At 57.7% G+C, this 57,671-nt stretch carries 40 protein-coding genes and 1 tRNA gene (2 of these 41 cut by a window edge); 16 read left to right on the forward strand and 25 right to left on the reverse strand.

Annotated features, from left to right (window positions below):
- The 12 genes from BN5935_RS14885 to BN5935_RS09075 all read right to left on the reverse strand — a co-directional run.
- Positions 1-121 carry the 5' portion of a hypothetical protein gene (locus BN5935_RS14885; protein WP_082944084.1) on the reverse strand. The gene continues 98 nt to the left of window position 1, outside the view, so only the first 121 of its 219 coding nucleotides appear in the window; it begins with the start codon at positions 119-121; its stop codon lies off the left edge, out of view.
- Positions 106-516 (reverse strand): plasmid mobilization protein, encoded by a 411-nt coding sequence (locus BN5935_RS09020; RefSeq protein WP_064975818.1) that lies wholly within the window; start codon positions 514-516, stop codon positions 106-108. Before BN5935_RS09020 ends, BN5935_RS14885 begins: the two co-directional genes overlap by 16 nt.
- Positions 517-1,511: 995 nt before the next feature.
- On the reverse strand, positions 1,512-3,452 hold the full coding sequence (locus tag BN5935_RS09030) for a sialate O-acetylesterase (RefSeq protein WP_064975819.1): 1,941 nt from the start codon (positions 3,450-3,452) through the stop codon (positions 1,512-1,514).
- 11 nt (positions 3,453-3,463) lie between these two features.
- Positions 3,464-5,545, reverse strand: a complete 2,082-nt coding sequence (locus BN5935_RS09035) for a hypothetical protein (protein WP_064975820.1) — start codon at positions 5,543-5,545, stop codon at positions 3,464-3,466.
- An 80-nt stretch (positions 5,546-5,625) separates the two neighbouring features.
- On the reverse strand, positions 5,626-6,324 hold the full coding sequence (locus BN5935_RS09040; RefSeq protein WP_064975821.1) for a DUF3823 domain-containing protein: 699 nt from the start codon (positions 6,322-6,324) through the stop codon (positions 5,626-5,628).
- A 35-nt stretch (positions 6,325-6,359) separates the two neighbouring features.
- A complete protein-coding gene (locus BN5935_RS09045; RefSeq protein WP_064975822.1) occupies positions 6,360-8,207 on the reverse strand; it encodes a RagB/SusD family nutrient uptake outer membrane protein in 1,848 nt (615 codons plus the stop codon).
- 9 nt (positions 8,208-8,216) lie between these two features.
- A complete protein-coding gene (locus BN5935_RS09050; protein ID WP_064975823.1) occupies positions 8,217-11,645 on the reverse strand; it encodes a SusC/RagA family TonB-linked outer membrane protein in 3,429 nt (1,142 codons plus the stop codon).
- Positions 11,646-11,695: 50 nt separating this feature from the next.
- Positions 11,696-12,841, reverse strand: coding sequence for a cellulase family glycosylhydrolase (locus tag BN5935_RS09055; RefSeq protein ID WP_064975824.1), 1,146 nt, complete (start codon positions 12,839-12,841; stop codon positions 11,696-11,698).
- Positions 12,838-14,013 (reverse strand): cellulase family glycosylhydrolase, encoded by a 1,176-nt coding sequence (locus tag BN5935_RS09060; RefSeq protein ID WP_082944086.1) that lies wholly within the window; start codon positions 14,011-14,013, stop codon positions 12,838-12,840. Before BN5935_RS09060 ends, BN5935_RS09055 begins: the two co-directional genes overlap by 4 nt.
- A 78-nt stretch (positions 14,014-14,091) precedes the next feature.
- Positions 14,092-15,885 (reverse strand): IPT/TIG domain-containing protein, encoded by a 1,794-nt coding sequence (locus BN5935_RS09065; RefSeq protein ID WP_064975825.1) that lies wholly within the window; start codon positions 15,883-15,885, stop codon positions 14,092-14,094.
- 21 nt (positions 15,886-15,906) lie between these two features.
- Positions 15,907-17,322: an IPT/TIG domain-containing protein gene (locus tag BN5935_RS09070; protein ID WP_082944087.1), complete on the reverse strand. Its 1,416-nt coding sequence runs from the start codon at positions 17,320-17,322 to the stop codon at positions 15,907-15,909.
- Between the two features lie 29 nt (positions 17,323-17,351).
- Positions 17,352-18,587: an SGNH/GDSL hydrolase family protein gene (locus BN5935_RS09075; protein WP_082944088.1), complete on the reverse strand. Its 1,236-nt coding sequence runs from the start codon at positions 18,585-18,587 to the stop codon at positions 17,352-17,354.
- A 217-nt stretch (positions 18,588-18,804) separates the two neighbouring features.
- Here BN5935_RS09075 and BN5935_RS14890 point away from each other — a divergent pair, with 217 nt between their 5' ends.
- From BN5935_RS14890 to galB, 8 genes are all read left to right on the forward strand, one after another.
- Positions 18,805-21,174, forward strand: a complete 2,370-nt coding sequence (locus tag BN5935_RS14890) for a glycerophosphodiester phosphodiesterase family protein (protein ID WP_162272067.1) — start codon at positions 18,805-18,807, stop codon at positions 21,172-21,174.
- A gap of 119 nt (positions 21,175-21,293) precedes the next feature.
- A complete protein-coding gene (locus BN5935_RS09085; RefSeq protein WP_064975828.1) occupies positions 21,294-21,851 on the forward strand; it encodes an RNA polymerase sigma-70 factor in 558 nt (185 codons plus the stop codon).
- 58 nt (positions 21,852-21,909) lie between these two features.
- Entirely contained in the window at positions 21,910-22,929 is a 1,020-nt protein-coding gene (locus tag BN5935_RS09090) for a FecR family protein (protein WP_162272068.1), read from the forward strand.
- Between the two features lie 152 nt (positions 22,930-23,081).
- A complete protein-coding gene (locus BN5935_RS09095; RefSeq protein ID WP_064975830.1) occupies positions 23,082-24,905 on the forward strand; it encodes a glycoside hydrolase family 2 protein in 1,824 nt (607 codons plus the stop codon).
- Between the two features lie 25 nt (positions 24,906-24,930).
- A complete protein-coding gene (locus BN5935_RS09100; RefSeq protein WP_064975831.1) occupies positions 24,931-26,871 on the forward strand; it encodes a glycoside hydrolase family 97 protein in 1,941 nt (646 codons plus the stop codon).
- Between the two features lie 26 nt (positions 26,872-26,897).
- Positions 26,898-29,390, forward strand: a complete 2,493-nt coding sequence (locus BN5935_RS09105) for a glycoside hydrolase family 3 C-terminal domain-containing protein (protein WP_064975832.1) — start codon at positions 26,898-26,900, stop codon at positions 29,388-29,390.
- A 17-nt stretch (positions 29,391-29,407) separates the two neighbouring features.
- On the forward strand, positions 29,408-31,882 hold the full coding sequence (locus tag BN5935_RS09110) for a beta-glucosidase (RefSeq protein WP_064975833.1): 2,475 nt from the start codon (positions 29,408-29,410) through the stop codon (positions 31,880-31,882).
- Positions 31,883-31,890: 8 nt separating this feature from the next.
- Positions 31,891-34,461, forward strand: coding sequence for a beta-galactosidase GalB (galB, locus tag BN5935_RS09115; protein ID WP_064976904.1), 2,571 nt, complete (start codon positions 31,891-31,893; stop codon positions 34,459-34,461).
- A gap of 73 nt (positions 34,462-34,534) precedes the next feature.
- Here the strand turns inward: galB and BN5935_RS09120 are convergent, their stop codons facing one another.
- The 4 genes from BN5935_RS09120 to BN5935_RS09135 all read right to left on the reverse strand — a co-directional run bounded on the left by BN5935_RS09120 (position 34,535) and on the right by BN5935_RS09135 (position 39,857).
- Positions 34,535-36,601 (reverse strand): hypothetical protein, encoded by a 2,067-nt coding sequence (locus BN5935_RS09120; protein ID WP_147625798.1) that lies wholly within the window; start codon positions 36,599-36,601, stop codon positions 34,535-34,537.
- A 445-nt stretch (positions 36,602-37,046) separates the two neighbouring features.
- On the reverse strand, positions 37,047-37,301 hold the full coding sequence (locus tag BN5935_RS09125) for a hypothetical protein (protein ID WP_235821060.1): 255 nt from the start codon (positions 37,299-37,301) through the stop codon (positions 37,047-37,049).
- Entirely contained in the window at positions 37,286-37,708 is a 423-nt protein-coding gene (locus BN5935_RS09130; RefSeq protein ID WP_064976905.1) for a plasmid mobilization protein, read from the reverse strand. Before BN5935_RS09130 ends, BN5935_RS09125 begins: the two co-directional genes overlap by 16 nt.
- Before the next feature lie 928 nt (positions 37,709-38,636).
- The gene (locus tag BN5935_RS09135) at positions 38,637-39,857 is read right to left on the reverse strand and encodes a site-specific integrase (RefSeq protein ID WP_064975835.1); all 1,221 of its coding nucleotides are present in this window, start codon (positions 39,855-39,857) and stop codon (positions 38,637-38,639) included.
- A gap of 54 nt (positions 39,858-39,911) precedes the next feature.
- On the opposite strand from BN5935_RS09135, the gene BN5935_RS15150 reads away from it, so the two are divergent.
- Positions 39,912-40,187 carry a hypothetical protein gene (locus BN5935_RS15150; RefSeq protein ID WP_147625799.1) on the forward strand — a complete coding sequence of 92 codons (276 nt, stop codon included), beginning with the start codon at positions 39,912-39,914 and terminating at the stop codon, positions 40,185-40,187.
- Positions 40,188-40,331: 144 nt separating this feature from the next.
- Here the strand turns inward: BN5935_RS15150 and BN5935_RS09140 are convergent, their stop codons facing one another.
- Positions 40,332-40,958 carry a DUF4377 domain-containing protein gene (locus BN5935_RS09140; RefSeq protein ID WP_064975836.1) on the reverse strand — a complete coding sequence of 209 codons (627 nt, stop codon included), beginning with the start codon at positions 40,956-40,958 and terminating at the stop codon, positions 40,332-40,334.
- A 248-nt stretch (positions 40,959-41,206) separates the two neighbouring features.
- Positions 41,207-43,009: a translational GTPase TypA gene (gene typA, locus BN5935_RS09145; RefSeq protein WP_064975837.1), complete on the reverse strand. Its 1,803-nt coding sequence runs from the start codon at positions 43,007-43,009 to the stop codon at positions 41,207-41,209.
- Positions 43,010-43,090: 81 nt separating this feature from the next.
- Here typA and aroB point away from each other — a divergent pair, with 81 nt between their 5' ends.
- A complete protein-coding gene (aroB, locus tag BN5935_RS09150; protein ID WP_064975838.1) occupies positions 43,091-44,107 on the forward strand; it encodes a 3-dehydroquinate synthase in 1,017 nt (338 codons plus the stop codon).
- 34 nt (positions 44,108-44,141) lie between these two features.
- Here the strand turns inward: aroB and BN5935_RS09155 are convergent, their stop codons facing one another.
- The 6 genes from BN5935_RS09155 to BN5935_RS09180 all read right to left on the reverse strand — a co-directional run bounded on the left by BN5935_RS09155 (position 44,142) and on the right by BN5935_RS09180 (position 51,766).
- Positions 44,142-45,422, reverse strand: a complete 1,281-nt coding sequence (locus tag BN5935_RS09155) for a malic enzyme-like NAD(P)-binding protein (RefSeq protein WP_064975839.1) — start codon at positions 45,420-45,422, stop codon at positions 44,142-44,144.
- Between the two features lie 97 nt (positions 45,423-45,519).
- Positions 45,520-46,224: a hypothetical protein gene (locus BN5935_RS09160; protein WP_235821061.1), complete on the reverse strand. Its 705-nt coding sequence runs from the start codon at positions 46,222-46,224 to the stop codon at positions 45,520-45,522.
- 16 nt (positions 46,225-46,240) lie between these two features.
- Positions 46,241-47,260: a hypothetical protein gene (locus BN5935_RS09165; protein WP_064975840.1), complete on the reverse strand. Its 1,020-nt coding sequence runs from the start codon at positions 47,258-47,260 to the stop codon at positions 46,241-46,243.
- 38 nt (positions 47,261-47,298) lie between these two features.
- Complete coding sequence (gene ruvB / locus BN5935_RS09170) at positions 47,299-48,306, reverse strand: Holliday junction branch migration DNA helicase RuvB (protein WP_064975841.1); 1,008 nt, start codon at positions 48,304-48,306, stop codon at positions 47,299-47,301.
- Between the two features lie 101 nt (positions 48,307-48,407).
- A complete protein-coding gene (locus tag BN5935_RS09175; protein WP_064975842.1) occupies positions 48,408-50,822 on the reverse strand; it encodes a glycoside hydrolase family 3 N-terminal domain-containing protein in 2,415 nt (804 codons plus the stop codon).
- 221 nt (positions 50,823-51,043) lie between these two features.
- Positions 51,044-51,766 carry a NigD1/NigD2 family lipoprotein gene (locus BN5935_RS09180; RefSeq protein WP_064975843.1) on the reverse strand — a complete coding sequence of 241 codons (723 nt, stop codon included), beginning with the start codon at positions 51,764-51,766 and terminating at the stop codon, positions 51,044-51,046.
- A 135-nt stretch (positions 51,767-51,901) separates the two neighbouring features.
- On the opposite strand from BN5935_RS09180, the gene BN5935_RS09185 reads away from it, so the two are divergent.
- The gene (locus BN5935_RS09185; protein WP_064975844.1) at positions 51,902-52,450 is read left to right on the forward strand and encodes an RNA polymerase sigma factor; all 549 of its coding nucleotides are present in this window, start codon (positions 51,902-51,904) and stop codon (positions 52,448-52,450) included.
- Positions 52,451-52,641: 191 nt separating this feature from the next.
- Complete coding sequence (locus tag BN5935_RS09190; protein ID WP_064975845.1) at positions 52,642-53,955, forward strand: hypothetical protein; 1,314 nt, start codon at positions 52,642-52,644, stop codon at positions 53,953-53,955.
- Positions 53,956-54,180: 225 nt separating this feature from the next.
- Here the strand turns inward: BN5935_RS09190 and BN5935_RS09195 are convergent.
- Positions 54,181-54,252 (reverse strand) — tRNA-Arg (locus tag BN5935_RS09195).
- Between the two features lie 44 nt (positions 54,253-54,296).
- On the opposite strand from BN5935_RS09195, the gene BN5935_RS09200 reads away from it, so the two are divergent.
- The 4 genes from BN5935_RS09200 to lgt form a co-directional block, all read left to right on the forward strand.
- Positions 54,297-54,926: a hypothetical protein gene (locus BN5935_RS09200; protein WP_064975846.1), complete on the forward strand. Its 630-nt coding sequence runs from the start codon at positions 54,297-54,299 to the stop codon at positions 54,924-54,926.
- Between the two features lie 5 nt (positions 54,927-54,931).
- A complete protein-coding gene (locus BN5935_RS09205; RefSeq protein ID WP_064975847.1) occupies positions 54,932-55,528 on the forward strand; it encodes a riboflavin synthase in 597 nt (198 codons plus the stop codon).
- A gap of 10 nt (positions 55,529-55,538) precedes the next feature.
- Positions 55,539-56,588 (forward strand): sensor histidine kinase, encoded by a 1,050-nt coding sequence (locus BN5935_RS09210; protein ID WP_064975848.1) that lies wholly within the window; start codon positions 55,539-55,541, stop codon positions 56,586-56,588.
- 300 nt (positions 56,589-56,888) lie between these two features.
- Positions 56,889-57,671, forward strand: partial view of a prolipoprotein diacylglyceryl transferase gene (gene lgt / locus BN5935_RS09215; protein WP_064975849.1) — the 5' portion only. It continues 96 nt past the right edge of the window; the window shows 783 of its 879 coding nt (coding positions 1-783); the start codon lies at positions 56,889-56,891; its stop codon lies beyond the right edge, outside the window.

Genomic DNA, 57,671 nt, shown 5'->3' on the forward strand with positions numbered 1-57,671 from the left:
TGTCGAAGGGCTCCAGCATCTTCTGCCAATAGAGTATCTCGGCTTCATCCCGGTCTACTTTCTCCTTGTTGTAATACAGAGCCCCTCCGGGTGAGGAACCCGACTTTATATTCGCAACCACTCCTTAGCCTGTTTTGCAAGGTTGAGAATCTCGATGCTCAGGGCTTTCAACTCACGCGTCCGCTGCTCCAGCATGGCGATCTGATGCGGGATTGTGATGTTGGAAAAGTGCACATTGACGGCTTTTACAATCTGGTTGTAGTTATTTCCCAGCTTCTGAAACTGGAAATAAAAGTCATTGAGCCGCGCGACGAACTGTACTTTCGAAGGGTCGCGGCGAATGACAATGAACTCCTCGCCAAAGATTCTTTTGACGATAAACCGGCTGCGGTTATGCTCCAATCCGGCCTTACAAAGCATCTCGTTGAAGCGGATATTCTGCTCTTCATTGAGTCGGAAAGAATACTTGTAACTCGGAGTTTTGGGCTGCTGTGTTCTTTTTTGGTTAGTATCCATAGTTTCGGATTAGAAAGGCGTTCGACTCGGGAGAACGCCCCGGCCTCGCAGAGTTCGGAAGTAAACAGATGTAACGATTCGATAATTCGGGTCGTTACATTTTTGTATAGAAGAATAGGTAACGAGAAGGCAACGGTTTATTTTCAGTCAATTGCACGAAAATACCGCATTTCAAATAACCTATCACAAGGTACAAAAAAAAAAATCGAACAGGCAAATTTTGCTTGATTGAGGAAAAAATGGCTAAATCAATAAGCTATTGCAATAGTAGCTTAAAAATTTGAAAAAATTATTTTTTCCAAAAAAACTTTAAATTTTTGGTAGTAAAAGTGCCAGTCAAATCTAAATGTACGGTTTGATGCTTTTGATCAGTTTCCGCTCCTCGGGAGCATCGTGTCTATTTCTCGCTGGAGTCGAAAACACTACTGCCTTGCGGTCACTTGCGGCAACCAGATGTATTTTGGAGGTGCGTCCTCCCTGAGAGATTCAGATAGCCTGTGTCTCAAGTTTTTTTAAACACCTGTGGCATCCGGATACACCTTAATACTGGTGCTGTCCAAAGAGAGTATCCCGGAAGGAAGGTTCTGCACATTTTGCTCATGCAACAAATCGAAAACACGATCCAAGACTTCTGACGTGGCCCTGCGGTTCATATGTGTGTAGACTTCCACGGGCCATAACTTTTTGGACGATTGCACCATTTACAACCGTTCTCGAAAACCTACAAATTACGTTAACTACTTCTAGATTGTTTAAACGTATTTTTCCCACGATGAGGCGGGGCACATAGCAATATTGTGCCTTAGTGATTTTATACCGCTAAATTATAGGGAAATAATGAATTTGATGTTCGCAGAACTTAATCTTGAACATAGAATAATTCGATATTTCTTATCAGCTTTTTTGTCTCTTGGGAGGTATGGCCAATTAATTGTTATTTATAAAGTCTGCGCTCCATCTTTTGGTTATCCGGTGAACTCTCTGAAAGTATCGAATTACCGGGTAATACCGGGCCAATCATCGGTTCGAAAGGGTGATGCCGGCAACCCGGAACAATTCGTCAGATCGTTATCATATGGATTATCCGCCCATCCGTAGCGCACGGCGACCGGTTCCGGGACTTCGTCGCTGAAAACCGCAATTCTGTTTTTGTCAAGAACCCAGGCTTTTGCCCGGACGAATTTCCTGTCGGCTCCGGCAATCGTGAATCCCCGGAGATATCCGTAACGATTGTCGTCCGCAGGCCGTAAACCTCCGTCGGTAGTGCCGAATGTGAGTATGATGCGGTTTCCGTCGCGCTCCATTGATCGATATGTCGGACCTGAAGCTACGATTTTCCTGCCGTAAGCTACTTTCAAAGCACTCCGGCAAAGACGATAGCCCACATCGCGCTTGTTGCGCGGATGAATGTCGTTCGCATCGCCAATGTCAGTAATGACTGCCTGTCCCGTGGCCGGGAGTATCAAGGCGTTGTTTTGCGCTTCGCGCAGTTCCGCCCAGGAACTTTCGGCCGGCTGGTCTTCGATTGCCATGTAACCGGCCAGTTGCACCCATAAAAACGGGAATTCATATCCCCATTTCGTTCGCCAGTCGCGAATCAGATTCGGGAAGAGTTGCCGGTAGCTCCGGGCCCGGGGTACATTGTTTTCGCCTTGATACCAGATAACGCCCCGGATACCGTAGCTGGTTAGGGGATGGATCATGCCGTTGTAGAGCAGTGCGGCGAAATTGTTCGGATGCGTGGCGTCCATCGTGACGCCGTACATCGCTGTCGTTGCCGAAGGTTTGTATTCCCATTCGCCGGTCAGTCCGTAACGTTTGCCGCCGACTTCGAGGTACAGCTCTGCGGCATCGCCCCAGATACCACCTGCCGCTACACGGTCGAACACCCGGATGACTATGAGGTTCTTCCCTGCGCGGAGCACTCCTTCCGGAATTGTGTAGCGGCGGGGTCGGTTGTACCCATTCGTTGTTCCGATCTGCTGTCCGTTGAGATAGGTGACGTCGGCATCGTCCACGGCTGGAAGAGATAACAGGGCTTGTTGCCCGGAAGCTGATTCCGGAAGCGTGATTGTCGTGCGGAACCAGACGTTGCCGTTAATCTCTCCGAGCTCGTCTTCCCATAATTTCGGAACGTACATTTTCGCCCATCCTTTCTGCCGGACCGCGATCTTCGGTTTATACCAATATTCCTTCTCCCCGGGATCGTTCTGCAACGCCTCATCATAGCGTTCCCACCTTTTCAGGCTTTCTCCCATCGCAGCCCTCGTGTTATTTCGGTCAGCGTACTCCCGGTATTGTTCCGTCTTTCGCATCGTCTCCCAACTGGTCCACGGTTCGATGTCCGTTCCGCCCCATGAACTGTTGATAAGACCAATGGGTACGCCAGTTTCCCGTTGGACGAACTTTCCAAAGTAGTAGGCTACGGCAGAAAAGCTCCGAGACGTTTCGGGCGTACATTCCACCCATGCACCGCCTTTCAGGTCCTCCATCTCATCGGGAGAGACGGCTTTTTCGACGGTCAGCAGCCGCAGGTTCGGATTTGCCGATGCAGCGATCTCCTCTTCGCATCCGGTCGTGAGGTCGAGCGGCCATTCCATGTTCGACTGGCCGCTGCAGAGCCATACGTCTCCGAGGAGTATGTTGGTAAAACGGATTTCGCTCCTGCTTCCCCGGATTATCATTTCGTAGGGGCCGCCGTGCGGCATGGCCGGGAGTTCTACCTGCCAGCGACCCATGCGATTCGCACCTGCCGAAACTTGCGTGCCGTTGAACAGAACGCTTACCGATTCGTTCCGGGATGCCCATCCCCATATTCGTATCGGCCGTTCGCGTTGGAGTACCATGTTGTCGCTGAAAAATTTGGGCATACGAATTTCTGCAGTTACGGTTTGCAGGATGGCAATCGTTACCAGTGACAGAAAAAAACGTTTCATAGCTAAAGGGGCTATTGCATTTTTGAGAATCCTTCCGATTTGATGTGCCAGCCAGTCGGGAAACCCGGTGCCGTTCCCGCAGAACCGTCCCACCCTGCAGCCATCATCGCCACAGCCGTCAGTAAGCCTCCGTTCGAAGGGAAGTAGGGGAACGGCCCTCCTGTAGCGAATCCGTGGACGTCGAAACGGAAGTTTTTCGAATCATACAAAAGCATGTCCACGGCCTTGTCAGGTCGTCCACATCGGGCCGCGGCCATTGCCAGCATCGGGAAGTCCCATCCCCATACGCGGTCGAACCGCCATGTGTCGAATATCCGGTCGAGCGTCTTCTCGAAAATCGTACGGTCAACACCCTCTCCGGGGAGCATGCCGTAAATGCCCGCCAGTGTGGGATGTTCGAAATTGTATCGTGTCCACATGTCGGGTATGCCTTCGTAGGTGACATATGTTCCGTCCTGAACGGGCAGCGGAGCAAGCCGCTGCAAAATGTCGTCCCAGTGAGGTTCCCGTTCCTGCCCGAGCCGTTCCCGCCACCGTTGTGCCGTGTTGAGCCCATAACGCCAGTAGGCAAGCTCGAAGGTCGGGTTGCATGTCTCGAAGATCGGGGTGTTCTCCGAGACGGGGCATAAGGGCGGTCCCAGCACATATTCTTCGCGTGCGGTGTCAAGCCGGACGAAATCGGCCATATAATCGGCGGTGGCAAATACTACGTCACTCCACTTTTCAAGTGTTTCCGGGCTCGGGTCCGTTCGATAGCATGTTTCTGCCAAATAGATCGGATGGGGTTGCTGCCAGATGAGTGTGGCATGGATCAGATGCGGCCACTCCACATCCCGGTCGGCCGTGCATTTGGGCCATCGTGCCCCGCGCAGCCCCTGTCGCTCGGCCCGCAGACGGGAGGTGGGGAGGAACTTATGGTAAACACTGAGCGCTTTGGTTGCCGATTCCGGACGATTCCAGAGCAGGAAGTGCAGTTCGTGCCACCAGATCATCTCGAAATGGAACCGTCCGTGCCAACCGTTGTTCACCAGTCCGCTCTCCTGGGGCGGCCATGCTCCTGCTTCGTTTACCCGCATCAGGTATTGAGAAAGTACGATGCGGCGTTCGAGTTCCTGCCAGCGGGGATCTTCGCTCCCGGAGAGGTCGATCGCCGCTCCCGACGACCAGTATTCGCGCCATGCTTCCCGGCTTTGCATGAAGAGTTCCGGGACGGGTGGAGCTTCCGTGACTTCGGGGGCGTATTCGCAGGTTAGGGAGAATCGGCTGCAGTTGCCGGGGCGTAACAAAAACCGGTGCGACCCCGTCTGCGGAGCGTCGAGCCGTGCCGACGGGTCGTTCCAATGTAAAGCGACGTTGTAGGTGACCGAGTCCATTGTTCGCTGGATCAACGCCGTGGTGTCGTTTTGTGCGGTAAGCCGCGACACATGCCGCTCGGGCCGGTCATAGTCCCCGACGTATTCGGTGATGTACCGGTCGTCAGCATAGGGAAAATCCAGAAACAGTTGCAGACGTCCCTGCTTCAGCAGCGGGGAGGCTACCTCTACACCCACGGCATTGCGGTCGGGGTGGCAGGCGGTGCGGACCTCGACGGGATGACCTTCGAGCGAAAAACGGCTGGTTACGATTCCGGTCCAGAGGTCGGTTTCCTGGGAGACATTGCGCAGGTCGCACTCCGCGGCGTCGTTTCCGTCGGCCTTGAGCAGCCGGAATCCCAATCGTCCGAGGTTGAACCGGTGCGGATTCTTTGCCAGCCAATCGGATATTCCGGGCTGTGTTTCATCCGGGAAGTCCATCGGCACGCTGCGTCCGCCGACTTCGACGGGGACACCCTGGTAGTGCTGCCGCCGGGTCGTTTCGTCTTGCGGAAAACTGTGCCAGCCCCAGTCCGAGAGCGTATTGAACGGCACGAAAGTCTGGAGTCCGGTGATATCCATGCCGAATGCGAAGCCTCCGTTGCCGACTTGTGCGGGACTGTGCGGGTCGGTCGCGTGGGTCACGATACGGTGTCGCGCCACGACCGCTTCCCGGTCGATGCGTGAAGTGCAGCCTGTCGATACGGCGAGAAGAAGCAGGCAGAGAAGAGTCGGTTTCATATGCGGTGAAAAACGCGTTGTCCGTGCCTGCCGACTGGAGATGGCAGGCGCGGGCAACGCCGGTAAAACGTCTGGCAGGTCTATTTGACCCGTTCGGCCCCGGGTGTATAGATCTTCGGAGTAACGCCCTGTGTCCCTACGCCGAGCCGGGCGTATAACACAGGGTATTTTTGCAGTTCGGCATCTTCGAGGTTGACTGTGATACTCTGCGTTCCGGTGGTGAGCGATGCGGCATCGATCTTCTTGCGGTAGGTGGCGTCGTCGACGAAACGCGTGTTGTTTATGTAGAGCGCGATACTTTCGATCAACGCGTCGGGTTTGCCGTTGATCAGCGTGAAAGCCCCGCGGTCGATACGGAATGAAACGGTGAGTTTGTCGTTTCCCGTGTTGAACTGTACGTCGCGGATGACATAGTAGGGGGTCACGGGAAAGTCGATGTTCGTGTTGCCGCGCACGTCGAAGTTGAGTTCCGTGCCGCTGTCCACCCACGGTCCCGAGCCGTTCTTGGCGACCAGCCGGTAGGTCCCGTCGAAAAGCATGGCCGAGAACCTGCCGTCCTGATCGACATAGACCGGAATGGGTGCCGTGCCTTCGAATCCGGGTTGGTAGAGTTCCAGCACGTTGTAGTCCTGACCCGTGCCGGTTTGCCGCAATCCCACCGCTTCGTCTTCGTAGACGATGCGGCCGGTCAGCTGGCTTTGGGGCGCTTCATAGTTGTCATAGTCGCACCCCGCGAGGGCGATGGCGCCGAAAGCAAGTATGCAGATTGTCTTTTTCATAGCGTATTGTCCGTATTAAGTTCTTGGGCGAACTGTTATTGGAAAGGATTCTTTTTCAGCAGCGGGTTGGCGGTGATCCAGGAGTCGTCGATGCCGTTGTAGTAGCACATACGGTCGAAATAGAGCGGGTAACGTTTCATATAGCAATCGGTCTTCTCGAAGACCCACTTGCCGTCGATTTCCGGATTGCCCGGTGCGAAGACCTTGTAGGGGAACAGCGAGTAGAGACGTGCGTCGGAGCTGGCATTCCAGATCGTGTGGGCGATGCGGAACCGCTTGGCATCCCACCAGCGGTGATTTTCGAAAGCGAACTCCACCCGGCGTTCACGCTGGATGTCCTCGATAGTCATTGTCTCGAGCTTGCTGATACCGGCCCGGTCGCGCACCTGATTGATGTAATCGAGGGCTTCGCCCGTGTAGCCCAGTTCGAGTGCTGCCTCCGAAGCGATCATCAGCACCTCGGCGTAACGGAAGCGAATGAACCACACATCGCTGCCGCGCGTCCCCTGGTCCATGCTCTCGGAGACATATTTGCGGACATTGAAGCCCGTTTTGTTCATATAGAGGTCGTTGTTGGCCACGGGGCCGTTGATGGCAGTGACGATGCCGCCGTACTGCGCATTGGTTTGTCCGGGGGTGCCGGTGACGGTCCGGAATGCTCCGGAGCTCTTGTCCATAATACCCGCCTGATAGTCGATGCGCGTCGACCGGAACGAGGCTCCCGGGTAGATGACCGTGCCCCACAGGCGCGGGTCCTTGTCCTCGAAGAGATCTTCGGGGTTGTCATAGTAGACGTAATCGCCTCCGTTTCGGAGTTTCAGTGCGCCGTTGCGGTCGTTCACATACTCGAAATCCTCCACGAGGTTCAGCACGGGAAGCACCGTATTCGCATAATCGCCCGTCTTGACCGAGGTGGCGAAATTGTAGGAGGTCCAGGTGTGTGTCTTGCCCGGGTAGATGTAGTCCAACGCCCAGATCACCTCGGGGTTGCTGTCCTTCTTGACGAACAGGTCGTAGAAGTTGAGCGCCTTGTCGCTGTTCTGGCGGTAGAGGCTGTACTTGCCGCCCTTGATAATTTCCTTGGCGGCTTCGTAGGCGATTTTGTAGAACTTCGCCGCCTGCTCCTCGGGGATGCCGACCTCGAGTCCCGAGGTTTTGATAAGGCAGTTGTTGACGATGTTGTAGCGGGCGATTGAACCGGCATAGATGGCGGCCCGGGCTTTCAGCGCCAGCGCTGCCCATTTCGTGGCGCGGGCAGCGTGGATGTTGGACATCGGGTCGACGACGTCGTTTAAGAAGTAATCGGCCACGGCGTTGCATTCGGAGATGATGTAGTCGTAGGTCTCTTCCTCGGTGGCGCGAGCCACATACATCTTCGGGATTTCCGATTGCCCTTCGTATTCATAAACCTTGTCGCCGATGAGCGGCAATCCGCCCAGTCGTTCGCACATGTTGAAATAGAGCCAGGCTCGCAGGAAGCGCACTTCGCCTTCGTAGTGGCGTTTCATGTCGTCGGTCAGCTGACGGTTGCTGTCGGCGGCCTCGGACTGCAGCCCCTCGAGGAAGAGGTTCATCTCGCGCATCAGGCCGTAGTCATACATCCGCCAGTGGTTCTGGAAGAACTGCGCCGTTTCGCTCGGACCGCCCCAGCCGTAGGCTGCTTCGTCGAGTACCGTATACTCGGTGATGTTGCTGAAGCTCTGACCCCATTCCACGCGACCGTAGAGGTTGGCGATGGCGGATTCGATCAGCGCGTTGTCGGAGAATATCTGGTGCTGCGTGAAGACGTTGTCGGCATCCTCGTCGAGAAAATCGTTGCATCCCGTTCCGAAGCCCGTCAGCAGCAGCGCCCCTGCCATATAGATAGTTCGTAAAGCTTTCATATTCGTTCGTTAAAAGGTTAAGTTGAGACCGAAGCTGATGACCCGCGTAGTGGGGTACTGCTGACCGCTTCCGGTGGCGATTTCGGGGTCCATGTCGACCTCGCCGAGGTTGTCGATCGAGAAGAGGTTCTGCATCGAGGTAAAGATACGGACATTCTCGATGCCTGCTTTGCGGGTGATCCGTTTCGGAAGCGAATAGCCCAGCTCGAAGTTACGCAGTTTCAGATAGCGGACGTTTCGCAGCCAGAAATTGCTGGCCTTCTGATAATTGACATGGCTTCCATTGCCGTCGATGACCATCGGGTACTTCCCCGGCAGGTATTGGCTGTTCGGGTCGTCGATGTCGGCCAGGTGCCAGGCGTCGTCGAGCATGAAGGCCGGGCTGTTGCCGCCGTCGTGCAACGGATTTTTCATTTCGTAGTCCATGTAGAACGAAGCCATCGAGGCACCGGTGAAGAGCATGGCGAGATCGAAGCCTTTCCACGACATGGCGATGTTGAAATTGAAGCTCATGTAGGGTACATCGCCCTGGCGGTATCCCAGCGGGCGTTTGTCCATGTCGTTGATCACGCCGTCACCGTTCTGGTCCTTATAGATCAGGTCGCCCGGACGTATCGTGGTATTGCCCTTGCCGTCGATGTCGACCGGGTATTCGGCGATCTGCTCCCAGTTTTGGAACTGGCCGATGCAGTCGAAGCCCCACCATTGGTTGGCGTAGCGCTTGCTGTAATAGGAACTGTATTCTTGCCATGAGTTGCTCAGTATCCACGGCTCGCGTTTCCACTCGTATTTGCGTGAGAAGGTGAAATTGCCTTCGACCGAATAGTTGAAATCCTTGACGCTGTCGCTCCATTTCAGGCTTCCATCGATGCCGCGGATCTTCTGCGAAGCCATGTTCACGTTGGGCAGCGTGAATCCCGATTCGTTGGGCAGTGTGATGCCGGGGCTGGCCGGGATGCCTTCGAGCGTGCGGGTAAAATAGTTCAGTTCACCGGTCAGGCGGTTTTCGAAAAATCCGTATTCGAGACCGACATTGAACATCTTGACTTTCTGCCACGAGAGGTCCGTGACGGGCAATCCGCGGTATTGCGATCCCAATATCCACTCTCCGTCGAGTACGGCACCGCCGGAGTTGTAGTTGTAGCCCTCAAGGTAGTCGAAAGCAGAATAACCGGAAGTACTTTCATCGCCCACTACGCCGTAGGAGGCTTTCAGTTTCAGGTTCGAGAACCAGCGTTTCGTCCGCTCCGACCACCACGATTCCTCGGTGATGCGCCATCCGGCCGATACCGAAGGGAAGAATCCCCAGCGTTTCGTCGGCGGGAATTTCCACGAACCGTCGTAGCGGCCCATCACCTCCAGCAGATAACGGCCGTCGTAGTCATAGGTGAAGCGGCCGATAAAGCCCGCACGGGATTGAGGCGTTTCGAGATAGTCATTGATGGCCTGCAGCGTCGCCGTATTGGTCTGGGTCGTCAGATCGGTCTGCGGCTGAGAGGCGAAGTCCAGTCCGGGGGAAATATGGTGTGAAGCCTCGCCGCCGAGGGTCAGTGCGACGTTGTGGCGGTCGAACTGTTTGTGGAAGTCGAACGTGAACTGCCCGGTGTAGTCTTCCGTGTTGCCGTAGGATTTATAGAGCGAAGGGTTGCGTTCGCCGTCGATCACATAGTATTCGCCCGTCGCCTTGTCGTAATCGTAGAGGTCGAAGGTTTTGACCTGCTTTACGCGCGACGAATTTTGGTACGCATAACCTCCGATAAGTTTCAGCGACAGCCAGTCTGTAAATTTGTAGTCTGCATTCAGGTTGATTTGCGCGGCGCGTTCCTGGCGGATATCTTCGCCGTTTTTACTGAGCGTCGTGACTGCAAAATTGGTGTAGATGTAACTCGGAGCCGTCTTGGCGGGGTAGAGCGGATTGTCGTTGACATAGGGCCGCACGGTCGGCAGGTTGCGGTAGGAACCGAAGAGCATCCAGCCCACCTCGTCGCCACCGCCCAGACCCGGGGCCTTGGTGGTTTGCAGGCGTCCGCTCACCTGTGCGCCCAGCGAGAACCGCTTGGTTATGTTGGCGTCGACGTTGATCTGGATGTTGGTGCGGTTGAAGCCGCCGAAATCGCGGATGGCATACTCCTGATCGGTGTTGCTCAGCGACATGTAGTAGCTCACCTTGTCCGAACCGCCCGAAATGTTGGCGCCGAAATAGGACTGTGCGCCGGGAGCCGTAGCAAAGTCGTACCAGTCGAAACCCTGATAGCCGCGTTCGGTTCCCTGCTGCCATTTGAGGTATTCGTCGCGGGTGTAGGTTGGGGTGTAGCTCGGGTTCTCGGCTGCCTTGATTACATCCGACTGGTATTTGGTCCGCACATAGGAGGATGCCGATGCGGGCTGCGGAAATTTGAAAAATTCCTGCCAGCCGTAGAGAGCCTTGACATTGACCGTGTGGCGGGTGTTCTTGTGGCCCGATTTGGTCTTCACGACCACCACGCCGTTGGCGGCACGCAGTCCGTAGATGGCTGCCGAGGCGTCCTTGAGAATCGAAACCGATTCGATGTCGTTGGCGTCGATATTGTTGAACTGTGCCTCGGTGCGCTGCACGCCGTCGATGATGTAGAGCGGCGAGTCCATGCCGCGGATGCTGATCTTGGTTGTGGCACCCGGGCGACCGTCGCTCATACGACTGTTGATACCGGCGATGGTTCCGGCCAGGGCCGTCGAAGTGTTCACCGTCGAATTGACCTTCAGAGCGTCGCCCGAGATGTTGGTGATGGCTCCCGTGATCGAGGCTTTTTTCTGTACGCCGTAGCCTACGACCACCACGTCGTCGAGTACTTCGGAGTTCTCCTGCAGAGTGATGGCGTAGGAGTTGCGGCCTGCGGTTACGGCCACTTTTGTCGTCTCGAATCCCAGATAGGAGACCGTCAGGACATTGCCGGCCTCGGCTTTCAGGCTGAACGATCCGTCGGTATTGGTCGTCGTGCCGGTCGTCGTGCCCTCGATGATGATGCTTACGCCGATGAGCGGTGTGCCGTTCTTGTCCGAAACCCGGCCGGTGATGGCATTCGTCTTCGCCGGGACGGGCGGCTGCGCCTTTGCTGCGGGGCGCAGGGCGAGGATGATCTGCCGGTTACGCAGCGTATAGCTGATGTCCGTTCCGGCGAACAGCCGGTCGAGGACCTGACGAACGGGCTGGTTTTCGGCTCGGAGTGTCACTTTGCGGGTGACGTCTATCAGGGTCTTATTGTAGAGAAAACTGTATTCACCCTGCCGTTCGATGCGGGTCATGGCCTCTTCGAGCGTGACGTTGCGCACGTCGAGTGTGATCCTGCCGTTCTGCGCATAGGCTCCGGCGCAGAACAACAGCCCCCAGAGTAGCAATGCGAAACGGCCCAGCGTACGGCGGAAGACCGGAATGTCCCGTCCGTACCGGAAGTCTGTCATTTGATATGCTTTCATAAATGGTTACTTTGAAATTGGGTTAAAACGAGGGGTTACTTGTCCCGGAGCAGTCTTCGGACGAATTCAGCCTCCCGGACGTCGTAGGGCGAGCCGTCGGGATGCAGTACGTCGTGGAACCACGGATCGGGTTCACGGGCGCCGCCGTCCCACGACCAGGGCCACTTGGTGCAGGTCTTGCCGTCGACGAGGCCCCAGCAGAGGGCGCCTACCCGTTCGGCCTTGAAAAGCGCCAGCACGTTGTCGAAGCGGCTGCCGAAGTTTCGGGCCAGGTACTCCGTGCAGAGGATGGGGCGTCCGAGCGGCTTGTAACGTTCGTCGAGTTCGGACAGCACCTTGAAATGGTCGCTGTACGAATGGAACGATACGATGTCCGAGACCGAGAAGATAAATTCGTTGAGGACGTTGAGGTCGGTGTTCCATACGCCGATTGTCAGGGGTTGCCGCGGACGGGCGTCGCGTGTCCAGCCCACCACCTTTGCCAGAAGACCGTAGGCTGTGACGCCCCGGTGGTTTTTCCAGCCGGGCTCGTTCCAGAGGTCCCATGCCAGAACACGGTCGTCGCAGCGGAAAGTACCTACTACCTGTTTCACGAAGCGCTCCACCTGCGGGTAGGCGTCGGTGTCCTCCGTGCCGTCGGGTCGGAGATCGGGTGAGCCGCAGAAATAACGGTTGTGGCATCCCGGAACAGGTTCGGGTTGCGGTCCGGGTTTATTGACGCCTCCCGAGCCGGCGAAGAGGACCAGCATGGTCTTCATCCCGTGGCGGTCAGCGATCTCCAAGAACCGGTCGACGCGGCGGAGAAACCCTTCGGGGTCGGTTTTCCAGACGGTGCTCTGCAGGAAAACGCGCAGGCAGTTGAATCCCAGTTCTTCGGCCCATCCCAGTTCCTGATCGATGAGGTCGGGGGAGAAAGTCTCCTCCTGCCACATCTCCAACTGGTTGACGGCGTTGCGGGGGATGTAGTTGCATCCCGCCAGGAAAGGCTGTTCCGCATACCAGCGGGCCGCTTTGCGGGCCGTCCATTGCCGGGCGCCGCCGGGCACGACCGTTTGTCCGGCGGGCATGTCGCAGTAGGCATCGGCCTGCGTCTGGGCTGCAGACGTCAGGGTGAAGGTCGTCAGGACGAGTGCCGAGATGGCCCGGACAAGCCGGAATATGGAAACTCCGCTGTGCATCATTGCTCTCCGTTGTCGGTTACGCCGATGATTTTGTGCAGGAATTCCACCTCTTCGGGATACCGCGGCGTGCCGTCGGGATAGAGGATGTCGTGGAACCAGTACTCGGGCTCCGGGTCTCCGGCTACCGAACCCCAGGGCCAGATCGTGTTGGTCTTGCCCCAGACGAGGCCCCAGTTGATGGCGCCGATCCGGTATTGTTTCATGAAAGGAAGCGTGTTCTCAAACGTGCCTTTATAAGCGCCTCCGCGGGCCAGATATTCCGAACAGATCACGGGGCGTCCGTAGGCCAGGATCGCCATGGCGAAATTCTTCATACCTACGAGTTGTGTCCCGGTATCGGTGTAGAGGTCTTCCCAGGGACTGTAACTGTGGTAGGAGTTGATGTCCGACATCGAGAGGGCGATTTCTCCGAATGCGGCGTGGTCGCGGTCGGGAGAGTGGATGCCTACGGTGATCGGCTGTACGGGCTGTTGTCCGCGTATCCACTGGATCGTCTTGGGCAACAGTTCGGAAACGATGTCTTCGCGTGTCGAGGCGGTGCCGGGTTCATTCCATGCCTCCCAGATGAGGATGCGGTCGTCTTCGCGGTAACGGGCCACGACCTCCTCGACATACATGCGCATCAGGTCGAAACGTTCGGGAATGGCTTTTTCATTCTCGTCGATCACGGCCGGGTCGCCTTTGAAATCGAGGTTGTGGATGCCCGCTACGGGGTCGAGCTGTTTGCCGATCTGACAACGGTCCACGCGGTCTCCGGCTCCCGAGAAGAAGCAGAACATGACCTTGATGCCGTGTTTGTCAGTCAGTGTCAGGAAATCGTCGATGTTGCGGAAGAAAGCGTCGTGCTCGTACTCCCACACGGCGCTGTGCAGAAAGACGCGCACGGTGTTGAAACCCAGATCGGCGGCCCATCCCAACTCGCGGTCGATGGTTTCGTGGTCGTAGGTCGACGACTGCCACATCTCGATTTGGTTGATCGCCGTGCTCGGGAAGAAATTGCAGCCGACGATCCATGGCTGTGCGGCGTACCAGTCGCGGGCTTTCTCGAGCGACCACGGCTGAAGCGGTTCATCGGGCAGGTCGGTGAAGCGGACGTCGCCTTCGACCTTGCTGCAGGCCGCCATTGCCGTCAGCAGCACCGACGTCAATAGGGGTAAAATGATCTTTTTCATAAGCTGTACTCTGTCTGTTTGCGGTAAAAGAGGGAGGGGCTGCGGGGCAGCGCCCCTCCCGTGTCCGTTCCCCGGAGTTTATTCCTGCGTCTTGAGTCCGATCGAGATACGGCGGATGATCTTGCGGTCGCCCTCTTCGGCGATGTAGAACGTATTGTCGTCGCCGAGTGCCAGACCTTTCGGAGTGTCGAAAGTGATGTTCTTCATATCGTCCGTCGGAGCGTTTGTCACGTCGTTCGTACCTTTGCTTCCGTTACCGGCGACGGTCGTAGTGGTCGGCGTCCCGTTGAGGTCGGTCACTTTGCGCAGGGCGTGGTTGTGTCGTTCGACAAAATAGAGCGTTTCTCCCGTGGAGTCGAAACACATCTGTGTCGGGCCCAGCAGGCGCGAAGTGCCTACGGTACCGTCGGTGAATCCCACTTCATTCGCACTGGTGCTGCCGGCGATGATTTCACGTGTGTCTGCGTTGGCAATGGTATGGGAAACCGGATCATAGGCATACCGTTCGATGTAGGCTACCGGTTGCGAACCGGCAGCAGCCCCCGTATCGGTACCGTTGCTGCCCCGGGCGACATAGAGCCATTTTCCGTCGGGTGAGAAGACGACACGCGAAATATGGCTGTTCCATACGGCGTTCGGTCCGTCGGTGCTGCTGCAAGAAATATTGGGCTCGGTTGCCGTACTGCCGTCGGCGGAAACCAGCATGAACTGTGTCTCCGTACGCCAGTACCACCAGCGCGAAATGCTAACGACGGCATATCCGTCAACCGGATTGATTGCAACGTCTTCGTATTCGAAATCGTTGTTGAAATCCTGATAGCCGACTGCCTCGGGAAAATCGCCGCTCGTGCGGCTGGACATCCAAACGTATTTGCTGTTCCGGTCGCGGGCCTCGCGGATGATGTAGGCCAGCCGGTCATTTTCGACCGAAACCAGGCAGGTGATACGACCGCCGTCCCACCATGGATTATTATCTTGCGGAGCGCGGTAATAGGAGACATTGCCGGCGGAATTGATCATCCGGACGCCGTTGTAGATTTCGCCTACATAGAGCGAACCGGTTTTGTCGTCGTAGGCGAGGCTCTGCGGTGCGAAGAATGTCGCCGAAAGGCGTCCTCCATTGTCGGCGCCCTGCGTGCCTGTTCCGGCATATACCTCCGAAGTTACGACGTATTCTTTTTTGAGCACTTGGAAATCGGTGAAAGTCTTGCTTTCTGTCTTGCCGTTGTCAACGCCGTATTTGATCTCGACTTTCAGTGCATAGTTGCCGAATGTGGCGTCTTCGGGAATGACGACGACGATGGCACCGGGGGCTACCGATTTGATGTCAAGTCGTTTGTCGCCGAGCATAACCGTTACGAGTACCGGGTCAGAACCGAACTCCTTGCCCTCGATGGTCAGTTCGCCGCCCGGATAGATACCCGTTGCGGGTTTGTAGCCCGTGATTTCGGGTGTGCGGCCGCGCACTTCGAAGTCCACCTCGAAGGTGTGTGAAACCGTCTGTTCCCTGCCTTCGGTGTCGGTATAGCTCACTTGGGTCCGGAGCGGGTAGGTCCCGATCTCGAGCGTGGCGGGAACCGTGAACTTGATGACGGATTTGCCGACCTCCTTGACACTCATTTCCGTTTCGCCGAGGCTGACGGAAACCTTCGAAGCGTCGGTGCCGAAATTCTTGCCCAGCACCATCGCTTCGGTTTCGGTGCCTGCTTCGGCATATTCGGGCGTATAGGTCACGAATTCGGGTACTTTGGCCGTGCCGGGTTTCGTGCCGTCGTCTTCGGTTTCATCTTCGTTGCAGGCCGTACATGCGAGGGCCGCCGCCAGGCAGAGCGTCGCCGCATGCCGCAAACTGAATCTGTGGAAAAGTTTCATATGTGCAGTTTTTAAGGTTGTTTATTCGTTTTCGGGTTCGTTGCCGATGGTGATCTTGCGGATGTCGGCGAAACCTTCCTCCGCGACGTAGAAATTGCCTTTCGAGTCCATGCAGATACCCATCGGCCGTGAGAATACCGATTCCGCGAGTTTGCCGTTGGCGAAGGTGTCGGTATTGGTTTCGACATTGGGAGTGGGTATGCCGGCCAATGTCGTGACGACACCTTCGGGCGTGACTTTGCGGATGCAATGGTTCCAGCTGTCGGCGACGTAGAGATTGCCAGCGTCGTCGCAGCAGCCCCATTCGGGATAGGCGAAACGCGCTTCGGCGCCGGTGCCGTCGGCGTGGTCCCGTGCCGTGTCGGTTTTCAGACCGGCGAATTCCGGAGTTTCGCCCGTCAGCTGGTGCGATAGGGGGTCGTAATCGTATGCGGAAATGAAGTTCCACCCTTTGTGGATGATGTAGAGCCGCTTTCCGTCCTTCGAGAAAACGGGCCGTGATTGGGCCGTGACACCGATGGGGGTGTATCCGGTGGCTTCGGAGGAGGTGTGGGTGTCGGGATCGTAAAAATAGATGCGGCTCGATCCGTCCTGATTGCGGCAGATGACGATCCGCTCGTCGACGGGGTTGACGGCAAGTCCTTCGCAGTCGGGACGGTCGTCTGTAGAATCCGAATACCAGGTCGTATAACCGTCGCTCCTGAGGGCATAGCCCAGATAAGGACCGTCGGCCTGTGAACGGTTGACCAGTATCCACAGCCGCGAATGGTCTTTCGAAAAAGCCATGCAGCGGAACCGGTAATCCCATTCGCTCGTGGCAATATTGCCCTGGTTGTTACTGGGGTCGCCGGCTCCGTACATCTTGAGCATCCAGGAGGTTTCGCCGTTCGACAGCAGACGGATGCCGCGGGCCCACTCGGCCAGATAGAAATTGTCCTCGTTGTCGGAGATCAACAGACTGGGGGCGTAGAGGCACGAGGTGAGCAACGGACCGAAATAATGCTGCCCCGTGACACCGGTGCGTCCGGCAAAGGTAGAAACGTTGGATTCGACGGTGTAGGTGAAGAGGGTTTCGAAAGTCTTTTCATAGAGCTGCAGATTCCCCCCCCCGCTGCTACGGCGCAGTCCGATACATATTTCACCCGATCCGCACTCGTCGGGAACGACGGCAGAGATGGCCGTATCGGTGACGCCGGTGATCTTGGCCGGGGTCGAGTTGATGAGTACCGTGATGTGCGAGGCATCGGTACCGAAGTAGCTGCCGGTGATGGTTATGACGTCGCCCGCCTGTCCCCGTTCGGGTGAGAAGGCAGTAAAGACCGGGGCTTGGGTCGGTTCGCTGTCGGTCTTGCCGCCCGTCTTGTCGTCGCTGCATCCCGGGCCCAAAAGCACGCAGCACAATAGCGCTGCATACTGGAAATGCGTAAGAAATTTCATATCACGAAAGTTTCAGGTTAGAAAATCGGCTATTTGGTGTGGAGCAGGATGCCCGGGATGTCGAACAGCCGCTTGGCCATGGCATAGTTACCTTCGACACTCGGATGCAGCAGGTCGGACTGGAACATCGAGGCGTCCTGACGGTGCGTGTCGCCTTCGTAGGCCGTTGCCAGATCAAAGCGGCAACTGGCGACCTCCAGTTCGTCGCAGACCGAGCCGATAGTTTCGTTCACGGTATAGCTGCTGTCGTCGCTTTTGACGGGAATGCGGTTGAGAACGGGTATTGCGCCGTAGCTGCGGATCAGCTCGACGAGTTCGACGAGTTTTTCACGCGTATTGCCGCCGTTGGTGCCGATCGTCACCATCACGTATTTGGGCCGGATGACCGGGACCTCGTTGGCCACACGGACCAGCACCCCGTCGATGGTCGAACCGCTCTGGCCCGAAAAGACCACACGACCGTTGAGCCACGAAGCCATTACCTGTCCGTAGCGGGCCGATTCGCGGATGTGGTCACCTTCGGTGATGGAGTTGCCGATAATATACATCAACGGTTCGGAGGCTACGGTAGCTGCTATCTCCACCTGCTTGATATAAGGAGACTTGCCCGAGAGACGGCGCATGCCGAAGACATTGTTCTGGCGGCCGCCCTTGAACTCGTTCTGCTGAATGGTGTTGCCCCCGGTGTTGGAGTCGAGTTCCGATGCCGTAGCCACGGACGCCGTTGCGCCGGTAGTTTCGTCGGTGATGGTGAACGTGTTGCTGCGGAAGGATTTCACAGCTTCGAGCGTGTAGACGTGCCCGTTTTCTACCGGGAAGGATACCGAAGATTCTACCTTCGCCTCGTCCCGGTAGGTGTGGATGTTAAGCGTTCCCTCCGCGGCATCCACCGTGAAGAGCGAGCCGCCGCTGCCGTCGCGCTCGAGCCAGTGCAGCCCGAAACGGGTGTCGTCGAAAAGCGACAGGCGCACGCGTGTTACACGTTCTTCGAAAGTGATACGGCGGTCCAGACCGAGATAGAGGGCCGCATCGTCCTGGCCGTCGAACGTCAGGCCGCGTTCATCGAGGACCCACGAACCGTAATTCTCGATGTTGGAAAAGTCGGCCAGGGCCGTTTCGCCGTCTGCGAGGAAATTGTACTTGAGCAGGGTCAACTCCTGAACGGTGCTCTTTTCCGGTTCATAGGGCCGGAAATCGTAGTCGTCCGTACATGCGAAATTTCCTGACAACAGAAAAAACAGAAATAGCGTCAAAGATTTTTTCATAGATCAGTTGTTTAGGTTCTGGTTTTGGCTGTCACCACATGGTCCCGGGCCGGCCTGCGATGACAAGTTATTATTAAGACATCCCGGCGGAGAAAAGACACATCCCGGCAACCGATTTTTTTTATTTGCATTTTTTTTGTGTGGGAAAACAGCGGTCGGTTGTCTTTATATAAAAACCGCGACAAATCTACCTACAACTTCTAATACCAGAATGCTTATGAAGAGAAAACTTCTACTGTTCGCACTGCTTCCGGCCCTGACGGCGATGCTGACCTGCACGTCGTGCGGAGACGATGGCACCGACGGCTCGGGAAAAGCCGTGTTTACACTCGGATCGCCCGATGACGGGAATGATCCTTCCGCCGTGCGGATCAGTTCCGGCAATTATTCGAAGATTTTCACGATTGAAACCCCCGGTGCATGGCGGATCGAGAAATCCGAAACGGCCGGATGGCTCTCGGTGCGTCCCGAATCGGGCGAAGGGGCTGCGTCGGTCTATTTTTCGGCGGCGTCCAACGATAATCCTGAGCCGCGCAGCGCGGATATCATCTTCTATGCCGGCGCACAGCCGGTGCATACGCTCGTTTTCGAGCAGGCCGCGAATACGCCCTATTTGACCATTACGCCCGAGACGGGTTCCGTTCCGGTGGGCGGAGGCGACATCACGCTGCTCGTCGATACGAATCTCGGGGAGTGGGATTACGCCGTGGCGAGTGGCGATGGCGAGTGGCTCGCCGAAAAGGCGAAGACCAGCACCAGCCTGACACTGACGGCTGCCGCCAACGAACGTTTTTCGCAGTTGAAGGCCACCGTGACCTTCTCCGTTACAGGCTATCCCGATTTGAAACAGGAGGTCGAGGTGACGCAGAACGGTTTCACGGCCGATCTGCTCGATCTGGTTTTCAATAACGACGGCACGGCCACCGACATCTCCCCGATGCATAATGTCGTGGAATGTTTGCCCGGGGCGTCGCTGATGACCTATTACAACGACAGTTACGGACGCTATGTCGCCCGGTTCAACCACGAACCCGGGGCCAATCCCTCGTCGGGGTATTACAAGGTCGACTATTTCAACAACCAGACTTTCCGGGATGCGCTGGCCGACGGACATACGCTGGAGGTGCTTGTGATGTTCGATGCCGAGGCCGACGGGGAAAAGGAGATCAAGCCGCTCAGTTCGATGCAGGGCGGCGGTACCGGGTTCCTCATCACCAAGAAAGACAGAGGAACGGAGCTTACTTTTCTGCCGCACCTCACCTCCGGAGGTTGGCAGTGGACGCGCAGCGGTGTCACGCCCCAGCGTGCCAAATACTACCACTTGGTGGGTGTCTGGGACAAGACGGCGCAGAAATCGCGCATCTATGTCAACGGTGAACAGAAAGCGGAGATCGCCGCCGAGGGGAACTTCAATTTCCCGAACAACGACAACTGCTATTGGTTCGGTATCGGCTGCGATGCCGGGGACAATAAGGCGGAAGCCGGCTGGCGGGGCGATATAGCTATTGTGCGCATCTACGGCGACCCGCTTTCGGCCGACAAGGTAGCCGCGCTCTGGAATGAGGTGAAGGACCTCGAGCCGCAGGGTAGTGTCATTGAGCTTTCGGATATCACCTTCCTGCCGAATGCTTTAGTGAAGGCCGGTTCGGTCTATAAGGTTTTGGGCAAGGGTTTCCAGGCGGGCGATCGCATGCGGCTCGAATCCGTGGACGATGAGAAGAGCTCCTTCCTCTGCGATGCGACAGTGACCGACGCCTCGATCGGATTCGAAATTCCCGGAGGATTCGTATCGGGTAATTATCGGATGGTTCTGATGCGGGGCGACGCCCGTTGTCCGATTGGGTTCGTGGAGCTGACGCTCTCGGACAATCCCACCCTGCAGAACCTTCCGCAGGTGATCGCCCACCGGGGCTTCCACACGACGAACGGCGCGGCAGAGAATTCGCTGGCTTCGCTCGAGGCGGCCATTGCGCTCGGGGTCTACGGCTCGGAGGCCGATTTTTACATCACGCGCGACGGGGTGGTCGTTTCCAACCACGATCCCGATATTAACGGGGTGAAGATCGAGAGTGCCGATTATGACGATATCAAGGATATCGAACTTTCCAACGGCGAAAAGGTCGCCACGCTGGATGTCTACCTCGATGAGATTGCGGAAGCTGTAACGAAACTCATTATCGAGATAAAGCCACACTCCACGACGGAACACAACAACCGGGTGGTCGACGCCATCGTCGGGGAACTCGCCGCACGCGGTATGAACGACCGGGTTGATTTCATCTCGTTCAATTATGCCATCTGCCAGCGTTTGGCAGCCAAGGTCCCGGGTGCGCTTGTCGGTTATCTTCAGGGTGACAAGTCCCCGTGGTCGATGTCGCCGGATATCAAGTGTATCGACTATTCGATGGCGGCCCTGCGGCAGAATCCGCGTTGGGTACGGGATGCCCATGCACGCGGAATGAAGGTCAATGTGTGGACTGTCAATTCGCAGGCCGATATGATGGAATTCATTGGCATGGGTGTCGATTTCATTACGACCGACCATCCCGATACGCTCCGGGAAATGCTTTCGGAACTTGCCGAATAGCATACGCCGAACGTGTTGCGGAAGAGCCGAACAATCCGGCTCTTCCGCAACATGCTTTGTTATCTCGGGATCGATCCCGTGGAAAAATGTTATATTTGTATATCGATTGATCCAGCTGCATGGAAGAGGGGATTACGCTCATACAACTCAGAGAGGGCGGGCAACAGGCTTTCTCCCGGTTATTTACGCTCTATTACCGGGACCTGGTGCTCTATGCCGGACGCTACCTGCCCGAGCAGGCGGCGTGTGAGGATATCGTGCAGGATACGTTTCTGAAGGTCTGGAATCTGCGCGACAGACTGGATATCGCCGTTTCGCTGCGGGTCTATCTCATCGGGGCTGTTCGCAACCGCTGCCTGAACGAAATCAAACACCGCAAGTTGGCGTTGAACACCTCCGTCGATACCCTGACGTGGATACCTGCTCGCATTGAGGAGGAGGCGACGTTATATTCCGAGCTGAACGAGCGGCTCGACCGGTCCTTGCAGGCGCTGCCGCCCCTTTACCGCGAAGCTTTTGAGATGAACCGCTTCCGTCACATGAAATACCAGGAGATTGCCGATACGCTCGGCGTTTCGAAACGCACGGTCGAGGTTCGTATCGGTAAGGCCCTGGCCCTGTTGCGCTGGGACCTGAAGGATTTTCTGCCGCTCGCGCTGCTTTTTTTAGCCTTATGACTGTGGTAAATTCCCTTAGAACTGTCTTCATATTAGAATACGATAGAAAATGGAAGAGATGAACGAATGCCTCGGTGCGATCATGGCAAAATACCTCGCCGGCGAAGCGTCGCCCGAAGAGACGGCGCAACTGACGGCATGGATCGGGGAAGACCGTAACCATGCCCGGGAGTTTGCCCGGTTGACGGATATCGACCAGGTTGTGCGGCCTCCTTTCGACCCGGCGGGGATCTCTGTCGATATTGCCCGGGAGCGGACAATGCTTCTGTTGCAGGGCGAGGAGCGTCGACGCCGGCGGTTGCGTTTCGTCCGTGGTTTCGAACGGGCCGCGGCCGTACTGTTTTTGCCGCTCGTCCTCGTTTCGGTTTATCTGTTCATGGCCCGGCCGGAGCCTGCGGCGTCCGATACGACCTGGCAGACCGTAACTACACCGTTTCGCACGCAGACACAGCTGGAGCTGCCCGACGGGTCGAAGGTATGGCTCAACGGCGGCAGTACGCTTCGCTATCCGCTTGCCTTCGGGGCCGGCGAACGTTCCGTGTCGCTCACGGGTGAGGCCTATTTCGAGGTGAAGTCGGATAAGACGAATCCTTTCGTCGTGCATACGAAGACCGTCGGGGTGACGGCTACGGGGACGGCTTTCAACGTGGATGCTTTCCGAAATGACAATGTCGTTTCGGTGACGATGGTGCGCGGCGTCGTGGATGTGGACATGAAGGGGGAGACCCGGCGTATGGCTCCCGGTGAGCGTATCTGCTATGATAACCGGCTCGGCACATACACCGTCGACCAGACCGATTCGGAGAAATGGTGCGCCTGGCGCAACGGGGAGATCATCTTCGAGAACGACCGGCTGGACTATGTCTTTCATCGCCTCGGACAATTATATAACGTAGAATTCACTGTTTGCGACCCGTCGGTCAACTGTTATGTCTATCATGCGGTCTTTACCGACGAGACGCTGCCTGAAATCCTGGAGATGCTGAAGATCAGCGCTCCGATACGGTATGAGATTTTGCAGGCGGATTCTCCTGCCCCGAACATTCCCAAACAACATATCCGCGTCTACGGCAAGTAGCGTATGGCAGCCTCCTTCGGGAGGCTGTTTTCATGTTGCGGGATACATTCTGTCGGTAAAAAATTGCCTCGGGGATTGTGTCATCGGCCCGCTGGGCTGTCTTATAGGAGAAACGGTCTTTCCCGCGACCGTTCTAACCCAAACGAAACCCGATGAAAACGAATTTATTTCTGATTGCCCTGGCCGCCCTGTTGTTCACGGGCGCCAAAAATGCCGCTGCCTGGCAGCCCGCCGGAGACCGGATCAAGACCCGATGGGCGGCGGACGTCGACCCCTCGTGCCCGCTCCCGGAGTATCCGCGCCCTGCCCTGGTGCGCGACCGCTGGCTGAATCTCAACGGTGAGTGGGATTATGCCGTTCGTTCCGTATCCGAAGGAGAGCCCGCCGATTACGACGGGAAGATACTCGTTCCGTTTCCGGTGGAGTCGTCGCTCTCGGGCGTGCAGCGCGAGGTGGGGGCTGCAAATGCCCTGTGGTACCGGCGGTCTTTTACGGTTCCCGCTTCCTGGAATGGAGAACGCATTCTGCTCCACTTCGGAGCCGTAGACTATGAGGCTGAAGTGTGGCTCAACGGCGTGAAAGTCGGTTCCCATAGCGGCGGATATACCGCTTTCCGATTCGATCTCACTCCTTATCTGACGCGCGGCGAACAGCGGCTCGTCGTTCGGGTCTGGGACCCTACTGATGCCGGTCCGCAGCCTCGTGGCAAACAGCGCTCGAAACCCGAAGCGATCTGGTATACGCCCGTTACGGGTATTTGGCAGACCGTGTGGCTCGAGCCGGTCGGGGTTTCCCGCATCGAAGGGCTCTATACGACGCCAGACATCGACACCCGGCGGCTGTGCGTCGTGCCGTCAGTCGGGAATGCCGTCGAGGGCGATGTCGTGGAGATTACGCTGCGAGATGGAGGGAAGACCGTGGCGCAGGCTCGTTGTGTCGCCGGGTTGCCCGTGACGCTCCCTGTTCCGGGGATGAAACTCTGGACGCCTGAAGAGCCGTTTTTATACGATTTGGAAGTGACCCTTTTGCGCGGTGGCCGTGTGCTCGACCGTGTGGGGAGTTATGCCGCCATGCGTAAGATATCGGTGAAACGCACGGTAGGCGATGCCGTGCGCATGCAGTTGAACAACCGAGATTACGTTCAGTTGGGACTGCTCGATCAGGGCTGGTGGCCCGACGGACTCTATACGGCCCCGACGGACGAAGCGCTCACTTACGATATTCTCAAGACCAAAGAGCTTGGATTCAATACCATCCGCAAGCATATCAAGGTCGAACCGGCCCGCTGGTATGCCCATTGCGACCGGTTGGGTGTGCTCGTCTGGCAGGACATGCCCAGCGGCGACGAGAATCCCCGCTGGATTCCCGACCGCTGGTTCGATGACCGGGAGCTGGTCCGTTCCGCTGCTTCGGAGGAGGCTTTCCGCCGTGAGTGGCGCGGTATCATCGACCAACTGCGCTGTCATCCGAGTATTGTGATGTGGGTTCCCTTCAATGAGGCATGGGGGCAGTTCAAGACCCGTGAGATTGCCGAATGGACGAAAGGTTACGACCCGTCGCGTCTGGTCGATGCGGCCAGTGGCGGCAACCACTATCCCGGTGCAGGCGATGTGTTCGATGTTCATGCATATCCCCATCCCCGTATCCACACCACCGACAACAGCCGTCCGCTGGTTATCGGCGAGTATGGCGGGATCGGACTGGCCCTGAAAGACCACCTCTGGCTTCCCGACCGCAACTGGGGCTATGTGCAGTACAAGACTCCGGAAGAGGCCACCGATGAGTATGTGCGCTTTGCTGAACTGCTCCGTCAGCTGGTCGTTGCCGGTGTTTCGGGCGCCATCTATACCCAGACGACCGATGTGGAGATAGAGGTGAACGGATTGATGACCTATGACCGAGCTGTCGTGAAATTCGATCCGGAGCGTGTGCGGAAGGCCAACGAGGCGGTGCTCGGGGCACTGAATGATTTCTGATTCCAAATTTAAATAAATCTATCCGATGACGATACATATGACGACCGTTCTGCTGGGTGTGCTGATGTTTGCCGCCTGTGCTGAATCCCGGCCCGCTGTCACGATCGGGAGCCCCGGCGGGAAACTGAAAGCCGAGCTTTCGCTCGACGAAGGTGTGTTGAACTACCGGCTGATGGCTGGAAAGGAGCAGTTGCTCGGCCCTTCGCGGCTGGGTATCGTAACGGCCTCTGCTGACTTTTCTCAGGGGCTTCTCGCCGACAGTTGCACACTGCCTTTCGAAGGTTTTTACGACTATAATTTCCCGCTCGGCCGGCAGGTTGTTGGGAATAAGCCCTATTGCGAACAGACGCTTTTCGTAAGGAATGCCACCGGGCAGCGGCTGGGTGTCACGTTTCGCCTGACCGACGACGGAGCGGCCTTTGCCTACCGAATCGAAGGTACGGGACGCGATACCGTGTTGCGTGAATGTACGGGTTTCGGACTCGGGGAGGATGCCCGCGGTTTCCTGCAACCGCTCTCCGAAGGTAAAACGGGCTGGGCCCGGACCAATCCCGGCTATGAAGAGCATTACAATCTGGAGGTAGTTCCCGGTACACCTTCCGATTTCAGGCAAGGATGGGTGTTCCCGGCGCTGTTTCGCACGGAGAAGCACTGGTTGTTGATCTCTGAAACGGGCGTCGACGGCAATTATGTCGCCTCGCATCTGGCCGATTCGCTCGTGGAGGGTAACCTGCGGCTTGAGTTTGCCCATGTTGACAACAATCTGCCCGAGGATCCTGTGACGCCAGTTGTCACGCTTCCCTTCATTACGCCGTGGCGGACCGTTGCCGTGGGTGAAACTCCGGCGAAGATTGTCGAATCGACCCTTGCGCAGGACCTTGTGTGGCCCCGCTACAAGGCTGCTGCTGCTTATACGCCCGGCAAGGCCGTCTGGAGTTGGCTGGTCGAGGATGATCCCGGCACGACCTGTGAAAATTCGCGCCGCTATATTGATCTGGCAGCTGATCTCGGGTTCAGATATTGTCTGATCGACGCGCTGTGGGACACGCGGATCGGACGTGACAAGGTTGCCGAACTGGCTCGCTACGCAGATGATAAAAATGTAAAGTTGATTTTGTGGTACAACTCCAACGGGCAGTGGAACGATGCTCCGCAGGGACCCTTGCACCGTATGGATACGCGGGAAATCCGGCGTGAAGAATTGCACTGGTTACAGCGGACGGGTATCAGCGGCATCAAAGTCGATTTTTTCGGCGGCGACAAGCAGAGCGGTATGCGCCTCTACGAGGAATTGCTTACCGATGCCAACGACTTCGGTATTTCGGTCAACCTTCACGGGTCGACGCTGCCCCGGGGATGGGAACGGATGTTCCCCAATATGGTGACGGCCGAAGCCGTGCGTGGCATGGAGAACAGCAAATACGTCGGGGAAAAGGAGCGGGAACGCCCTGTGCTGAGTACCGTGGCGGTTTTTACGCGCAATGTTGCCGGACCGATGGATTTCACGCCGACGGTGCTTAACTCCGCGATGGAGGTCTATGGCAACCATATTCCGCGTGTCACGACGGCAGCCTTCGAACTGGCGCTGCCTGTGGTGTTCTATTCGCCGATCCAGCATCTGGGGATTGTTCCCGAAAATCTGCATGCATTTCCGCAATTCGTCTGGGACTATCTGCGCGATGTGCCGACTGTCTGGGACGAGACTCGTTGTCTGGCCGGATATCCCGGCCGCGATGCGGTGTTGGCCCGGCGTAAAGGCGATCTGTGGTATGTGGCGGGCATCAACGGTGAGGAGTATGGCAAGACTTTCGACCTCACGCTTCCGGCATCGGGCCGGGCCGTGCTGATCCGCGATAAGGCGGGGGAGCGCAATGCCGTCGAACAGATCCCGGTGGAGATTCCGGGCGACAGCCGTATTTCGCTGCCCGTGGATGGCTGGGGAGGATTCGTCCTCATCATTCGATAGTGTAAACGAATAAAAATTACGACGATATGCACAAGACTTTCCTGCTGATCGCGGCGGCGCTGACCGCCGTGACGGCCTTGCGGGCACAGCTCGTCACCCCGGAACACGAGGCGCGTGCCCGTGAACTAGTCGGGCGAATGACGCTCGAAGAGAAGATTGACTACATCGGAGGTTACAATACCTTCTTCATCCGCTCCGTACCGCGGCTCGGGATTCCCGAAATCCGCATGGCCGACGGCCCGCAGGGCGTGCGCAACGATTTCAGCGCCCAGCTCGTCGGCCGTGACAAGAAAAGCACGCTCTATCCGTGCGGCATGGCTGCCGCTGCGACCTGGGACCGCGAGCTCGTGCGCAAGATGGGGAGCGGTATCGGACAGGATGCGCGTGCCCGCGGGGTGCACATCCTGCTGGGGCCCGGTGTGAACATCTATCGCTCACCGCTTTGCGGACGCAATTTCGAATATTTCGGCGAAGATCCCTATCTGGTGAGCGAAACAACCGTGAGTATGGTCGAAGGAATTCAGAGTCAGGGAGTAATGGCCTGTGCGAAACACTTCGCTGCCAACAATCAGGAGTGGGACCGTTACAACGTTTCGTCCGATGTGGACGAACGGACGCTGCATGAAATTTATCTGCCGTCGTTCGAAAAGGCTGTCAGCCGGGCCGGGATCGGCGCCCTGATGTGCGGCTACCACCTTGTCAACAGCGTTCACTCCTCCGAGTACGGCTATCTCAACGTCGATGTGCTGCGTGACCGTTGGGGATTCAAAGGGATTCTGATGTCGGATTGGGGAGGGACTTACTCGACGCTCGGGCCCGTGTTCAACGGCCTCGACATCGAGATGCCCGGCGGTGGGATGATGAACCGTGCCAAGATCGTGCCGCTCGTCGAGAATGGAGTTGTCGATGAGTCGCTCATCGATACGAAGGTACAGCACATTCTCCAGTCGCTTCTCGCCTTCGGTTTTTTCGACCGTCCTCAGAAGGACGAGCGGATCAGCGAGCGTAATCCCTATTCTGACAGTGTGGCCCTTGAGGTAGCACGCGCGGGTGTGGTGCTGCTCAAGAACGACGGCCTGCTACCGCTTGCCAAGGGCAAGGTAGTCGTTTGTGGTCCCAACGCCAACACGATCGTTACGGGTGGCGGCAGCGGGGTGGTCTATCCTTTCGAGAGTTGTTCCGTGGCCGAGGGGATGCGGAAGATGGGCCGGAAATACCGATCGTTGTACGACACCTCGGGCTGGAAGACCGATCTCTCCGCATTCTATGCCGATGAAGCATGCACTGTGCCGGGGGCCAGGGTCGAGTATTTCAACTCGAAAGATCTTTCCGGCGGAGCCGTACATACGGCCGTTGTCATGCGGATCGATGCCGAATACCCGGCTTCGCCCGTACCGGGTATTGTCGATGACGACTATTCGGATCGCTATACGTTCTATTATAAACCCGCCGCCGATTCTTACCTCTATCTTTCGGCGGGTGGAGACGACGGTTACAGGCTGCTGATCGACGGTGAACCAGTCATCGATGACTGGGAGAACAAGGCCTACCGTTCGAAGGATATCTTCCGTCGCTTCGAGGCCGGGCGCGTTTATAAGTTCACCTATGAGCACACCGACGATTATTCCGTTTCCCGGGTGATGTTCCGTTATTCGGACCACATGAACGACCCGGCTTTCAACGAGGCGCTTACCGGGGCCGACGCGGTGATCGCCTGCGTCGGATTCGATGCCGTGACCGAGCATGAGGGCGGCGATCGTACCTTCGCCCTGCCCGAAGGACAGGAAGACCTCATCGATGCGCTGCTTCGCCGCAATCCCAATGTTATCGTCGTGCTGAACGCCGGCGGCGGCGTGGATATGACTCCTTGGTTGGACCGCGTGCCTGCGGTAGTCATGGCGTGGTATCCCGGTCAGCAGGGCGGACAGGCCGTCGCCGAGATTATCACCGGCAAGGTGTCGCCGGGCGGCAGGCTTCCTTTCACGATCGAAAAACGACTCGGAGACAATCCCGCTTACGGAAACTACCATACCAATGTGGATATGAGTATGTTCAATACCCCTTACAAGCGGGTAGCCTACAACGAGGGTATCTTTGTCGGTTACCGGGGATTCGAACGCAATGGTGTCGAACCGCTCTTTCCGTTCGGCTTCGGACTGTCGTATACGACGTTCGAATACTCCGGGCTGGAGGTCGGGGAGACGGCCGACGGCGGGTTTGTCGTTTCGTTTGACGTGACCAACACCGGCAAATATGACGCCGCCGAGGTGGTGCAGCTCTATGTGTCGGATGTCGAGGCTTCGGCGCCCCGTCCCGCCAAGGAGTTGAAAGGTTATGAAAAGGTCTTTCTGAAACGGGGCGAGACACGCCGCGTGGAGATCCGGCTCGGGGAGGAGGCTTTCCGCTTCTATGACTTCAAGCAGCATCGGTTCGTCGTCGAACCGGGTGCGTTCGACATTTTCGTCGGTGCTTCGTCACGCGATATACGGCTCCGGACATGTATCACCGTAAACCAATAATTTAAAACCAATATCGGATGAAAACTTGCAGAATATTTCTTATAACGGCGCTTGTGCTGACGGCTTTCGGTGTGCGGGCACAAATCGTCACACCCGAACATGAGGCCCGGGCCCGTGAGCTCGTGTCGCAGATGACACTCGACGAGAAGCTGGCTTACATAGGTGGCTACAATTCGTTTTACCTCAGGGCAGTGCCGCGGCTCGGCATTCCGGAGATCTGGTTTGCCGACGGTCCCCAGGGTATCCGCATCGATTCGCAGAGCACGCTTTTCCCGAGTGGCATGGCACTCGCGGCGAGTTGGGACCGGACGCTGGCACACCGCACGGGAGCCGGTATCGGACAGGATGCCCGGGCCCGGGGCATTCACGTTATGATGGGACCCGGTGTGAACATCTATCGTTCGCCGCTCTGCGGCCGGAATTTCGAGTATTACGGCGAAGACCCCTATCTGGCCGGGGAGACGGCTGCCGGTTATATCGAGGGGATGCAGGGTGAGGGTGTCATGGCCTGTATGAAACACTTTGCAGGCAATAATCAGGAATGGAACCGGCACCACATCTCGTCCGACATCGACGAGCGGACGCTCAACGAAATCTACCTTCCGGCTTTCGAGAAGGGGGTTCGCCGGGCTCATGTGGGAATGGTGATGGACTATTACGGGTTGCTGAACGGCGTCCATGCCACGGAGAACCGTTATCTGAACATCGACGTACTGCGACACCGCTGGGGATTCAAGGGGATCGTCACCTCGGACTGGGAGGCGACCTACACGACGATCAATGCGGTTTACAACGGACTTGATATCGAAATGCCCAAAGGATGGCTGCTCGACCCGCAGAGAATGAAAGAACTGGTCGGGAACGGTGTCATCGACGAACGTATCATCGACCTGAAAGTGCAGCATGTACTTCAGACGCTCCTCTCGTTCGGCTTTTTCGACCGGGCGCAAAAGGTTGAGACCATTCCGGTACGGAATCCCCTTTCGGAACAGGCCGCGCTGGATGTGGAGCGCGGCGGGGCCGTGCTGCTCCGCAACCGCGACGACCTGCTGCCGCTGACCAGGGGTAAGGTGGTCGTTTGCGGTCCCAACTCGGAACTCGTCGCCAAGGGTGGCGGCAGCGGTGAGGTTTTTCCGTTCGTCACCAGCACGGTTGCCGAAGGGATGAAAAAAAATCTGGGGCGCAAGTTGCGCTTCGGTTATACGCCTGATCTGTGGAAGACCGACCTCGATGCTTTTTATGCAGACCCGTCGTGCACGGTACGGGGAGCTACGGCCGAGTTTTTCAACAACCCTGATCTGGAGGGCGAACCCGTTCACACGGAGGTCGTGCATCGTATCGGTTACAAGGGCTGGGAATCCCCGATTCCCGGCGTGGTGAATCCCGACAACTATTCGGACCGCTACACCTTCTATTTCAAACCCGAGAAGGATGCCGTACTTTATTTCTCGGCGGGTGGAGACGACGGTTACCGGGTGCTGGTCGACGGCGAGGAGCTGATCGAACAATGGTCGGGTCATCCTTTTCGTCAGAAGGAGGGCTATAAGGAGTTCAAAGGCGGTCGGACTTACAGAATAGCCTATGAGCATTTCGACGGCGGTTCGGAACAGGAAACGATGTTTCGCTATGCCGATTACCTGAACGATCCGGCTTTCATCGAAGCGGTCCGCACGGCTGATGCCGTTGTCGTTTGTGTCGGTTACGACTGGTATCTCGAATCAGAGAGCTGGGATCGTCCTTTCGCACTCCCCGAGGGGCATCTGCGTTGCTTGGAAACCATCCTTGAACATACCGACAAGGCGGTTGTCGTGATCAACTCGGGCGGCGGCGTGGAGATGGCGCCGTGGATCGATCGCACAGGCGGTGTGCTGATGGCCTGGTATCAGGGTCAGCAGGGCGGCGACGCCATCGCCGAACTGCTTACGGGAAAGATCTCGCCCAGCGGCAAACTCCCGTTCACTCTCGAGAAGCGCTGGGAGGACAATCCCGTTTATGACAACTACTATCCCAATACCGATCAGGTCAAGGAGGATAATCCCTATAAGCGCGTCGAGTACAACGAAGGAGTGTTTGTCGGTTACCGGGGCTACGAGCGAAATGGTGTCGAACCGCTCTTCCCGTTCGGGTTCGGACTCTCCTATACGACGTTCGATTACTCCGGGCTGAAGGCCGAAGCGGCCGGGGACGGGGAGTTCATCGTTTCGTTCGATGTGACCAATACCGGCCGGTACGATGCTGCCGAGGTGGCGCAGTTGTATGTCGGGGATGTGGAATCTTCCGTCGTGCGTCCCGCCAAGGAGTTGAAAGGTTATGAAAAGATCTTTCTGAAGCGGGGTGAGACCCGTCGCGTGGAGATTCGGCTCGATGAGGAGGCTTTCCGCCATTACGATTGCATACGGCGTGATTTTGTCGTGGAACCAGGTGATTTCGATCTTTTCGTGGGAACGTCGTCGCAGGATATCCGGCTGAAGACGCGCATTAACGTCAAATGATACATGCCATGAATCTCTTTTCCGGATTATCGTTGCTGTGTCTGTTTGCCGTAGGTACGGCAACGGCACAGCCTTCGGGACGCGTGAAACTCAACGAGGGCTGGAAATTCTATCGGGGAGACGCTGCTCCGGGTGATTCGCTGCGGTTGAGTTACGAGCGGCTCAAACCCTTCCTGCTGCCTGCCGGGAAGCAGTCTGTTGTTCCTGATGGCGCTCCCGACGGGGGCGATTTCGCTGCTCCGGAGTTCGATGACTCGGCATGGCGCACGCTCGATCTTCCCCATGACTGGGGTATCGAGGGCCCTTTCCGGCAGGAGTATCCCGGTGAGACCGGAAAATTGCCGTGGTGGGGCCGGGCATGGTATCGTCGTACGATCCGTGTCGGCGACGCTGACCTCGGAAAACGCATTTTCCTCGAGATCGACGGAGCCATGTCTTTTTCGACGGTGTGGTGCAACGGCCGTCTGGCCGGTGGATGGCCCTACGGCTATACCTCCTACCGAGTCGACCTGACCCCCTGCCTCGTGCCGGGCGACAATACATTGGCCATCCGGCTCGACAATCCGCCCGAATCGAGCCGTTGGTATCCCGGCGGCGGAATCTACCGCAACGTGTGGCTTACAAAGTCCGATCCGGTCGGCATTGCACATTGGGGCACCTTTGTAACCACGCCGCATGTCACCTCCGACTGTGCTTCGGTCAATTTGCGCATCGAGTTGCGTAACGACGGGATGGAGATGCCTGCTGCGATCGTGACGACCGAGTTGTTTGCGCTCGGCGCCGACGGTGCATGCTCTGGAGAGGTATTGGCCCGGGCTGAAGATGTCGTCGACCGCGTGGAGAACGGGCAGTTGCTCGTACAGGAGTTTTCCGTGGATAATCCCCGACTCTGGGGGCCCGGACATCCGGATCGGTATGTCGCCGTCACGACGGTACGTTGCGGCGACCGGATTGTGGAGCGTTATTCCACGCCGTTCGGCATTCGCCGGGCGGAGTTTACCCATGAAGGCTTTTTTCTCAACGGCGAGCGGCTGATGCTGCAGGGCGTCTGCATGCATCACGATCTCGGGGCATTGGGGGCGGCGATCAATGTGAGTGCAATCGAACGGCAACTGCGTATCCTCCGGGAGATGGGCGCCAATGCGATACGGACGGCCCATAATCCGCCTGCGCCCGAGTTACTGGAACTTTGCGACCGTATGGGATTCCTCGTTCTCGACGAATTTACGGATACCTGGCGTATCCCCAAAAAACCGAACGGTTATGCGTTGCTCTTCGACGATTGGGGTACGGCCGATCTTACGGCCCTGATTCGCCGCGACCGCAACCATCCGTCGGTGATTGCCTGGAGCACGGGCAACGAAACAGCCGAGCAGTGGTATCCCGAGACGTATGATGTCTCGCGTGAGCTGACCGACTTGGTACACCGCGAAGATCCCTCGCGTCCCGCGACTTTCGGGAGCAACTACTGGCTGTCTGCGTCCAACGATTTCCGCCATACGGTGGATATTTTCGGGTTCAACTACAAACCGATGCTTTATGAAGGTTTTTGCCGCAACAGCCCTTTTCAGCCCTTCATGGGTTCTGAAACAGCCTCGTGTATCAGTACGCGGGGTTTCTATGTCTTTCCGTTGAGCGACGACAAAAGCCGGGGACGTGCCGATTTTCAGGTCAGCTCCTACGATCGTTTTTCTCCCGACTGGTCGACGCCGCCCGACACAGAGTTCGAGGGGCTCGACCGCAATCCTACGGCCGCCGGGGAGTTTGTCTGGACCGGGTTCGACTACCTCGGGGAACCCACGCCCTATAACGACGACTACACTATTCTGGAAAACTTCAGCGATCCGGAAGCCCGCACCCGGGCGGCTGAAGAGCTGGCTCGGTTGGGGCGGCTGCGTATCCCGTCGCGCAGCTCCTATTTCGGGATCGTCGATTTGGCGGGATTCCCCAAGGATCGTTATTATCTTTATCAGGCTCGGTGGCGTCCCGACCTGCCGATGGCTCACATCCTGCCTCACTGGACATGGCCCGGCCGCGAAGGTGAAGTGACGCCCGTTCATGTCTACACTTCGGGCGATGCTGCCGAGCTCTTCGTCAACGGACGTTCGCAGGGCCTACGCCGCAAGGGGGCGTTCGAATATCGCCTGCGTTGGGACAGCGTCCGTTACGAACCGGGAGAGGTACGGGTTGTGGCTTACCGGAACGGAAAACCGTGGGCCGAAAACCGAATCGAAACGGCTGGGAAGGCCGCCTTTGTGGAGCTTACAGTAGACCGGACGACGGTGCAGGCTGGCAGCGAAGATTTGTTTTTTGTTACGGCGAAACTTACTGACCGCCGGGGACGCTTTGTGCCGCAGGCTGCTGACAGACTTGATTTCTCGGTCGAAGGCCCGGCCCGGATCGTTGCCACCGATAACGGCGATCCGACGAGTCATGCATCGTTCCAGAGCCCTTCGGTTAACGCATTCAACGGTCTTGCGCTGGTTGTCTTGCGGCCGACCGGGGAACCGGGCGATATCCGGTTGAAAGTTCGCAGTCGGGGCATCCGTTCTTTCGAACTGCAGCTCCGGGTCGAATAATTCGTCCCGCGTATGAAAAATCCCGCAGGTAATTCGAACCTGCGGGATTTTTCATATGCGAGAGAACTGTTTGTCAGCGGCGGACTTTCGGGTAAGGATCCGTGCCGATCCAGCTCATGCCGGATGCAGCTCGTTGCCGGTATGACTTCCCTTGCAACCGGGTTTCCGCCACGATGGGTTTCCGGATGTTCAGATGAATGCGTTCGATACACTTTTCGGCAGGTTCGATGTGCAGCCGGTCCGGGCGGGTCCAATGCGCCGAACAGTTATGGGCTCGGATTGCTCCCGTTTCGGACACGATGACGTAGGCGGTGGTCAGTACGCACTCTTCGAGGGCTTTGAAGATTTCGTAAACCGTGTTGTCTCCGGCACCGCCCGGACTGCCGAACCGGGTGAAGGCGTGCTCGTCGTCGGGGCGCAGCCAGGGGCTTATCATTCCGAGGTATTGTTCGCCGACGACCGAGTCGCGCATCTGACGTTCATGAGGATTGTTAGCTGCGGGTGTACATACCAGTCCTTCGATGTAGGGATCGGGAATGAATCCCCAACGCAGTCGACCGTCGAGGTCCATAAGTTGTACGCAGGCGCCGGTCGTTTCCATCAATTCATCGAGATAATGTTCTTCGCCTGTCAACAGATAAAGATAACATACCGCGTAGATTTTCCATGCCGTCCATCCGTGGGGCGAGTTCATAGCCTGATTGGGCGAGAAATAGATGTCGAGAGCCTCCCAGTAGCGGAGCGTGGCACCCCGCATCCGGCAGTCGGGAATAAGCCGTTGTTCGAGACAGCGGTGCTTTTCCATCATATGGCGGGCAGCTTCGGCATATTGCCTGCGAAGGGCGCCGTCCGGCATGTGCAGGCCGCAGAGTGCCATTTGTAGGGCGCTGCAGGTGATCATGCCGTCCTCGAAAGTCATGTCTCCTTCTGTTTCGATATCGTCCAGACGAAGTCGCAGGTCTTCGGCCGCCCGTATGGCCGATACATGATGCCGTCGGGCCCGGTCGGTCCATCCGGCCCGCAGTTCGGCGTCGGCCAGCTCGAACATCGACTTGGCCGGGTAGATGACTGCCGTATAGTGGATACCCTCCGAGCGGTAGGAACCGTCGCTCCACTGGACCGAATCGGAGGCGATGAAGTCTCCCAACCGCGATGCGTTCAGCAGGTATGTATCGTTACCGGTAGCTTCCCACAAGTCGACAAGCATGCCTGCCAGTGTCGAAAAATTTTGAATACGTCGGGGATTGGCCTGTTCCTGCGGATGACCCCGGGAATCGATCAACTGCGGCAGGAGCCCGGAAAATCGCTCTTCGAGAGCTTTGTCACGGACGGGGTCCGGGAAATGCCGTGCGGCGAGGAAAGCCGGATAATAACCGTAAAAAGTCTCGCATGAGGCGCTGAAAAAGGGCGGATGTTCCGCGACGGAGTTACGGGCCTGTGTCAGGTACCATGACCAAGGATTGCGGACGTAGAGCGATACTTCGGACTGTTTGCCGCCTGCGGTAATCGTGATGCGGTAAAGCCCTTTTTTCCGGAGCGGAGGCGTGACGAGTCGGTTCTCGTCTGTTGCCGGGAGACTTTCCGTGCGACCGTCGGGGTGGTGCAATATCGCTTCCGAAACAGCTTGCGTTCCATGGATTTTCACCGATGCCGCTTCGCCTGAGCAGAGTGTGTATTTCCGGGCCTCGGGCAGCGGAGCTGACAGCCACGTTGCAAGGGTGGGCTTTACCTGTTCTAGCTTATCGACTACTCCCAAATGTATTGTCCAGCGGAGGCTTTCTCCCGGGGCGATTTCCGTGAGGTGTTGCGGATGGCGTGCCGGAAGGGGTGGTGCGTGCAGGAAATCAAGACTTGCCGTATGGATCTGATGTCCCCAAAGCCATGCCTTGTTCCCTTCGAAGATATAGTTCAAACCGTAGGATGCCGTCGGTTCTTCGACGCCGAATGCCAGTATCCGTCCCCGGGGAGACATGAAATAACCCCATGCAAAATCTCGTTCGCAACGTATCAATGAGGGGAAGAACTTTTCGTTCCATGCCGGAAAACTCCGCATTTCGCTGTCCACGCCCAATACGAGCCGTTCGCGCAGGGGAGCATGGGTTGTTGTACCTTCGTTAGTGATCCGGCATTCGATGCGCAAGTGGTCCTCTTCCTCTCGATAACGAAGTTCGTAACGGATTGTACCGCGTCGTCCGGAAAATGTGGAAGGCGAGTCAGGCGACGGTTGTAGTGTTATGCCTTCGAAGGCCGGTCCGGCATTCAATTCAGTTTGGAAGGGAATGCACCAAGAATCATTGCCGATTTGTTGGGTATAACCAAGGAGCGTACCGGTTTGGGGATTGACGATCGCCTGCCATGTAGAACCGGACAAGTGCAAGACATTACTATTCGATGCTGCCAATACCGGAATAATCGACAAGAAAAAGAGACTGGTTAAAATTGAAATTATACGCACTTTCTATTGATTGAGTTGGAGAGTCTTTATCATTCATAATTAAGACAATTCAGATGCAAAAAGACACATGATGGTTTGTTGTATATACCCAACTATTTACCTAATAGGTTTGGCTTCTGTAATTTGTTTATTATATGTATTTCAGCTTGTCTTCCGGCGACGGGTTCAGCGACACATGGAATACCGTATTACTCGTGCGCCGACCAGCTTCGAGGTACGGCCAGAAACTCTCCATGCAGGCATCAACATCCATACGCCCGTGTTTGTCGAACAGTTCGAGCATCCTCTGCCAATAGAGGATTTCGGCTTCATCCTTATCCACTTTCTCCTTGTTGTAGTACAGAGCCCCTCCGGGCGAGGAGCCCGATCTTATATTCGCAACCACTCCTTAGCCTGTTTTGCAAGGTTCAGAATCTCGATGCTCAGGGCTTTCAGCTCACGCGTCCGCTGTTCCAACATGGCGATCTGATGGGGTATTGCAATGTTGGAAAAGTGCGTATTTACGGTTTTTACAATCTGGTTGTAGTTATTTCCCAACTTCTGAAACTGGAAATAAAAGTCATTGAGTCGCGCGACGAACTGTACTTTCGAAGGGTCGCGGCGAATGACAATGAACTCCTCCTCGAAGATGCGTTTGACGATAAACCGGCTGCGGTTATGTTCCAATCCTGCTTTGCAGAGCAGTTCGTTGAAGCGAATGTTCTGCTCTTCATTAAGCCGGAAAGAGTACTTATGACTCGGCGTTGGGGGCTTCTTTCCGGTCTTGTCGGTCAGTTTTCGGTTTGTATCCATAATATCGGTAAAAAAAGGGTCGCGACTTGGGAGCGACCCCGGCCTCGCAGAGCGAGCACCTTTGTCGGACAAATGCCAATTTGTCGGACAAAGGTACAGCTCGCTACCCTCTGGCGAGGGTAAGAATCCGCGCCGGAGAATTACTGCCGAAAGTTTCGGAAGTCCTCCATGACGGGGCCTGAGGCCGGGTCGTTTCCGGGTGCAATATTACAACCGTCGGGCGCAGAAAAAAAGCCCGCCGAACGGACTGGAGCGGACAGTGGCGGACATCGGGACGGAAGCGTTTTACCCTGTTGTATATTGCGGCAGAAAGGAATTTTTCATTATTCGAATACTTGAATTTATAGCTCTCTGGCAACTTCTCCAACTTTATCTTCAGCGATAAATCCGGGGATGTACGGAAATAGAAAAATATAGATTTCCAGAAATCCGAATCGGAATATAAATAGCTATAAATATGGAAATTACCCTTTCTGCAAAACAATAAAAACCTCTAAATATCAAAAAATGATGGAATCAGCAAGTATTTCAATCTGCAACCAGAAAGACGGCGTAGGAAAATCGACTTTCACTGTACGCTCGCCAGTTACCTACATTACACTTTGAGGCATAACGTGCTTGTCGTAGACTGCGACTATCAGAGTTCAGATATGCGTGTCGTAGAGTCAATAGCCCGTTGGGTAGCGTCCAGGCGCAGAAAGCCTCCTTTTCCGACGGTAGCGTTCAGCAAAATGCCGGGGATGGAAATCCGCAAGGCTCGCCCCTCGGGCGATTCGCATGGCCTTGCGGATTTCCATCTCCGGCGTTTAATTCCCTGCCGGCGGAAAGAGATTACAAGGATATATCAGACTTTTTTGTTTTGAAGGGCGAGACGATATATGCTGTTCTCACATGGCTCCGTATCGTTTTTCCCAACTGTCTGCTATTTCTATACAGCCATAAATTTATCCGCCAGTTTCTCCTTGAGCATCTCCACTTCCCGGTCGATCATCGGCAGGGTCACCTTCGCATAGGTCTGCGTCGTGGTGATGCGTTTATGTCCCAGCATCTTCGAGAGCGTTTCCAGCGACACACCGTTCATCAGGCAGACCGTCGTGGCGTAGGTATGGCGCCCGACATGGAAGGTCAGTTTCTTGTCGATGCCGCATAAGGCGGCGATGCGCTTCAGGGAGCGGTCCACCGTATTCAGATGCGGCATGAAAGAAAAGACGCGCTCCGCACCATCGTACCGGCAGCGTTCCAGAATGGACAGGGCCGCAGGCAGCAGTTTGACGACATACTGCGTGTCCGTCTTGCAGCGGTTGCCTGTAACCCACCAGTCGCCGTGCGCATCCTGTTCGAACTGTTTCCAAGCAAGGGATTTCATATCCGCGTAGCAGATACCCGTAAAACAGGAGAAGAGGAACAGGTCGCGGATGATGCGCTGTTTCTTCGTGCGGAGCGCAGCGTGCTGAAGCGTGAGGATCTCTTCCTCGTTCAGGAAGGCACGTTCCGGCGTGGGTTCGTTGTAACGGTACGAGGCGAACGGGTTGCGGGGCATGATTCCGTCGTTGAAAGAGACCTTGACCACATTGATCAGGCAGTCCAGATAACGGCAGATGCTCGTGAGTTTAAGCGCCCGTTCCGTCTTCAGGTAGACATGGAACTGTTCGATGAACGACTGTTCCAGTTCGGCAAGGGCGATGTCGCTCACACGGTATTTCGCCGTAAGGAACGCCTGCAGGTGTTTCATCGTCGCAAGATAGCGGTACCAGGTGTTTTTCGAGCGGTCGACGCCGATACGCCCGTGCAGATCCTCCGTGAAACTGCGGAAAGTCTCCAGCAGGGTGCGGTAACGTTTTCCGAACCCCAGCCAGGCGTTCTTGACCTTCTCGGCTGTCACATAGCTTTCCCGATCGCGGATGTCCCGATAATGACGGTCGATTTGAGAGCGGATATCGTCCAGATACCGGTTGATACGGTCCGCTTCGAGGCTTCGGCCCTTGGCATGGCCGCCGCGGACTTCCCACAAACGCTCCGGAACCGTGAGCTTCGCACTGAACTGCGAAATCGTGCCGTTGACCGTGATGCGGCCCATGACAGGAACCGCCGACTGTGTTTTTTCCTTGTTCCTTTTCAGGTAGAACAGAACCTTGAACGTGCTGCGCATAAACTCTGCTTTTTAAGGGGTACAAAACTAATTTCAGCAGAGTCTCCGATCAAGATGAACGAAAATGCAATAGGCGGAAAATCACCGTTTTATGAAATGAGAGGCATTCCCGAACAAGGTAATGTTTTGGAAACCGAAACCTCGTTCGACGATGCCGCCGGCTGGCCATTCGAAAGCTTCTACAGGGCGAACCGAAACGAAAAACAGCCTGATTGTCAATACCACTGCGCTTATTTGCCCGTTTTGGGGATTTGTTGTACTTTTGTGGCCAAAAGTACCAAAAGCCTCCGCATGTCGTTCTTCGCGGGAGCGCCCTCTGGTCCGCGCTGAGCGGGTGCAGCAAGAACAAGACTTTGCAGCCTCCCGCTCCGGGCGTGCGTCCCCTCGGACACTCTTCATCCGCTCCGAACGATAATGCGGATCACTTCCGTTGCCAATGACAGCATTCGGGACGCTGCATTGTCAGGCTTGAATCTATGGCAGCTCCTCGGACGCTTTTTCCTCGCTCGAAATCAGTTCCGTCTGGTCGTATTTTACCTCGTAGTCGCCCTTTGCGTCGTCGTATTCGGCGACGGGACGTATCCGGATGCGGACCTCGAAACCCGGTTTGAAATCGAAGCCTTCGATCTCCCACGGGAACGGTTCCCAGCGCGGTTCGGTGTAGCGCATGTCCTTGATCCAATAACCGCTCGTCGCCGGACTGTCGGCGCGCCGGGAGGCGATGGTGACCTCGAACTCCGGACTGAACTGCAACGGATCTACATTCGACTGCATCGGCGTGCGCGAGATCGGCTTTTCCATCGTGTAGCGGTATCCGGGGCCGTCGGCCGGGGGATTGGGAACCGGGTCGATGCGGACAAGCATCTCGGTCTGATACCCTCTTTCGAACGTGAAGCCCTCGATGTGTGCCGTGGATATCTCCCACCCGGCATTCGGACCTGTCTTGAGGATGTAGGCGGGAACGTGGCCGAATCCCATGAAGATACCGGCGACGCCCTTTTCGGAGGCCACGGTCCATGTTTCGACGCGCGACTGGTCGTCGTCGTCACAACTGCCGAACGCAAGCGGCAGCAGAAGCAGCAGGAAGCAGCGTTTTTTCATAGGAGTTTGAGGTTTCCCTTAAAACGGCGGCAATGGCCTGATACTGCACGGGCTATGCATAAAAAAACGGACCGGAGTCCGTTTTTTTAGTTATGCCAGATAGCGTTCCGCGACGCTGATCAGAAATCCGACCAGCGCTCCGGCGGCGCCCGCTTAAAAAGCGGGTTTTAGGGCGCGAATGATAGGGAAGAAATGTTTCCGATCCGGTTCCGCGCCCGGACCCTCCTAAAGCCCGGCTCTTAGCCGGGTTATTTTGCAGCGCGTTTGCGGTCGTTCTCGTCGAGCAGGATCTTGCGCAGGCGCATCGAGTGCGGTGTAACTTCGACATACTCGTCGCCCTGAATGTATTCGAGGGCCTCCTCCAGCGTGAAGACCTTCGGCGGGGCGATCGACGTCTTGTCGTCGGAGCCCGAAGCGCGCATGTTGGTGAGCTGCTTGGCTTTGGTGACGTTGACCGTGATGTCGTTCTGGCGCGTATGCTCGCCGATGACCTGTCCGGCATAGACCTGCTCCATCGGGCTGATGAAGAAGCGGCCGCGGTCCTGCAGCTTGTCGATCGAGTAGGCGTAGGCCGTGCCGGTCTCGCCCGAGATGATCGAGCCGTTGGTGCGCATCTCGATCTCGCCGACCCACGGTTCGAACCCTTTCAGGCGGTGGGTCATGATGGCTTCGCCGGCCGTGGCGGTCAGCATGTTCGAGCGCAGGCCGATGATGCCGCGCGAGGGAATGTCGAATTCCAGACGCGTGCGTTCGCCGTCCGAGGACATGTTGGTCAGCGTGCCCTTGCGGCGCGTGGCGAGGTCGATCACCGTGCCCGAGTACTCCTCGGGGCAGTCGACGGTCATCTCCTCGATCGGCTCGCATTTCTTGCCGTCGATCTCCTTGACGATGACGTGGGGCTGGCCCACCTGCAGCTCGTAACCTTCGCGGCGCATGGTCTCGATCAGCACCGAGAGGTGCAGCACGCCGCGGCCGAAGACGTTGAACGAGTCGGCCGAGGGACCCGGGGTGACGCGCAGGGCGAGGTTCTTCTCCAGTTCGCGGTCGAGGCGCTCCTTGATGTGGCGCGAGGTGACGTATTTGCCGTCCTTGCCGAAGAAGGGCGAGTTGTTGATCGTGAAGAGCATCGACATCGTGGGTTCGTCGATGGCGATGGGGGGCAGCGGTTCGGGATTCTCGTAGTCGCAGACGGTGTCGCCGATCTCGAAGCCCTCGATACCCATGATGGCGCAGATCTCTCCGCAGGGAACCTCCTCGACCTTCTTCTTGCCGAGGCCCTCGAAGACCATCAGCTCCTTGATGCGGGTCTTCTGCATCGTCACGCCGTCGCGCTTGGCCAAGGTGACCATCTGGCCCGATTTGAGCGATCCGCGCGTGACCTTGCCCACGGCGATACGGCCCGTGTAGGCCGAATATTCGAGCGACGTGATGAGCATCTGCGGCGTGCCCTCGACGATGGTCGGTTCGGGAATCTCGTCGATGATGGCTTCCAGCAGCGGCACGATCGAATCGGTCGGTTCGTTCCACTTGTGCGACATCCAGCCCTGCTTGGCCGAGCCGTAGATGGTTTTGTAGTCGAGCTGCTCCTCGGTGGCGTCGAGCGAGAACATCAGGTCGAAGACCTGCTCGTTGACCACTTCGGGGCGGCAGTTGGGCTTGTCGACCTTGTTGACCACCACGATGGGCTTCTTGCCCAGCGCGAGGGCCTTTTGCAGCACGAAGCGCGTCTGGGGCATCGTGCCCTCGAAAGCGTCGACGAGCAGCAGCACGCCGTCGCACATGTTCAGCACACGTTCGACCTCGCCGCCGAAGTCGGCGTGGCCCGGGGTGTCGATGATGTTGATCTTATAGTCCTTGTAGATGACCGAAACGTTCTTCGAAAGGATCGTGATGCCGCGTTCGCGTTCCAGATCGTTGTTGTCCAGTATGAGTTCGCCGGTCGGCTTGGCGTTGTCGCGCAGGATGTGTCCTGTCAGAATCAGTTTGTCTACGAGTGTGGTCTTGCCGTGGTCGACGTGGGCAATAATCGCAATATTGCGCAGTTTTTGCATAGAAATGTATTTTGTGGTGCAAAGGTAACAAATTCTCGGGAAATTATACTAATTTTGCTCGATTCCTAAAAAAGTTAAATAATGGAACCTCTCTTCAATGTCCGCTCCCAGAGCGAGATTTACATCGGTCCCGTGAAAGATATCCTTCCCGGAGTACTTCCCGAAGGGCGCGTGGTGGTGGTCTCGGACTCCTCGATCGACCGGCTGTACCACCCGATGCTGGAGAAATACGACTCCGTGCTGATCGGTCTGGGCGAGAGCATCAAGACCCTGCAGACTGTCGAGACGATCTACCGCCGATTCATCGAACTGGGCGTGGACCGTTCGACCTTCGTGCTGGCCGTCGGGGGCGGTATCGTCACCGACGTGGCGGGGTTCGCCGCTTCGACCTACATGCGCGGGCTGAAATTCGGGTTCGTCTCGACGACGCTGCTGGGGCAGGTCGACGCATCGGTCGGCGGCAAGAACGGCGTGAATGTCGACGGATACAAGAATATGGCCGGGACCTTCACCCAGCCGCAGTTCGTGATTTGCGATCCCGGGATGCTGCGGACGCTTCCCGACCGGGAGTTCCGCGCGGGGCTGGCCGAGGTGGTCAAAGCCGCCATCATTGCCGATGCCGACCTGTTCGAACGCATCGAGGGAACGACTTTCGAGGCGCTGCGTGCCGATACGGACCTGCTGACCGATGCCGTTTCGGCGGCGATACGGGTCAAGGCCGACATCGTCGAGCGCGACGAGCGCGAATCGGGCGACCGCCGCAAGCTCAACCTCGGGCACACGCTGGCCCACGCCATCGAGAAATGCTCCAACCGCATGAACCACGGCGAGGCGGTGGCCGTCGGCACGGCGCTGATCGCCGGGGCCGCGGTGAAGCTGGGGGTATTGAAAGCGGAAGACCGCGACCGCATCGTGGCGGTGCTTACGAAGCTGGGCTTCGGCCTGACGCCTCCGGTGGAGGTGCGGCGTCTGCTGAAAGAGGTCGTCAAGGACAAGAAAAACGAGGACGGCATGCTGCGGATCGTCCTGCCGGTGGGCATCGGGGACTGCGAGGTAAGGCCCATGACGCCCGGGGAGTTCGCGGCGTTGTTCATTTAAAAAAATCCGGTCGATTCCGACCGGATTTTTCTTTTTATTCCTGATAGCGTTTTCGGAGGCTCTCCGCGTAGGCTTCCCAGTCCGTAACGGGCTTCCGGGCCACGCACGAATCGACGGCGGCACGGGCTACGGCCGGGGCGATGGTGCACAGCAGCCGCGGATCGAGCGGCTTTGGAATCAGGTAGTTGCGTCCGAATTCGAGCTTCTCGACCCCGTAGGCCCGCAGGACCATGGCCGGAACCGGCTCGCGGGTCAGCTCGGCCAGCGCATGCGCGGCGGCGAGCTTCATCGCCTCGTTGATCTTCGTGGCCCGCACGTCGAGGGCGCCGCGGAAGATGTAGGGGAAGCCCAGCACGTTGTTGACCTGATTGGGGTAGTCCGAACGCCCCGTGGCGAAGATGATGTCGGGACGCGAGGCCATCGCCTTGTCGTAGGAAATCTCGGGATCGGGGTTGGCCAAGGCCATTACGATCGGGTTTTCGGCCATCGTGCGCAGCATCTCGGGCGTCAGCGTGTCGGCTTTCGAAACGCCCAGAAAGACGTCGGCGCCCTGCACCGCTTCGGCCAGCGTCGAAATGCGCCGCGTGGTGGCGAGCTCGCGCTTGACGGCGTTGATGTCTTCGCGGTAGACGGTGACGACGCCCTGACTGTCGCAGAGCACCACGTTCTCCTGACGGATGCCGAGCTCGATGAACAGCCGTGCGCAGGCAATGGCGGCGGCTCCCGCGCCGTTGACCACCACGCGCATCCGGTCGAGCTGCTTGCCCGCGATCTTCGCGCCGTTCAGAAGGGCTGCGGAGGAGATGATCGCCGTTCCGTGCTGGTCGTCGTGCATCAGCGGAATGTCGAGTTCGTCGCGCAGGCGCCTCTCGATCTCGAAGCACTCCGGGGCCTTGATGTCCTCGAGGTTGATGCCTCCGAAAGTGGGGGCGATGGCCTTCACCGTGCGGATGAACTCCTCGGGATCGGTCGTGTCGACCTCGATGTCGAAGGCATCGACCCCGGCGTAGGTCTTGAAGAGCATGCTCTTGCCCTCCATGACGGGTTTGGCGGCCAGCGGGCCGATGTTGCCCAGTCCGAGCACGGCCGTACCGTTCGAGATCACGGCCACGAGGTTGCCCTTGTCGGTGTATTTGTAAACGTCGTCCGGGTTGTCGGCAATGGCCCGCGAAGGAGCCGCCACGCCGGGCGAATAGGCCAGCGACAGGTCGTACTGCGTATGGTAGGGTTTTGTCGGGACGATCCCGATCTTACCGGGACGGCCTTCGCTGTGGTAGCGCAGCGCCGCGTCGTCGAGTTGCGTTTTTGTGCTCATCTCTCTCATTTTCCGTTAGTAACCTAATAGTCTTAACGCAAATATAGCACAAAAATTGCTCCGATCTTAACTTTTTTTAGAATTTTCTGAAATTATTTTAGAAATAAAACCGCACTCCGCCCCCGAACTGAATGCGGAAGATGCCCGCCAGATTCAGTTCGAAGCCGTCGCCCACGTCCGGCGAGCCGACGATCAGCCATTGTCCGCTCACGCCGGCCGAAAGCCCGAGGTGGCGTGTCAGCATGAATTCGACCGAGGCCGATTCGTGGATGCCGACTCCGCCCCGGCTGCCGCGCACGTCGCCGTAACCCCGGACGTAACGTCCGTAGCCGATGCCGGCGCTTTCGCGGAAGAGCCACCGGCGGCCCGCCCGCTGCCGGGCGACGAATTCCGGGGCGATGTAGTGCAGGCGCGTCGTGCGTTCGAAGCCGTTGCGCTCGGCCGAGATGAATCCGCCCGAGTAGATCACGCCGACGCCGAATCCCCGCCGCGAGGTCCAGTTGTAGCCTGCCGTGATGTCGTGCCCTTCGTTCAGGGAACCCGAGGTGCTCTCCTTGAAATACAGGGTCGAGAGGACCGCCGTGTAGCCCGCGTTGACGAAAAATGTGTGCTGCGACCTATGGCGCGGGGCGAGGTGGCGCATGCGTTTGGTCTGCACCGGGGATATTCCCGCGCCGTATTCCGGGGTGGTTGTGCCGGAGGGCGGCGTTTCGGCGCGGAGGCCGGCGATGCAGCCCGGGACCAGCAGCCATGCCGTGGTCAGGAAGAGCAGTCGCCGGAAAGCGCGGTTTTTATCGTTCATCTCCGTTCGGGGTTTATCAGAAATAGAACCGCAGTCCGCCGTTCATGGAAATATGCGTGATGCCCGCCTTGTCGTCAGGGGCGTACTCCTCGGTCAGGTAATCCATCGTGCTGAAACGTGTGCTGTAACATCCGACACCGATGCCGATGCCGATGGACGGGGCGATCTTATATTCGAACCCGAGGTCCGCATGGTAGCCGAACCCGCCGCAGCTAATCGCTACTCCCGAGAATTTCTCGCTGTAACGAGTGTAGCCTATACCTGCCGATACATGGAAAATCCATTTGTCTTGCCGGTCCAGCGAACAGCGGGTGACGAACTCCGGCGCTATATAATGCAGGCGGACACTGGAGTTGACACTTTCGTATTTGTAGGAGGAGAAATATCCCGCATAGCGCAGTCCGAATCCGATCCCGCTGCGTCCGGTCCATTGGAAGACGCCGTTGAGTTCGAGACCCTGCTTCGGGTTGCCCGTGGTGCCTTCGGGAATGTAGTATTTGCTGGTGACGAATCCGTAACCGGCGTTGAGCATCAGCACGCAGGGCTTGCGGTCGAACTCGGCCGGAATCCGGTTGGTTATCACGGTGTTGGCCGGGATGCCGAAATAGTGCGCGCGGTAGACCTGCATCGCGGTATTGCGCTGGCAGGACTCCTTGTAGACCGAGTCGGGCATCAGCAGGATGTCGCCGGCGATCTGGTGGCACGAACTGCCGAACGCCGTCGGCTCCTTGTGCCAAGTCAGGACCAGTCCGTTGCCGCCGGCCTTGTTGGCCTCGTCCTTGGCCCGCTGCAGGACCTCCGGATAGCTGCACTTGGTCGACATGCCGTTGTCGCGGACTTCGACCTTGCCCAATACCTCGGCCCGTTCGGGCAGGGTGTCGGTGATGTAGTAGACCAGCACGTTCGCGTCGGCGGGGCGCGCCGGGTGGCTTTTCTGGATGCTGGTGTAGATCTTGGGTGCGCAGCCGACGCTTTGCAGCAGCAGGGCGACGGCCGAGAGGCGCAACAGGGGGAGGAGGACGCGTTTGGGATTCATAAAGGGTTGGGATTGATGGGGTATCGGGTTTTCCGCGGTCAGAAGAGTGACGCCTCTCCGTCGCGCGGGTGGGTGAATCCGAGGTGCTCGTAGGCCAGCGGCGTCGCCTCCCGGCCGCGGGGCGTGCGCTTGAGGAAGCCCTCCTTGATGAGGAACGGTTCGTAGACCTCCTCGATCGTCCCGGCCTCTTCGCCCACGGCCGTAGCCACGGTGTTGAGGCCCACGGGGCCGCCGTTGAATTTCTCGATGATGGCCCCCAGTATCTTGTTGTCCATCTGGTCCAGACCCCGCGAGTCGATGTTCAGCGCCGCGAGGGCGATGCGCGTGATCCCGAGGTCGATATGCCCCTCGCCCTTGACCATGGCGAAGTCGCGGACGCGCCGCAGCAGGGCATTGGCGATACGCGGCGTGCCGCGCGAACGCAGGGCCACTTCGTGGGCCGCGTCGTCGTCGATCGAGACGTCGAGGATGCGGGCCGAGCGTTTCACGATACCGGCCAGCACCGGGGCGTCGTAGTATTCCAAGTGGCAGGTGATGCCGAAGCGCGCCCTCAGGGGCGAGGTCAGCAGGCCGCTGCGCGTCGTGGCGCCGATCAGCGTGAAGGGCGCCAGCTCGATCTGGATCGAACGGGCCGAGGGCCCCTTGTCCAGCACGATGTCGATCTTGTAGTCCTCCATCGCCGAGTAGAGGTACTCCTCGACGATCGGGCTGAGGCGGTGTATCTCGTCGATGAAGAGCACGTCGCCGGGGTTGAGGTTGGTCAAAAGGCCCGCCAGATCGCCCGGCTTGTCCAGCACGGGGCCCGACGTGAGCCGCAGTTGCGCCCCCATCTCGTTGGAGATGATGTTGGCAAGGGTGGTCTTGCCCAGTCCCGGGGGACCGTGCAGCAGCACATGGTCGAGCGAGTCGCCGCGCATGAGCGCCGCCTTGATGAAGATACGGAGATTCTCGACGATCTTGTCCTGACCGGAGAAGTTTTCGAGCTCCTGCGGCCGGATTTTGTTTTCGAATTCGAGATCGCTTTCGGTGTTGCGTACGATAGACATAATGCAAAGATAACGATTTTCGGCAAATGTACGCTGTCCCGCCCTAAAAACAATGCATCCGGAAGCCATAGCTTCCGGATGCAGGTTCGGGAGGGGCAGGATCAGCTCAGCCGGACGGTCTTTTTCAGGCGGATGTCCTCGCTCGAGGCGCCGATGCGGATTTCGAATTCGCCCGGCTCGACGGTCCAGTTCATGTTGCTGTCGAGCAGTTCCAGATGCGAGGGCCTGACCTCGAAGCTGACGGTTTTCGTCTCGCCCGGTTCGAGCGTCACGCGCTCGAAGCCCCGCAGGACCGATTCGTAGGTCACCACGCTCGAGAATTTGTCGCTGATGTAGAGCTGCACGACCTCGTCGCCGCGGCGGTCGCCCGTGTTGGTCACCTCGCAGCTCACGCGGAACGACCCCTGCGTGCACGACGGTTCGGGGGTGATTTGCAGGTTCTTATAGGCGAACGTCGTGTAGCTCAGCCCATAGCCGAAGGGGTAGATCGACCCCAGCACGCGGGTCACGCCGCCGCCGTTGGGGCCCTTGCGGGGCTGTGCGCCGTGGGAACCCTTCTTGTAGGGGAAGTTCAGTTCGATCTGTCCGGTGCTCCGCGGGAAGGTGATCGTGAGTTTGCCGCCCGGGTTGTAGTCGCCGAAAAGGGTCTCGGCGATGGCCGTGCCGCCCTCGACCGAGGGGAACCATCCTTCGAGGATGGCCGGGACGTTCTGCGCCGCCCAGTTGACGGTCAGCGGCTGGCCGTTGATGAGCACCAGCACCACGGGGACGCCCGTGGCGTGGAGCGCTTCGAGCAACTGCTGCTGGCGTCCGGGAAGCTCGAGCGAGGTGCGCGAATGGCTCTCGCCCACGCGCTCGTCGTCCTCGCCCAACACGGCGACGATCACGTCGCAGCCTGCGGCCTGCTTCACCGCCTCGTCGATGCCGGCCTGCTCGGCGGCCGTGAGGGGCGTCATGGTCAGTTCCGAATCGGGGAATCCGGCGTCCACGACGTCGCATCCCTTGGCGTAGCGCACCTCGGCGTCCTTGCCTAAATAGTTGCGGATGCCGTCGAGGACGGTGACGGTCGGAAGGTCGTTGGGCCCGTAGCGGCTGATCATGAAATTATCCTCGTCGGCCAGCGGCCCGGCGACCAGCACGCGGGTGGTCTTTTTCTTGTCGAGGGGCAGGGTCTTGTCCTCGTTCTTGAGCAGCACGAGCGACTGGCGCTGGATGTCGAGCACGAAATCGCGGTGTTTGTCGGCTCCGGCCTTGGCCACGGCCTCCTTGGGATCGTTATAGGGGTCGTCGAAGAGCCCGAGGCGGAATTTTACCCGCAGGACCTCGCGCACGCGCTGGTCCACGACGTCCATCGAAAGGCGGCCTTCCCGGACGAGCTTGCGCACCGGGAGGATGAACCGCGCCGGGGGCGAGAAGTTCGTGCGCACGTTCAGGCCCGCTTCGAGCACCTGCCGCACGGCATCGTCGTAAGTCTCGGCCACGGCGTGCTTGGTGTGGACATACTCCACGGCCTCGCTGTCGCTGACCACATAGCCGTCGAAACCGTATTCGTGGCGCAGCAGGTCGGTGAGGAAATAGCGGCTGGCGGTCACCGGGACGCCGTCCCAGTCGTTGTAGCTGCTCATGACGCCCATCGGTTTGGATTCGCGGATCACGCGGCGGAACGGGTAGAGGTACATCTGGTGGAGTTCGCGCGGGGCGATGTGGGGGTCGGTGCGGCAGTTGCCGTCGCGGCCGCCCTTGGGGACACTGTAAGCCGCATAGTGTTTGAGCGTCGAGGCGACGCCCTGCGACTGGATGCCGCGGACCATCTCCACGCCCAGTTCGGCGATCAGGAACGGGTCTTCGCCGTAACACTCCACGACACGACCCCAGCGGGGATCGCGCGCCACATCGAGGATCGGTGCGTAGACGTTCTTATAGCCCAGAACTTTGGCTTCGAGTCCGGCGATCTCGCCGGCCCGGTGCACCAATGCCCGGTTCCATGTCGAACCGATGGCGATGGGCGCCGGGAGCGGCGTGGCGCGGCTGTGGTTGAGGCCGTGGATGCCCTCGTTGGTGAATTCCACGGGGATGCCCAGCCGGGTCTGCTCGACGAACCACCGCTGGATGGTGTTCTTCGCCTCGACGTGGCCCGTGTAGTCGGAGACCAGATGCGGCGTCGTGCGCAGGCACTTGCCCACGCCGTTGAGCATCTCGTCGATGTTGGCGATGCCGTCTTTCCAGACCTCGTTCTTCCACCCTGCGGTGGGCAGCGAGTCGCGCAGCACGCGGCCGTAGCCGTAGAGCGTGGCCAACTGGCAGCTCTTCTCCTCGAGGGTCATCCGGCCGAGCAGGTCCTCGACGCGTTCGTCGAGACTGCGCGAGGGGTCCTCGAAGGGGTCCATGCGGCCGTTCTTGTTGAAGTCGATCCAGCCTTTGTGGTAAATCGTCTTCGGTGTCGTCTTCTGCGCCGCGGAGACCGTCGCGGAGACGGCGGCTGCGAACAGCAGGATTGCAACAGGGAGTTTCTTCATCTTTTCGGGGGTTTCGGTTTTAACTTCAAAGATACGTTTCCGAAGCCAAAATTACAAACGATCGGCCGCCGGGATTGAACCGATCGTACAAATTTCCGGGACGATCGTCCGAAAGCGCGCGCCGGGCGCAAAAAAAGCCCGGTCCGCACAATCGCGGACCGGGACAGGCTCTGCCTCCGGGAGTGGCTACTTCTCCTGCGGCAGATTCTTTGCGTTGTCTGTTACTTCTCGGATTCGTCGAATTCGAGTTTGATCTCCTTGTCGCCGTTCTCGCGGGTCGGCAGGAGCAGGTTGATGCCCTTCATGCCTTCCAGCTCGGCGGCGATGTCCGTGAGGTCGAACGACACATAGAAACCGCAGTCGTAACCGCCGGCGTCGCCTCCCGCATCGTGGCGCACCACGACGTCGAGATACCCCTCGGCACTCTCCTTGAATTCAGTCGTTCCCGACTTGTCCACGGCCAGCGTGAACGTGTGTTTGCTGTTGTCGTTGGCGGCGTAGAGCGCGTAGAAAGTCAGCCACTCGTTCGAGAGGTTGAACATCCCCTCCTTGAAGCCCGTCTTGGCCGTGCCCAGCTCCTCGAGCTCCTCGGCCGTGTTCACGACCTGCGCCTTGCCGGTGAAGATTTCGTCGACGGCGTAAAGCGCGATGTTGTAGTCGTAATCGGGCACGCTCTCCTTCAGAAGGTTGAACCAGATGATCGCGCGCTGGCGCTCCTTGCCCCTGTAGTTCGGAACGCGGGTCTTGTCGCTCGGGTAGAGCTTCTCGCCGTTGTCCCGCTGGAAATAATAGTCCGTACTGGCTTCGCCCGCTTCGCCTCCGATGGTGTGGACGGTCGTGATGAGCGGCGTGTATCTCGGATAATCGCCGTCGGTGTCGTCGTTGCAGGAAGTAAACGCGAGGACGGCCATAGCCGCGATAAGGAATAAACCGATTTTTTTCATATTTTCCATATTTTATGTTACCTTTCGCTCTTAAAACGTCCGGCAGGGCGAAATACTGCATGTGAAATAAAAAAATTTCACCCCGTGCAGTCTTTTGGCTCCTGCTGCATTTATATAAGTGAACTGGTAATGCCAATGGAGGAACAGATACTGGCCGAAGGGTGCAGAAAGGGGGACGATACGGCCCGCAGAGAGCTGTACGACCGCTATGCAGGCCGTTTGCTGGCAATCTGTATGCGCTACTCCGGAGACCGATCCACGGCCGAAGACCTGCTTCACGACGCATTCCTGAAGATATACGGAGCCTTCGACCGGTTCACCTACCGCGGACCCGGATCGCTCAGGGCGTGGATCGAACGCATTACCGTGAACGTGGCGCTCGAATGGATACGCAGCCGGAACAAGCTGGGAAGCGTGACGCTCGACGAGGGAAAGGCCGCGGCGGAGGTCGCCGAGCCCGACGTGTCGGAGATGGCACGGGTCCCGCGCGACGTGCTGATGCAGTTCGTGAGCGAGCTGCCCGAGGGTTACCGGGCGGTGTTCAACCTCTACTGCATCGAGGAGTATTCTCATCGGGAGATTGCCCGAATGCTGGGGATCAACGAGAAAAGCTCCTCCTCGCAGTTGTTCCGCGCCCGGGCCATGCTGGCCCGCAGGGTCAGGGAGTATTTGGATACGCACTGATTTCATGCGGGTCCGGCGGATGGCGGTGAAAGGAAACGGAATAAGGTATGGCGCGAATCCGCCAAACCCGCACGAGGGCGTTAAAACGCTCGGTTTGGAGAGACAATCCCTCTAAATCTCCCTTTGGGAAGGGAGACTTTGGAAAAAAGGTTAGTCGTTCGGCAATATGCCGAACTTAGAGATGAACAGTTATGAAACAAGATAAAGATTGGACCGATGTCATGCGGAGCGCGCTCCGGGACGCTGAACTTCCACCCCCGGCGGGTGGTTGGGAACGTCTGGAGCGTGAACTGGGCGGTGCGGCCCCGGAGCTGCGGGCTTCGGAGCCGACGGCGCCCCGCGGTTCCGTGTGGCGGATCTATTGGCCGCGGATTGCTGCCGCTGCCGCTGTCGTTCTGCTCGGCGTCGTTGCAGGTGATTATATGCTCCGGCCGGACAAGGCGTTGGAAAATGATGGGAATGTTATCGCATCGACAGTGGAAGAGGACGCAACCGCGGTAACCATGCCGCAGCCGCATGAAGCGGAATCCATACAGGAGGCGCTCGCGCAGGCTGTGGGGCTCGCTTCCGAGCGGACGGCGGCTCCTGCCGCAAGGCAGACGGCGCTGCTCGCTGCGGCGGTGAAGCCCGCGGCGGAAACGACGACGGGAGCGGTGACGGAACGGATGTCCGTTGCTGAGACGGCGGCCGAAACCTCCGGAGATGCCGTTGCCGACCGGGTTTCCGCGAAGCAGGCGACTGTTGAGGAGACTTCGCAGCCGGAGGCGGAAACGACGGCAGAAGCGGAGCCGAAGCGCCCTGCGACCCGCTCGACGGCCGGAGTGTCCGCTCGGACGGCGTATTACGACGAGCCGCTCGAGGCCTACAAGCCCCCGCGCAGGAAAGCCTCGATATCGGCCTTTGCAGGCGGTGCCGTGTCGGGCGGTACCGGCGGGGATGCCGCTGCGCCGCGGATGTACTCGTCGGTGACGAACGACGTTTCGTCGGTGGTCGGGAACGGCGACAACCTGTCGCTCATGGCGCGCGGCGAGTACAGTGAAAACTCGTTCCGCCACCACCAGCCGCTGAGTTTCGGAATCTCCGTGCGGAAAGAGTTCGCACACGGACTCTCGCTCGAAAGCGGTGTGAACTACACGCTGCTGCGTTCGGATGTGACGGTCAAATACTCCTCGGAGGATGTGAGCCAGAAACTCCATTTTATCGGCATCCCCCTGCGCATGAACTGGCAGTTTCTCGAACGCGGAAGGTTCTCATTATATATAGGTGCGGGCGGCATGGTCGAAAAATGCGTCTCGGCCAAGTTCGGCTCGAAGTCCATGGACGAACCCGGCGTGCAGTGGTCGGCCCTCGCGGCGGTCGGTGCGCAATACCGGTTGGGCGGCATGGTCGGGCTCTATTTCGAACCCGAAGGGTCCTATTATTTTACGGAAACCGACCTGAAAACGGCGCGTACGGATTCTCCCCTTACACTGACCCTGAGGTTGGGCGTACGTCTCTCGTTTTAAATAAAATCGCAAATCGCACATTTATTGCATGAGGGAAGTTCGCACGGAGCGTGTGGGCTTCCCTTTTCATGCTGGGCCGAATGCTCTACGTTTGTGACTAAAAGTGCTATTTTTTATTGTCCGAATGAAATTTGTTACTATTTTTGTTGGATAAAAGAATGCCAACCGATCCCATACGACAAAAAAGAAAAAGCACAAGTACGGCTTTTCGCACTTGTGCCTGAGTAGTCCCGACGGGAATCGAACCCATATCGTAAGAACCGGAATCTTATATTCTATCCATTGAACTACGGGACCGGGAGTGCAAAGATGCAAAAAAAATATTAATTATACGAAAAAAAATGCGGGAAAAGCAGAATAATTGGCAAAGAATCGAGGCTGTGATCAAATGGGCGAATATGTCGACGAACTATTTCGCGCGGCATATCGGCCTTGCGCGAGGGGAAAATCTTTACCAGATCAAACGGGGCAACAACGGCATTTCGTTCGATGTCGCCGACCGGATCGTTGCTAAATTTCCTCAGGTCGACAAGTTGTGGCTGCTGACGGGCGAAGGACAGATGTTCGCCGACGAGCGCACGCGCGGCCCCCAGATCCCTTTTTACGACGTGGATGTCGAGCACGGGCTGGAACATCTCGAGCATCTCGAATCCGAGAGCAACCTGATCCTGCCCCCGGTGGGGGCGTGCGACTTGGCGATGAGCTACACGGGCCGTGCGATGGGTTCGCTGGTGCCTCCCGGGACGGTGGTGCTGCTGAAAGCCGTGGACCGGGATGCGATTATTCCGGGGGGTGAATATGCGATTGTCTCCCGAAAAATTGTAACTTTGCGGATAGTTCGGGCCGCCGACGAGGAGGACAAAGTCCGTCTGGTGGCCGGGGATCGTGAAAATTATGACGACATTCTGTTGAATGTCAATGATATAGTAGCGGTCTACAAAGTAAAGGGCAAATTGATAATAAACAGTTAAAGCGTATGTTTTCAGGCATCGTGGAACGCACGGCGGAGGTTGTGGCGATCCGGACGGACCGTCAGAACAAGGATTTTACCCTGCGTGCGGATTTCTGCAAGGAGTTGAAAATCGATCAGAGCATAGCACATAACGGCGTATGTTTGACAGTTGTGGACATCACGGAGGACACCTACACCGTGACGGCCATGAAGGAGACCCTCGACCGCAGCAACCTCGGGCTGCTGCGCGAGGGCGATCTGGTCAACCTCGAACGCTCGATGAAGCCCGATGCCCTGCTGGACGGGCACATCGTGCAGGGACACGTCGACCAGACGGCCGTCTGCACGGCCAAAGAGGACGCCGACGGCAGTTGGTACTTCACGTTCGAGTACGAGCCGCAGGGCGAGGGGCTGTGTACGGTCGAGAAGGGCTCGGTGACGGTGAACGGCGTGAGTCTCACGGTCTGCGACTCGAAAGAGTCGTCGTTCCGCGTGGCGATCATTCCCTACACCTTCGAGCATACGAATTTCTGCCGGATCGATGTGGGATCGGTGGTGAACCTCGAGTTCGACATCGTGGGCAAGTACATCGCCCGGCTGATGAAAAACTACATGAAGTAAACCCGAATTTATGGTGTACATCAAAACGAAAGAGGGGGCGTCGCTGTGGATAGCCCTGCTCGCCGCGGTCATCGTGGCCGTGGGCATGACGCTGCTGGACGTCGTGTGGTGGATCACGCTCTGTGCGTCGGCCGGCGTGTTCGTCGTCGTGGCGCTCGCGGCGCTGTTCATCATCCGCAAGTATGTGGCCTACAAGCTCAAACCGATCTATTCGATCGTGCTTTCGCGCGATGTGCACACCAACGAGATCTTCTCGGAACTCAAGGACAAGCGGGTCGAGAACATCGGCGAGGAGCTCACGGCGTGGGCCGATACCAACGACCGGGAGATCGCCCGGCTGAAGGAGGCCGAGTGTTTCCGCAAGCAGTATCTGGGCAATGTGGCGCATGAGCTGAAAACCCCTATTTTCAATATTCAGGGGTACATTTCGACCCTGTTGGACGGCGGGCTGGAGGACGAGCTGATTAACCGCAAGTACCTCGAACGTGCCGAAAAGAGCATCGACCGCCTGATAAACATCGTCAACGACCTCGACACCATTTCGAAGCTGGAGAGCAGCATGAACAAGCTCAATCTGGAGAAGTTCGACGTCGTGGCGCTGGCCAAGGAGATTGCCGAGCAGGCCGAGATGGAGGCCGACAGGAAGGGGATCAAAATCACGGTCAAAGGGGCCGAGAACCTGCCTTCGCCCTTCTGGGTGCTGGCCGACAAACATTATATCGGTCAGGTCTTCGTCAACCTCATCATCAACTCGGTGCGTTACGGCAAGGAGGGCGGCATGACGCGCATCCATTTCCGCGACATGCTCGACAAAATATTGGTGGAGGTCGAGGACAACGGTTCGGGAATTGGCAAGGAGGACCTGCCGCGCGTCTTCGAACGCTTCTACCGCACGGACAAGGGCCGTTCGCGGGAGCAGGGCGGCACGGGGCTCGGACTGGCCATCGTCAAGCACATCGTCGAGGCCCACGGGGAGCGGATCACGGTCCGCAGCGAACTGGGAGTGGGCAGCACCTTCTCCTTCACGCTGAAAAAAGTGAACCTGCAGGAGGTAAAGTAAGGTTAAAGGTGAAAGGCTTGGGCCGAAACCCCGATCGAAAGTCCGGCCGATATTTTGAGCGATATTCCGGTTAAGAACCCGGTTGCGTTGCGACAAGCCCCTCCCGAGGGCCGTTTAAGAAACGGCTTTTAAGTGGTGGAAGCGCAGACCGGATTGGAAGGTCAACACCCATGCATCGCCCCTAAAGCCCGGCTCTTAGCCGGGGGGGGGCAGACTTGTAAACGCCGCCGAAGGCGGCGAGTACGGCGGTCGGGAGCGAGAGCTGGATGAACAATGTATAAACTTAGATAAATGATACTAATGTCACAATCGCTGTCCGTTGTCTGGGATTTCGACCCGGTGTTCTTCACCATCGGGTCGCTGGACATCCGGTATTATGGCCTGATGTGGGCTCTGGCCATCCTGATCGGCGCCAAATTCTTCGATAACTTCGTCAAGCGCGAAGGACTCCCGCAGAAGGTCTCGGAGTCGATATTCATCTACGGAACGCTCGCCACGATCCTCGGCGCCCGGCTGGGCCACTGCCTCTTTTACGACACGATGGAGTACCTCTCGAAGCCGTGGACCATCATCACGGGCTTCCGCGACGGCGGCATGGCCAGCCACGGTGCGGCCATCGGCCTGCTGATCGGGCTGTGGCTCTTTTCGCGCAAGAACAAGCTCCCTTACATCTGGTCGCTGGACCGCATCATGATTCCGGTGGGCATCGGCGGTGCGATCGTGCGGCTGGGCAACCTCTTCAATTCGGAGATCTTCGGGCAGGCGACCACGCTGCCTTGGGGCTTCGAGTTCGTGCGTTCGCACAAATGGGTCGCCGAGTTCGCGCCCGCGGCCGTGCATCCGACGCAGATTTACGAGGCGCTGTGCTATCTGGCGACCTTCGGGATTCTCTGCTGGCTCTACTATAAGAAAGACATGGCGCGTCGCCGTCCGGGCATCCTCTTCGGGATCGGTCTGATCGGCACATTCCTTACGCGCTTCTTCATCGAATACATCAAAACCGAGCAGGAACCTTTCGAACTGGGATGGACGCTCGACATGGGCCAGTGGCTCAGCATTCCCTTCATCCTGCTGGGTATCTAT

Origin of the sequence: Alistipes provencensis (genome assembly GCF_900083545.1) — a bacterium.
Taxonomy (GTDB): domain Bacteria; phylum Bacteroidota; class Bacteroidia; order Bacteroidales; family Rikenellaceae; genus Alistipes; species Alistipes provencensis.

Coding starts and splice junctions, on each gene's coding strand:
- BN5935_RS09205 (WP_064975847.1), top strand. CDS start 54,932: ATGTTTTCAGGCATCGTGGAACGCACGGCGGAGGTTGTGGCGATCCGG.
- BN5935_RS09180 (WP_064975843.1), bottom strand. CDS start 51,766: ATGAAAAAAATCGGTTTATTCCTTATCGCGGCTATGGCCGTCCTCGCG.
- BN5935_RS09210 (WP_064975848.1), top strand. CDS start 55,539: ATGGTGTACATCAAAACGAAAGAGGGGGCGTCGCTGTGGATAGCCCTG.
- BN5935_RS09065 (WP_064975825.1), bottom strand. CDS start 15,885: ATGAAACTTTTCCACAGATTCAGTTTGCGGCATGCGGCGACGCTCTGC.
- BN5935_RS09045 (WP_064975822.1), bottom strand. CDS start 8,207: ATGAAAGCTTTACGAACTATCTATATGGCAGGGGCGCTGCTGCTGACG.
- BN5935_RS15150 (WP_147625799.1), top strand. CDS start 39,912: ATGAACGAAAATGCAATAGGCGGAAAATCACCGTTTTATGAAATGAGA.
- ruvB (WP_064975841.1), bottom strand. CDS start 48,306: ATGTCTATCGTACGCAACACCGAAAGCGATCTCGAATTCGAAAACAAA.
- BN5935_RS09160 (WP_235821061.1), bottom strand. CDS start 46,224: ATGAACGATAAAAACCGCGCTTTCCGGCGACTGCTCTTCCTGACCACG.
- BN5935_RS09090 (WP_162272068.1), top strand. CDS start 21,910: ATGAACGAATGCCTCGGTGCGATCATGGCAAAATACCTCGCCGGCGAA.
- BN5935_RS09060 (WP_082944086.1), bottom strand. CDS start 14,013: ATGAAAAAGATCATTTTACCCCTATTGACGTCGGTGCTGCTGACGGCA.
- BN5935_RS09130 (WP_064976905.1), bottom strand. CDS start 37,708: ATGGATACAAACCGAAAACTGACCGACAAGACCGGAAAGAAGCCCCCA.
- BN5935_RS09105 (WP_064975832.1), top strand. CDS start 26,898: ATGCACAAGACTTTCCTGCTGATCGCGGCGGCGCTGACCGCCGTGACG.
- aroB (WP_064975838.1), top strand. CDS start 43,091: ATGGAACCTCTCTTCAATGTCCGCTCCCAGAGCGAGATTTACATCGGT.
- BN5935_RS09035 (WP_064975820.1), bottom strand. CDS start 5,545: ATGAAACCGACTCTTCTCTGCCTGCTTCTTCTCGCCGTATCGACAGGC.
- BN5935_RS09050 (WP_064975823.1), bottom strand. CDS start 11,645: ATGACAGACTTCCGGTACGGACGGGACATTCCGGTCTTCCGCCGTACG.
- BN5935_RS09190 (WP_064975845.1), top strand. CDS start 52,642: ATGAAACAAGATAAAGATTGGACCGATGTCATGCGGAGCGCGCTCCGG.
- BN5935_RS09175 (WP_064975842.1), bottom strand. CDS start 50,822: ATGAAGAAACTCCCTGTTGCAATCCTGCTGTTCGCAGCCGCCGTCTCC.
- BN5935_RS09040 (WP_064975821.1), bottom strand. CDS start 6,324: ATGAAAAAGACAATCTGCATACTTGCTTTCGGCGCCATCGCCCTCGCG.
- BN5935_RS09055 (WP_064975824.1), bottom strand. CDS start 12,841: ATGATGCACAGCGGAGTTTCCATATTCCGGCTTGTCCGGGCCATCTCG.
- BN5935_RS09020 (WP_064975818.1), bottom strand. CDS start 516: ATGGATACTAACCAAAAAAGAACACAGCAGCCCAAAACTCCGAGTTAC.
- BN5935_RS14890 (WP_162272067.1), top strand. CDS start 18,805: ATGAAGAGAAAACTTCTACTGTTCGCACTGCTTCCGGCCCTGACGGCG.
- BN5935_RS09100 (WP_064975831.1), top strand. CDS start 24,931: ATGACGATACATATGACGACCGTTCTGCTGGGTGTGCTGATGTTTGCC.
- BN5935_RS09070 (WP_082944087.1), bottom strand. CDS start 17,322: ATGAAATTTCTTACGCATTTCCAGTATGCAGCGCTATTGTGCTGCGTG.
- BN5935_RS09135 (WP_064975835.1), bottom strand. CDS start 39,857: ATGCGCAGCACGTTCAAGGTTCTGTTCTACCTGAAAAGGAACAAGGAA.
- typA (WP_064975837.1), bottom strand. CDS start 43,009: ATGCAAAAACTGCGCAATATTGCGATTATTGCCCACGTCGACCACGGC.
- BN5935_RS09075 (WP_082944088.1), bottom strand. CDS start 18,587: ATGAAAAAATCTTTGACGCTATTTCTGTTTTTTCTGTTGTCAGGAAAT.
- BN5935_RS09165 (WP_064975840.1), bottom strand. CDS start 47,260: ATGAATCCCAAACGCGTCCTCCTCCCCCTGTTGCGCCTCTCGGCCGTC.
- BN5935_RS09185 (WP_064975844.1), top strand. CDS start 51,902: ATGGAGGAACAGATACTGGCCGAAGGGTGCAGAAAGGGGGACGATACG.
- BN5935_RS09140 (WP_064975836.1), bottom strand. CDS start 40,958: ATGAAAAAACGCTGCTTCCTGCTGCTTCTGCTGCCGCTTGCGTTCGGC.
- BN5935_RS09200 (WP_064975846.1), top strand. CDS start 54,297: ATGCGGGAAAAGCAGAATAATTGGCAAAGAATCGAGGCTGTGATCAAA.
- galB (WP_064976904.1), top strand. CDS start 31,891: ATGAATCTCTTTTCCGGATTATCGTTGCTGTGTCTGTTTGCCGTAGGT.
- BN5935_RS09155 (WP_064975839.1), bottom strand. CDS start 45,422: ATGAGCACAAAAACGCAACTCGACGACGCGGCGCTGCGCTACCACAGC.
- BN5935_RS09110 (WP_064975833.1), top strand. CDS start 29,408: ATGAAAACTTGCAGAATATTTCTTATAACGGCGCTTGTGCTGACGGCT.
- BN5935_RS09095 (WP_064975830.1), top strand. CDS start 23,082: ATGAAAACGAATTTATTTCTGATTGCCCTGGCCGCCCTGTTGTTCACG.
- BN5935_RS09030 (WP_064975819.1), bottom strand. CDS start 3,452: ATGAAACGTTTTTTTCTGTCACTGGTAACGATTGCCATCCTGCAAACC.
- BN5935_RS09085 (WP_064975828.1), top strand. CDS start 21,294: ATGGAAGAGGGGATTACGCTCATACAACTCAGAGAGGGCGGGCAACAG.